The organism is Proteus sp. fly-1067, from assembly GCF_040139345.1.
GTDB classification, from domain to species: domain Bacteria; phylum Pseudomonadota; class Gammaproteobacteria; order Enterobacterales; family Enterobacteriaceae; genus Proteus; species Proteus vulgaris_B.
Genome location: NZ_JBEEUL010000008.1, coordinates 1 through 57,671, shown reverse-complemented (window position 1 = coordinate 57,671; position 57,671 = coordinate 1). Strand labels below are relative to the sequence as shown.

Annotated in this window: 48 protein-coding genes and 1 riboswitch (1 of these 49 running past the window's edge); of the genes, 22 read left to right on the top strand and 26 right to left on the bottom strand. The window is 39.7% G+C overall.

From position 1 onward, the window contains the following. From ABN217_RS12080 to cpxR, 3 genes are all read right to left on the bottom strand, one after another. A protein-coding gene (locus ABN217_RS12080) for a DegT/DnrJ/EryC1/StrS family aminotransferase (RefSeq protein WP_196554611.1) crosses the window boundary here: on the bottom strand, window positions 1-426 show its 5' portion. Its footprint begins 666 nt before the window's first position; the window shows 426 of its 1,092 coding nt (coding positions 1-426); the start codon lies at window positions 424-426; its stop codon lies off the left edge, out of view. A gap of 361 nt (window positions 427-787) precedes the next feature. Continuing rightward, window positions 788-2,158, bottom strand: coding sequence for an envelope stress sensor histidine kinase CpxA (gene cpxA, locus ABN217_RS12075; protein WP_196554610.1), 1,371 nt, complete (start codon window positions 2,156-2,158; stop codon window positions 788-790). Window positions 2,159-2,170: 12 nt separating this feature from the next. Beyond that, entirely contained in the window at window positions 2,171-2,869 is a 699-nt protein-coding gene (gene cpxR, locus ABN217_RS12070) for an envelope stress response regulator transcription factor CpxR (protein ID WP_109409897.1), read from the bottom strand. Window positions 2,870-3,055: 186 nt separating this feature from the next. Between cpxR and cpxP the strand changes: the two genes are divergently transcribed. Beyond that, the gene (gene cpxP / locus ABN217_RS12065) at window positions 3,056-3,616 is read left to right on the top strand and encodes a cell-envelope stress modulator CpxP (protein WP_349459451.1); all 561 of its coding nucleotides are present in this window, start codon (window positions 3,056-3,058) and stop codon (window positions 3,614-3,616) included. A gap of 137 nt (window positions 3,617-3,753) precedes the next feature. Here the strand turns inward: cpxP and fabG are convergent, their stop codons facing one another. Next, on the bottom strand, window positions 3,754-4,509 hold the full coding sequence (fabG, locus tag ABN217_RS12060; RefSeq protein ID WP_349459450.1) for a 3-oxoacyl-ACP reductase FabG: 756 nt from the start codon (window positions 4,507-4,509) through the stop codon (window positions 3,754-3,756). A 534-nt stretch (window positions 4,510-5,043) separates the two neighbouring features. Here fabG and pfkA point away from each other — a divergent pair. Both pfkA and ABN217_RS12050 read left to right on the top strand, forming a co-directional pair. Then, entirely contained in the window at window positions 5,044-6,021 is a 978-nt protein-coding gene (gene pfkA, locus ABN217_RS12055; RefSeq protein WP_072070638.1) for a 6-phosphofructokinase, read from the top strand. A 265-nt stretch (window positions 6,022-6,286) separates the two neighbouring features. Then, window positions 6,287-7,288, top strand: a complete 1,002-nt coding sequence (locus ABN217_RS12050; protein WP_349459449.1) for a sulfate ABC transporter substrate-binding protein — start codon at window positions 6,287-6,289, stop codon at window positions 7,286-7,288. Between the two features lie 105 nt (window positions 7,289-7,393). Here ABN217_RS12050 and tpiA read toward each other — a convergent pair whose 3' ends face one another. Then, window positions 7,394-8,164: a triose-phosphate isomerase gene (gene tpiA, locus ABN217_RS12045; RefSeq protein ID WP_069366847.1), complete on the bottom strand. Its 771-nt coding sequence runs from the start codon at window positions 8,162-8,164 to the stop codon at window positions 7,394-7,396. Window positions 8,165-8,270: 106 nt separating this feature from the next. Next, the gene (locus ABN217_RS12040; RefSeq protein ID WP_072070636.1) at window positions 8,271-8,906 is read right to left on the bottom strand and encodes a DUF1454 family protein; all 636 of its coding nucleotides are present in this window, start codon (window positions 8,904-8,906) and stop codon (window positions 8,271-8,273) included. A gap of 97 nt (window positions 8,907-9,003) precedes the next feature. Here ABN217_RS12040 and ABN217_RS12035 point away from each other — a divergent pair, with 97 nt between their 5' ends. Further along, window positions 9,004-9,435, top strand: a complete 432-nt coding sequence (locus ABN217_RS12035) for a DUF805 domain-containing protein (protein WP_196554606.1) — start codon at window positions 9,004-9,006, stop codon at window positions 9,433-9,435. Window positions 9,436-9,504: 69 nt separating this feature from the next. Here ABN217_RS12035 and fpr read toward each other — a convergent pair whose 3' ends face one another. Next, the gene (gene fpr, locus ABN217_RS12030; RefSeq protein ID WP_072070634.1) at window positions 9,505-10,251 is read right to left on the bottom strand and encodes a ferredoxin--NADP(+) reductase; all 747 of its coding nucleotides are present in this window, start codon (window positions 10,249-10,251) and stop codon (window positions 9,505-9,507) included. 337 nt (window positions 10,252-10,588) lie between these two features. Between fpr and emrD the strand changes: the two genes are divergently transcribed. Beyond that, window positions 10,589-11,773: a multidrug efflux MFS transporter EmrD gene (gene emrD, locus ABN217_RS12025; protein WP_072070633.1), complete on the top strand. Its 1,185-nt coding sequence runs from the start codon at window positions 10,589-10,591 to the stop codon at window positions 11,771-11,773. 99 nt (window positions 11,774-11,872) lie between these two features. On the opposite strand, the gene glpK is transcribed toward emrD, so the two are convergent. Next, entirely contained in the window at window positions 11,873-13,402 is a 1,530-nt protein-coding gene (gene glpK / locus ABN217_RS12020) for a glycerol kinase GlpK (RefSeq protein WP_115351274.1), read from the bottom strand. Window positions 13,403-13,444: 42 nt separating this feature from the next. After that, the gene (locus tag ABN217_RS12015) at window positions 13,445-14,260 is read right to left on the bottom strand and encodes an MIP/aquaporin family protein (RefSeq protein WP_072070631.1); all 816 of its coding nucleotides are present in this window, start codon (window positions 14,258-14,260) and stop codon (window positions 13,445-13,447) included. Window positions 14,261-14,554: 294 nt separating this feature from the next. Here ABN217_RS12015 and zapB point away from each other — a divergent pair, with 294 nt between their 5' ends. Further along, window positions 14,555-14,797: a cell division protein ZapB gene (gene zapB, locus ABN217_RS12010; protein ID WP_196554604.1), complete on the top strand. Its 243-nt coding sequence runs from the start codon at window positions 14,555-14,557 to the stop codon at window positions 14,795-14,797. Window positions 14,798-14,889: 92 nt separating this feature from the next. On the opposite strand, the gene rraA is transcribed toward zapB, so the two are convergent. From rraA to priA, 7 genes are all read right to left on the bottom strand, one after another. Further along, window positions 14,890-15,393: a ribonuclease E activity regulator RraA gene (gene rraA / locus ABN217_RS12005; protein WP_072070629.1), complete on the bottom strand. Its 504-nt coding sequence runs from the start codon at window positions 15,391-15,393 to the stop codon at window positions 14,890-14,892. Between the two features lie 109 nt (window positions 15,394-15,502). After that, window positions 15,503-16,420, bottom strand: coding sequence for a 1,4-dihydroxy-2-naphthoate polyprenyltransferase (locus ABN217_RS12000; protein WP_349459448.1), 918 nt, complete (start codon window positions 16,418-16,420; stop codon window positions 15,503-15,505). A 97-nt stretch (window positions 16,421-16,517) separates the two neighbouring features. Further along, the gene (gene hslU / locus ABN217_RS11995) at window positions 16,518-17,852 is read right to left on the bottom strand and encodes an ATP-dependent protease ATPase subunit HslU (RefSeq protein WP_072070627.1); all 1,335 of its coding nucleotides are present in this window, start codon (window positions 17,850-17,852) and stop codon (window positions 16,518-16,520) included. A gap of 12 nt (window positions 17,853-17,864) precedes the next feature. Continuing rightward, entirely contained in the window at window positions 17,865-18,395 is a 531-nt protein-coding gene (gene hslV, locus ABN217_RS11990) for an ATP-dependent protease subunit HslV (RefSeq protein WP_006534149.1), read from the bottom strand. Window positions 18,396-18,507: 112 nt separating this feature from the next. Next, the gene (locus tag ABN217_RS11985) at window positions 18,508-19,305 is read right to left on the bottom strand and encodes an SPOR domain-containing protein (protein WP_196554603.1); all 798 of its coding nucleotides are present in this window, start codon (window positions 19,303-19,305) and stop codon (window positions 18,508-18,510) included. 70 nt (window positions 19,306-19,375) lie between these two features. Beyond that, window positions 19,376-20,407, bottom strand: coding sequence for a DNA-binding transcriptional regulator CytR (cytR, locus tag ABN217_RS11980; protein WP_072070625.1), 1,032 nt, complete (start codon window positions 20,405-20,407; stop codon window positions 19,376-19,378). Between the two features lie 305 nt (window positions 20,408-20,712). Continuing rightward, window positions 20,713-22,914: a primosomal protein N' gene (priA, locus tag ABN217_RS11975; protein WP_349459447.1), complete on the bottom strand. Its 2,202-nt coding sequence runs from the start codon at window positions 22,912-22,914 to the stop codon at window positions 20,713-20,715. 203 nt (window positions 22,915-23,117) lie between these two features. On the opposite strand from priA, the gene rpmE reads away from it, so the two are divergent. Beyond that, window positions 23,118-23,330, top strand: coding sequence for a 50S ribosomal protein L31 (gene rpmE / locus ABN217_RS11970; protein WP_006534140.1), 213 nt, complete (start codon window positions 23,118-23,120; stop codon window positions 23,328-23,330). Window positions 23,331-23,542: 212 nt separating this feature from the next. Further along, on the top strand, window positions 23,543-24,847 hold the full coding sequence (gene yjjJ, locus ABN217_RS11965; protein WP_349459483.1) for a type II toxin-antitoxin system HipA family toxin YjjJ: 1,305 nt from the start codon (window positions 23,543-23,545) through the stop codon (window positions 24,845-24,847). A 203-nt stretch (window positions 24,848-25,050) separates the two neighbouring features. Here the strand turns inward: yjjJ and metJ are convergent, their stop codons facing one another. Further along, window positions 25,051-25,368: a met regulon transcriptional regulator MetJ gene (metJ, locus tag ABN217_RS11960; RefSeq protein ID WP_006534139.1), complete on the bottom strand. Its 318-nt coding sequence runs from the start codon at window positions 25,366-25,368 to the stop codon at window positions 25,051-25,053. A gap of 283 nt (window positions 25,369-25,651) precedes the next feature. On the opposite strand from metJ, the gene metB reads away from it, so the two are divergent. From metB to ppc, 3 genes are all read left to right on the top strand, one after another. Next, the gene (metB, locus tag ABN217_RS11955) at window positions 25,652-26,812 is read left to right on the top strand and encodes a cystathionine gamma-synthase (RefSeq protein WP_349459446.1); all 1,161 of its coding nucleotides are present in this window, start codon (window positions 25,652-25,654) and stop codon (window positions 26,810-26,812) included. A 9-nt stretch (window positions 26,813-26,821) separates the two neighbouring features. Beyond that, window positions 26,822-29,260 (top strand): bifunctional aspartate kinase/homoserine dehydrogenase II, encoded by a 2,439-nt coding sequence (locus tag ABN217_RS11950; protein WP_197269682.1) that lies wholly within the window; start codon window positions 26,822-26,824, stop codon window positions 29,258-29,260. A 920-nt stretch (window positions 29,261-30,180) separates the two neighbouring features. After that, window positions 30,181-32,817: a phosphoenolpyruvate carboxylase gene (gene ppc / locus ABN217_RS11945; RefSeq protein WP_349459444.1), complete on the top strand. Its 2,637-nt coding sequence runs from the start codon at window positions 30,181-30,183 to the stop codon at window positions 32,815-32,817. 61 nt (window positions 32,818-32,878) lie between these two features. Here ppc and ABN217_RS11940 read toward each other — a convergent pair whose 3' ends face one another. The 3 genes from ABN217_RS11940 to proP are packed head-to-tail and all read right to left on the bottom strand — an operon-like array spanning window position 32,879 to window position 36,839. Next, a complete protein-coding gene (locus tag ABN217_RS11940; protein ID WP_340894623.1) occupies window positions 32,879-33,856 on the bottom strand; it encodes a glycosyltransferase in 978 nt (325 codons plus the stop codon). A gap of 39 nt (window positions 33,857-33,895) precedes the next feature. Next, complete coding sequence (phrB, locus tag ABN217_RS11935) at window positions 33,896-35,326, bottom strand: deoxyribodipyrimidine photo-lyase (RefSeq protein ID WP_349459443.1); 1,431 nt, start codon at window positions 35,324-35,326, stop codon at window positions 33,896-33,898. A 10-nt stretch (window positions 35,327-35,336) separates the two neighbouring features. After that, window positions 35,337-36,839, bottom strand: a complete 1,503-nt coding sequence (gene proP, locus ABN217_RS11930) for a glycine betaine/L-proline transporter ProP (RefSeq protein ID WP_196554598.1) — start codon at window positions 36,837-36,839, stop codon at window positions 35,337-35,339. 709 nt (window positions 36,840-37,548) lie between these two features. Here proP and ABN217_RS11925 point away from each other — a divergent pair. Continuing rightward, entirely contained in the window at window positions 37,549-38,562 is a 1,014-nt protein-coding gene (locus tag ABN217_RS11925) for a LysR substrate-binding domain-containing protein (protein ID WP_072070616.1), read from the top strand. 65 nt (window positions 38,563-38,627) lie between these two features. On the opposite strand, the gene ABN217_RS11920 is transcribed toward ABN217_RS11925, so the two are convergent. Genes ABN217_RS11920 through ABN217_RS11910 form a run of 3 tightly spaced genes read right to left on the bottom strand, consistent with a single transcriptional unit; the run spans window position 38,628 to window position 41,073 of the window. Continuing rightward, the gene (locus ABN217_RS11920; protein WP_164525835.1) at window positions 38,628-39,806 is read right to left on the bottom strand and encodes a M20 metallopeptidase family protein; all 1,179 of its coding nucleotides are present in this window, start codon (window positions 39,804-39,806) and stop codon (window positions 38,628-38,630) included. Continuing rightward, window positions 39,806-40,255: a hypothetical protein gene (locus ABN217_RS11915; protein WP_006534124.1), complete on the bottom strand. Its 450-nt coding sequence runs from the start codon at window positions 40,253-40,255 to the stop codon at window positions 39,806-39,808. The genes ABN217_RS11920 and ABN217_RS11915 overlap by 1 nt, the downstream gene beginning before the upstream one ends. Beyond that, window positions 40,252-41,073, bottom strand: coding sequence for a DUF3100 domain-containing protein (locus tag ABN217_RS11910; RefSeq protein ID WP_023583450.1), 822 nt, complete (start codon window positions 41,071-41,073; stop codon window positions 40,252-40,254). The genes ABN217_RS11915 and ABN217_RS11910 overlap by 4 nt, the downstream gene beginning before the upstream one ends. Window positions 41,074-41,642: 569 nt before the next feature. Here ABN217_RS11910 and poxB point away from each other — a divergent pair. After that, window positions 41,643-43,367, top strand: coding sequence for a ubiquinone-dependent pyruvate dehydrogenase (gene poxB / locus ABN217_RS11905; RefSeq protein ID WP_349459442.1), 1,725 nt, complete (start codon window positions 41,643-41,645; stop codon window positions 43,365-43,367). An 87-nt stretch (window positions 43,368-43,454) separates the two neighbouring features. Here poxB and argE read toward each other — a convergent pair whose 3' ends face one another. Further along, window positions 43,455-44,618, bottom strand: a complete 1,164-nt coding sequence (gene argE, locus ABN217_RS11900; protein WP_197269679.1) for an acetylornithine deacetylase — start codon at window positions 44,616-44,618, stop codon at window positions 43,455-43,457. 100 nt (window positions 44,619-44,718) lie between these two features. Here argE and argC point away from each other — a divergent pair, with 100 nt between their 5' ends. The 5 genes from argC (at window position 44,719) to oxyR (ending at window position 50,428) form a co-directional block, all read left to right on the top strand. Continuing rightward, on the top strand, window positions 44,719-45,723 hold the full coding sequence (argC, locus tag ABN217_RS11895; RefSeq protein ID WP_349459441.1) for an N-acetyl-gamma-glutamyl-phosphate reductase: 1,005 nt from the start codon (window positions 44,719-44,721) through the stop codon (window positions 45,721-45,723). 20 nt (window positions 45,724-45,743) lie between these two features. Beyond that, complete coding sequence (gene argB, locus ABN217_RS11890) at window positions 45,744-46,517, top strand: acetylglutamate kinase (RefSeq protein ID WP_196554594.1); 774 nt, start codon at window positions 45,744-45,746, stop codon at window positions 46,515-46,517. A gap of 75 nt (window positions 46,518-46,592) precedes the next feature. After that, window positions 46,593-47,801 carry an argininosuccinate synthase gene (locus tag ABN217_RS11885; RefSeq protein ID WP_196554593.1) on the top strand — a complete coding sequence of 403 codons (1,209 nt, stop codon included), beginning with the start codon at window positions 46,593-46,595 and terminating at the stop codon, window positions 47,799-47,801. A gap of 77 nt (window positions 47,802-47,878) precedes the next feature. Beyond that, window positions 47,879-49,261, top strand: a complete 1,383-nt coding sequence (gene argH, locus ABN217_RS11880) for an argininosuccinate lyase (protein WP_197269678.1) — start codon at window positions 47,879-47,881, stop codon at window positions 49,259-49,261. Window positions 49,262-49,510: 249 nt separating this feature from the next. Beyond that, window positions 49,511-50,428: a DNA-binding transcriptional regulator OxyR gene (oxyR, locus tag ABN217_RS11875; RefSeq protein ID WP_072070607.1), complete on the top strand. Its 918-nt coding sequence runs from the start codon at window positions 49,511-49,513 to the stop codon at window positions 50,426-50,428. Here the strand turns inward: oxyR and sthA are convergent. After that, the gene (sthA, locus tag ABN217_RS11870) at window positions 50,420-51,817 is read right to left on the bottom strand and encodes a Si-specific NAD(P)(+) transhydrogenase (RefSeq protein WP_196554591.1); all 1,398 of its coding nucleotides are present in this window, start codon (window positions 51,815-51,817) and stop codon (window positions 50,420-50,422) included. The genes oxyR and sthA overlap by 9 nt on opposite strands. Window positions 51,818-52,016: 199 nt before the next feature. Here sthA and fabR point away from each other — a divergent pair, with 199 nt between their 5' ends. Together fabR and ABN217_RS11860 are read left to right on the top strand one after the other, a co-directional pair. Next, a complete protein-coding gene (fabR, locus tag ABN217_RS11865) occupies window positions 52,017-52,703 on the top strand; it encodes an HTH-type transcriptional repressor FabR (RefSeq protein WP_072070605.1) in 687 nt (228 codons plus the stop codon). After that, a complete protein-coding gene (locus tag ABN217_RS11860) occupies window positions 52,703-53,104 on the top strand; it encodes a YijD family membrane protein (protein WP_072070604.1) in 402 nt (133 codons plus the stop codon). Before fabR ends, ABN217_RS11860 begins: the two co-directional genes overlap by 1 nt. A 123-nt stretch (window positions 53,105-53,227) precedes the next feature. On the opposite strand, the gene trmA is transcribed toward ABN217_RS11860, so the two are convergent. Next, the gene (trmA, locus tag ABN217_RS11855; RefSeq protein ID WP_196554590.1) at window positions 53,228-54,325 is read right to left on the bottom strand and encodes a tRNA (uridine(54)-C5)-methyltransferase TrmA; all 1,098 of its coding nucleotides are present in this window, start codon (window positions 54,323-54,325) and stop codon (window positions 53,228-53,230) included. Window positions 54,326-54,437: 112 nt separating this feature from the next. Beyond that, window positions 54,438-54,644: riboswitch (cobalamin riboswitch) on the top strand. A 69-nt stretch (window positions 54,645-54,713) separates the two neighbouring features. Here trmA and btuB point away from each other — a divergent pair. Both btuB and murI read left to right on the top strand, forming a co-directional pair. Next, window positions 54,714-56,588, top strand: coding sequence for a TonB-dependent vitamin B12 receptor BtuB (gene btuB / locus ABN217_RS11850; RefSeq protein ID WP_196554589.1), 1,875 nt, complete (start codon window positions 54,714-54,716; stop codon window positions 56,586-56,588). Next, complete coding sequence (murI, locus tag ABN217_RS11845) at window positions 56,533-57,399, top strand: glutamate racemase (protein WP_196554588.1); 867 nt, start codon at window positions 56,533-56,535, stop codon at window positions 57,397-57,399. Before btuB ends, murI begins: the two co-directional genes overlap by 56 nt. Window positions 57,400-57,671: the final 272 nt, after the last annotated feature.

The window sequence follows — 57,671 nt, the reverse complement described above, 5'->3', positions numbered from 1 at the left end:
TTTTTGTATTGCTTCATAATTACATGGGCGACCATAAACATGAACAGGTAAAATAGCACTTGTTTTATCTGTGATTGCAGCTTCTATTTTACTGGGATCGATATTATAGGTATCTGGTTCGATATCAACAAAGACAGGAGAGATATTGCTGTGTAATAGAGCGTGACTTGTTGCAACAAAACTATATGGTGTCGTTATCACCTCACCTTCAAGTTCTAATGCATTGATTGCTGCTATTAAGGCTAATGTTCCATTCGAGTATAAACTGATATAAGGGACATCTAAGTATTCACAAAGCGCGTTTTCAAGGCATTGGTGATAATACCCATTGTTCGTTAGCCATTTTTTATTCCATATATCTTTTAAGTAAGGTTCTAAAGTTTCTAATGGTGGGAACAATGGGCTTGTGACTGTTATTGTATTCATTAACTGATTCTCTGAAAGCTAAAAATATAGCTACCGCACTGGGAAAGTACCCAGAGTTCATGCTGTGTTGTATAGTTTTGTTATTATACACAATGTAAATATATTAGTCTTAAAGAGAGCTTTATGAAATGCGGTAATGCATGGCTGGGGTAATATTATTAGATAGTCTGTTGGTTAAGTTATAAAAGTGTAATAAGTGATATATTTAGAGATGATTGTTATCTGATTATGTTATTCAGTACAATATTATTGAAATGAAAAACTATATTTACAGATAACATAAAAATAAAACCACTAATCATAAGATTTGAATGACTAGTGGTTCTTTATGTAATTTAAATAAATTTAATTGGCATTAGGCTTATTTTCCCGCTCTCGGCAACCAAATCTCAACCCTCAGCCCGCCTAATGGGCTGTCATCGGCTTTAACATGACCTCTATGTTGGCTTACTGCTGTTTCAACAATGGCTAATCCTAAGCCTGTGCCACCTGATTCACGATCTCTTGCTTCGTCAGTGCGATAAAATGGTCGGAAGATATGTTCTCTATCTTCAGGGCTAACACCTGGGCCATCATCATCAACAATAATGGTGATACCTTGATTTTGTTCAGTAAAGGCAACTTCAATGCGAGAATTTGAATAACGCAGGGCATTACGAACAATATTTTCAAATGCACTCGCCAGAGAATATGGATTGCAGTAAATAGGCCATGCTCCCGGAGGCGTTGTAACTTGCAGTGTCTTATTACTTTGTTCAGCTTCAAATTTAGCGTTATCTAAAATGTCATCCCATAGCTCGTTGGCTTTTACCGTTTCACGTAATAACTCATTTTTATGTTGATTACGAGAAAGTACCAGCAAGTCATTAATCATACCATCAAGGCGCTGAGTTTCTGTTTCGATACGTTCTAGCTCTTTGCTTTCACCACTACGACGACGCAACAATGCACTCGCTAATTGTAAGCGTGTTAATGGTGTGCGAAGCTCGTGAGAAATATCAGAAATCAATCGTTGTTGTGCCTCAACCATGCGTTCGAGGGCACTTATCATCTGATTAAAGCTGGTGCCTGCTGCTAAAAACTCTTGAGGACCCGTTTCTAGTTCAGGATGAGGACGTAAATTACCTTTCGCAACATCATCAGCCGCATTCTTAAGTTGTCTTGCTGGTTTTGCTAGGCTCCAAGAAAGCCACACTAATAACGGTGTGCTGATAAGCATGGTAAATATGAGTAGCAATAACGGTTTATCAAATAATAAGTTGATAAAATCAGATTGGGGGCTACTTGATGGACGAACAAGATAAAGCTGGTAATGATCTTCACCATCTCTTACTGAAAATGGCCCTAACATCTCAGAACGGCCATATTTTTTCTTTTTAGGGTGATCGGCGTTATCAGATTGACCAATAAAATTTCTGACAACCTGCATCTCATTACGTTGAGCGCCGATAATGCGTCCTTCACTGGTTACGATAATTAAACGCTGACCAGGAGGTGCCCATTTATCAATAGCGCGAATTAATCGACGCCACCAAAGGAGATCGTTCGCGGGATCTTGAGCTAATTCCGCTTCGATATGTTGTTCTAGCATAACACCTTGACGGTATTCACTCTCTAAAAGAGGTGTAAGCTGGCGCGAGTCCAGCTTTGGAACCATCATAACTAGCATAAGAACTAATGCTAGCGTCAGCCAGAATATTGCAAAAATACGCGCTGACAGACTATTTATCATAAAGAATATTTATCAAGTTATTGAAACCATCAGATAACCACGTCCACGTAAAGTCTTGAACCACGGTTGTCCATCTGTTCTTTCTGGTAATTTACGGCGTAAATTGGAAATATGCATATCAATCGCTCTATCAAAAGGTGTTAAGCGCTTACCAAGCACTTCTTGACTTAGATGTTCGCGTGATACGACTTGTCCCAAATGCTGGGCAAGTAGATAAAGCAAAGTAAACTCAGTTCCTGTTAACTCTAGCGGTTCGTCATCAAAACTCGCTTCTTGTCGGCCTGGGTTAAGTTGTAGTTTATCAACCTGTAATGTTGGAGATGTATTGCTATCAGTCTGTTTTTGTTCACTCCAGTTAGAACGACGTAAAATAGCTCTGATACGAGCAACCAGTTCTCTATCATTAAAAGGTTTTGGTAAATAGTCATCAGCACCAAGTTCTAAACCAAGTACTCGGTCAAGATCACTGCCTCTTGCCGTTAACATGATGACAGGGGTCTGGAAATTTTGGCGTAACTCTTTGAGTGTCTCAATCCCGTTTTTACGTGGCATCATAATATCCAGTAATAACAAGTCGATAGAAGCATCCAAAAGTTTAAGTGCTTGTTCGCCATCAGAGGCGATTACAACATTAAAGCCTTCCATTTCAAGCAGTTCTTTCAATAGCGATGTTAATTCGCGATCGTCATCCACTAATAAGATTTTATGCATTCGTCAATTCCTCCAAGAGAAAAATACGATAATAAATAGCGCGAATCTATGACTTTACGTTCTTTTACACGCTCTGACGCTAGTTTGCAGCCGCAACTGTATAGTAATCCACATAGCAAAGAATTACACATATTTAGGTAGCATTAATTAGGTCGGTATTAATCACCGAGTTTAGGAGTAAGAGCAATGCGTAAAGTAGCAGTAGTTGCATTAGCATCAATGTTTTTAGCAGCTCCGACGGTGGTATTAGCAGAAACCGCAAATACCAATCCGCCTACTGAGCAACAATATAATGGTAATTATCACTGCGGTTATGGCTATGGTATGCATGGCGACCGTGATTATAGAGGTCACCGCGGACAACGTGGCCATATGATGAATAACGGTGGACATATGATGGGTCGCAATTATGGTGGATCTCATATGTTTAACGGCATCACATTAACCGAGCAACAACGTACTCAAATGCGCGATTTAATGCGCCAGCATCATCAAGACAGATATAACGGAAACTACCGTCAACGTCATGAGAATATGCATAAATTAGTTACTGCACCTCAATTTGATGAAGCTGCAGTAAGAGCACAAATGCAGGATATGGATAAACAAGCGATTGAGCGCCATGTTGAAATGGCGAAAGTCCATAATCAGATGTATCAGTTATTAACTCCAGAACAGAAAGCGCAGTTGGAAAAGAATTACCAACAGCAAATGTCAGATTTTGACCAACAAGGTCAACAGAATTAGTAATGAAGTAAGTAAGAGTGTAGTGCAGCAGTACCTAGTTAGAGAGTAAGTAGCAACAACGAAGTTTTTTCCTTGCCATAGACACCATCCCTGTCTTTTGCAGCCCCTCTGGAGAGGGGCTTTTTTTTGCCCGAAATCTACAACAACGCCTCTGGTGATTCAGGTAAAATCTGTCCACCATCGACGATAATTGTCTGGCCTGTAATATATTTTGCTTCATTTGAGGCAAAGAAGGCGGTGGCGTAGCCGATATCTTCTGGCTCACCTAAAGTATGTGTTGGGATAGAAGCCTTCATCTGATTTAAATATGCTTCACCTTGGGCTTGTAAGCCTTCAGTGAGGATATTTCCAGGCATCACGGCATTAATGGTAATACCATGACGAGCATATTCTAATGCTGCGCTACGCATAAAGCCAAGTTGTCCTGCTTTACTTGCGCCGTAGTGGCTCCAACCTGGATAGCCTGTGATTGCTCCTGTAATGGATGAGGTAATAATCACGCGACCTTGTTTTTGTTTCTCCATTACACGAAGTGCTGCTTTCACTAAAAAAAACATACCTTTTAAATTAACTGTATGCATTTTATCCCAATCAGCTTCGGTCATCTCTTTAATCGTTGCTTGAGGGAAAATGCCAGTATTGGAACAAAGAATATCAAGTTTGCCATATTCTTTTACGACATCATCAACCACTTTTTCACAGGCGGATTGCTGAGTGACATCCAGGTGCATAAAACCGACATTTAATTCTTGTTTTGTTTTATTGCCAGCAACATCATCAATATCCGCAATAATCACCTTAGCTCCACTCTTTTTTAGGGCGATGACAATACCTTTACCAATGCCTTTTGCACCACCTGAAACCAAAGCGATTTTACCCGTTAAATCAAACATAAAACCTCCTATGTAAGTGTGAGTTCTACTGTATCAGTCTAGGTTGAAAAGCGGTAAATCACCCAGAGAACTTTGCTGTGGGTCACAAATGTACCTTAGATAATTATTTTCGTTGAATGAATGTCATCACGAAATAGAGAGATAAACGTTAGATAGAATGCTGTACTAGAGAAAAACTGAATATTTATCAAAATATGCCGATGCTATTTTTTAGCATAAATAGCGTTTTTTTGAGGTGAATGCAAAAAGGCAGTAAAGTGTCTGTATAAAAAGTGTTAACTTATTAGAGAAACACATTTGAGATAAGATAGTCTAAACTTTATACAGACTGTCTGATTAGTTTAATGCGCATCAAGTTTATGAAAAAAAATGTACGATAATGATGAACTGGTAAAAAATATGCGTACAATGGTATTGTTGAATCAATTCAGCATTTGCGATATCGGAAAATAACACCAGATAAGCCGATATTGAAATAAAAAGTTATTCCAACAATTTTGCAATAATTACATCGAATAAGAATCAGAGGTAATCATGGTCAATGGGATCAAAAGAATTGGGGTTTTAACAAGTGGTGGTGATGCACCCGGAATGAATGCCGCGATCCGTGGTGTTGTTCGTGCCGCACTAAGTGAAGGTTTAGAGGTTTATGGGATTTTTGATGGCTATATGGGGCTATATGAAAATCGCATGAAAAAACTCGACCGTTTTAGCGTGTCAGATATGATCAACCGTGGTGGTACATTCCTTGGTTCTGCTCGTTTTCCTGAATTCCGTGAAGACAATGTGCGTGCTGTTGCCATCGATAACATGAAACAAAATGAGCTTGATGCTTTAGTTGTTATTGGCGGTGATGGTTCTTATTTAGGTGCGAAAAAATTAACGGAAGCTGGTTTTCCTTGTATCGGTTTACCCGGCACAATCGATAATGACGTAGCAGGTACTGACTACACCATTGGTTATTTCACGGCGTTAGAAACGGCAGTTGAAGCAATCGACCGTTTACGTGATACTTCAACGTCTCACAAACGTATCTCTATCGTAGAAGTGATGGGCCGTTATTGTGGTGACTTAACCTTGTCTGCGGCAATTGCAGGTGGATGTGAATTTGTTGTTCTACCTGAGGCAGAATTACCGTTTAATCGCGATGAGCTACTGGCGGAAATCAAAGCAGGTATTGAACGTGGTAAACGCCACGCAATCGTCGCAATCACAGAACACGTTTGTGATGTGCATGAATTAGCTCGTTTTATTGAAGCTGAAACTAAACATGAAACACGTGCAACAGTATTAGGTCATATTCAACGTGGTGGTTCCCCTGTTGCTTACGATCGTATTTTAGCCTCACGTATGGGTGCTTATTCTGTACAACTGCTATTAGAAGGTTACGGCGGTCGTTGTGTTGGTATTCAAAATGAAAAGCTGGTTCACCATGATATTATTGATGCGGTTATGAATATGAAACGTGTCTTTAAAGCTGATTGGTATGAAACAGCGAAAAAACTCTATTAATCAATAGTGTTATCGTAATACCCTAGCCTTTCTGAGTACTATCCTTATTCGTGAACTACTCTGATACATGTTGTCTCCGTGTCAGAGTAGTTTCTCGAGTGAAAACATTTCATTTAATAATCTTATTCTCCATCAACATTGCCTAACATCCCTTGTATAGATAGTTATATTCCTGTTGTGTATATCAATCGGCTTTTTGTTATTTCATCGTTATAAAACTTTCTGTCAGCCTAGCTAAATATTTAACGATAGGGGATGGAGCGATATGTTTAAACAATGGGGTTTATTATCAACGACTTTAGTTGCATTGCTTTTTTCTAATAATTTATGGGCTAAAGATATTCAGTTATTAAATGTTTCTTATGATCCGACAAGGGAGCTTTATCAACAATATAACCAAGCATTTAGTCAATATTGGGAACAGAAAACGGGAGATAGAGTCACTATTCGTCAATCGCATGGTGGATCAGGAAAACAAGCCACGTCGGTTATTAATGGTATTGAGGCTGATGTTGTGACATTAGCTCTTGCCTATGATATTGATGCGATTGCACAAAGAGGAAGTATTGATAAGCAATGGATAACACGACTACCTGATAACTCCGCTCCTTACACTTCAACGATTGTTTTTCTGGTGAGAAAAGGAAATCCTAAGCAGATAACAGATTGGAATTCACTGATAAACCCGGGTGTTTCCATTATTACACCTAACCCTAAAACTTCTGGTGGTGCAAGATGGAACTATCTTGCCGCTTGGGGATATGGGTTAAAAGCTAATCATCAAGATAGCGAAAAAGCAAAAGCATTCGTGAAAGCACTTTATCAGCAAGTTGAAGTGTTAGATTCAGGAGCGCGAGGCGCAACCAATACATTTGTTGAGCGGGGTATTGGTGATGTATTGATTGCATGGGAAAACGAGGCATTATTGGCAATTAATGAATTAGGTGCCGATAAGTTTGAGATTATTACACCTTCGGTTTCTATTCTTGCAGAGCCTACGGTATCTGTAGTGGATAAAATTGTCGATAAACGAGGAACACAAGAAATTGCCACAGCATATTTAGACTATCTTTACTCACCACAGGGACAAGAGATTGCAGCAAAAAACTATTATCGCCCTAGAGATAAAGTGATTGCTGAGAAATACCAGAACAGTTTCCCAAAACTCGAACTATTTACGATTGATGAGGTTTTTGGTGATTGGCAATCAGCACAGAAAATACATTTTGCGACAGGTGGTGTGTTTGATGAAATAAGTCGTCGTTGATGTGTCATAAAGCAAAAACAAAAAAATCACCTTCTGGTTTTATATTCAGCAAGGTGATTTTCTTTATTTTTTATCCATTAAAGGCGTAAGCCTGAAAGATAAAAATTATTTTTTCGCTTTCGCTTGTGCTGCTGCTTTAACGATAACGGCAAATGCATCAGCTTTCAGTGAAGCGCCACCGACTAATGCGCCATCAATGTCTGGTTGACCAAACAGTTCAGCTGCATTTTTATCGTTAACAGAGCCACCATATTGGATGATAACTTGTTCAGCGATAGCGGCATCTTTCTTCGCGATATGATCACGAATAAATTTATGAACAGCTTGCGCTTGTGCTGGAGTTGCAGATTTACCGGTACCGATAGCCCAGATTGGTTCATAAGCAATAACCGCATCTTTAAATGCAGCTGCACCATGAGCATTTAAAACAGCATCAATTTGGCGAGCACAGACTTCTTGTGTTTTACCCGCTTCGTTTTCTGCTTCGGTTTCACCAATACATAATACTGGTGTTAAACCTAGCTCTTTTAACACGCCGAATTTTTGAGCGATAAACTCGTCAGATTCTTTATGATAAGTACGACGCTCAGAGTGACCAATGATAACGTATTTAACATCAACGTTTTTCAGCATTTCTGCTGAAGTTTCACCAGTAAAAGCGCCCGATAAGTTAACACCTGTATCTTGAGCACCTAATGCAATACGGCTTCCACCAATCTCATGGCGTGCTTGGCATAGGTAAACTGCGGGTGGTGCGATAGCAACATCACAACCTGCAACACCGCTAACTTCTTTACGTAGTGCAGCAATTAATTCATGAACCATATGAATGCTGCCGTTGAGTTTCCAGTTACCCATGACTAATGGATGGCGCATAACTTTTCCTCCAACCGAGTGGTTTAAATTTAGTTTGCTAATAAACATGAATTCTGTTGATACACAACAGTATAGAGAACAATGAATAGAATAGCTTTGTTTTTTATCACGGAATAGCTGAAACGATCTTGCTGTTTAAAGAAAGCTTAATCGGTTCAATGGCAAAGGTTGTTAATTGTTCACCTTCATGCGCAATAATATAGCGGATTGCGCCAACATTATGGCTTACATAAGCCGGAGTTTGGTTTTTAAATGCAAACAAATCGAGAACTTCTTGAATTTGTGTAGGCGTTATTGAAGGGTCAAATTGAGCGATCAAAGTCATAATATATTGTGTGGTGAACTCACGGTTCATTTTTTCTAATTCAGGTGAGTCTGGTGTGTGGATAAGCGTCAGTTGTAGGCTTTTAATTTTTTCACTACCACGTTCTAATATTGCTGAAGAGTAAAGATAAGGTGTAATACGAGTTGCGGCTCTGACAAGCGGAATGGCAATATCGTGATTAGTGATAATTTTATATTCATTAAGCGAGAGCAATGGATTTTGTTGGTTGAATTTTGCTCGTAGCTCCGGGATCGTTATCTCAAAAACGGGTGCATCCTGTTTAAGATAGGCGATATCATCTTTAGTGGGCTGCTTTTGTGCGACAGATATCCCTGTTGCAAAAACAGTAGTTGGCAAACAAAGAGCAATGCTTATGATTATCAGGTATAACGTAGAAAGTGTACTTTCTTTTATCATCTGTCCTCCGTTTGTCAGTGCTGTTATTGACTAGTCTGTATTATTTGATACTAAATGGACAGTGTAATTCACACATTAAGTAAATTATTGAGAATTTATGACCTTACAACATTGGGCATTTTCATTCAAAGGGCGAATTGGACGCCGTGATTTCTGGGCAGGTTTAGGTGCTTGTTTTGCTCTTTTTTTAGGCCTTTTTATTATCAATGATATGATTTATCCATTACCTGCCATTGTAACGTGGATATTGATCTTCTTTATTCTGTATCCTTTGTGTGCGATTTTTACTAAAAGACTCCATGATAGAAATAAAAGAGGAATATGGCTTTTATTGCTTTTACTTGCCGTGATGCTGGGACTGGCTGATACAAGCAGTTTAGAACCTTTTTGGCAATGGGCGATGGGGCGTTTTCTTCCTTCCTTTATTGGGATGATTATGTTGCTTGATTGTGGTGTATTTATTGGCAATCAAAGTGAAAACTACTTTGGTAAACACACAGAGCAAGTGAATTACCGTCGCTGGCGTTAATCCTTTTTATTAAAATAAATCAGATAAGGGCAAAAGAGAAAATTGCCCTTATTTATTCTTCTGTTCATATTACCAATATTGTTCACTGGTGATATGCCCCGGTTTACGCCGTAAGTGTTTACGCATTTCTCGTTGTTCTTTTAATAGTTGTTGGGTATCTCTTACCATTTGTGGGTTACCACATAACATAATATGGCTCTCTTCTGGGGAAATGGTTAAGCCTACCGTTTTTTCTAAGGCACCACTTTCAATTAATGCAGGGATACGACCTGTTAATGAGCCAATATGATTCTCACGGCTAACAATAGTTTGAATACGTAATTTCCCTTGGTAACGCTCAACGAGTTTTTCCATTAAAGGGAGATAACTTAAGTCATTAGCATATCGAACTGCATGAACAAGAACGATATTTTCAAATCTATCCAGATCTTGGCCTAATTGTAAAATTGATAAAAAAGGCCCTATGGCTGTTCCTGTAGAAAGCATCCAAAGTGTATTGGCACTAGGAACTTCTTCTAATACAAAAAAGCCACTAGCTTGTTCTGTGACAAGTAATTCATCCCCTATTTCTAGAGCACTTAATTTAGGGCTTAATTTTCCTTCGGGTACAGTCACCAGATAAAATTCTAAGTTAGGATCATTCGGCGCATTCACATAAGAATAGGCACGTTGCACTCGTTCGCCATCAATATCTAATGCTAATTTTGCAAATTGCCCCGCTGTAAATTTATCAACTGGGGCATTTACAACAAGACTTATTAACGTGTCAGTCCAGCGATTAACTTGGATAACTTTTCCATTCACCCAATTTGCCATAGAGGTTATCTCCTTACGATAAACGCGTTTATGTCGCTTATTCATTCTAAATAGGAAGCGATTTTTTATTTATCAAGATGATGTGGTGATGTTATTTATCTGAAATTTTGTCAATGAATGACACAATATGTACATTTATATTGACAATTATGGTGTTTTTCTCTGACATTAGGCGGTGTACAAAAATTGCTGACTATCTCGCAAATTTCTACAAATTTGTTAACTTAGTCTCATTCTTAAAAGGTGTATATTTTGCAGAGTTTATTTTTATAAATTCTCTGTAGTGTACGCCTGTCCGTTAATTTATTTATTTGAAATTCCTGAGCAAAGAAAAGAAATGAGAAAGTTAGAGCATGCAAATCTATTATTATTGATAATTGCACTGGTTGCTGTGGGTCAAATGACGCAAACCATCTATGTTCCAGTGATTGCGGATATGGCGGTTTATTTTGGTGAGCCGACAGGTGCTGTACAGCAAGTAATGGGTGCTTATCTTTTTTCTTATGGTTTTTCACAGCTCATTTATGGGCCTATCTCCGATAAAGTAGGGCGTCGCCCTGTTATTTTAGTCGGAATGACGATTTTTTGTTTATCAACACTGGTAGCGATTTTCTCACAAAATTTAACCACGCTGGTTATTGCAAGTACCTTACAAGGGATGGGAACAGGTGTGGCCGGTGTCATGACACGTACTCAACCTCGTGATTTATATACAGGTACGGCATTACGTTACGCCAATAGTTTGTTAAACATGGGGGTTTTAGTTAGCCCATTATTAGCGCCGATGATTGGTGGTGTTGTCGCTCACTTCTTTGGCTGGCATGCGTGTTATATCTTCTTATTATTATTGGGAAGTAGTGTTCTTTTTTGTATGTATCGTTGGATGCCCGAAACTCGCCCAGTACAAGTTGAGAAACGTAAAATGCTGTCCTCATTTTACTTGCTACTTTCCAATAGTACCTTCAGTGCATTTTTGATTATGCTAATTTGTGCATTATCAGGTATTGCGGTTTTTGAGGCATCAAGCGGTGTCTTAATGGGCGGAGTATTAGGCTTAAATAGTATTACTATCAGTATATTATTTATTTTACCGATCCCTGCCGCATTCTTTGGGGCTTGGTATGCTGGTCGTGAAGGTAAAACCTTTGTGCAATTGATGTGGCACTCTGTTTTTTGTTGTTTATCAGCCGGTATTTTAATGTGGCTCCCCGGTTGGCTAAATATCATTAATATTTGGACTCTTCTGGTACCTGCCGCACTATTTTTCTTTGGTGCTGGTATGTTATTTCCATTAGCAACAACGGGTGCAATGGAGCCATTTCCGTATTTAGCAGGCTCTGCGGGTGCTCTGGTGGGGGGATTACAAAATGTGGGATCAGGTGTTGCAACATGGTTTTCAGCCTTATTACCACAACACAATCAATTTAGCTTAGGTATGATTATGTTTGCTATGTCAGTGGCTATTATGCTTTGTTGGCTTCCTTTGGCTCACCGTTTTAGCCATGAAGAACATACTATTTAGATCATTAGCGTAGTAAATTAAATAAAAAATGCCGAGAATAGAATTTCTCGGCATTTTGGTTTTGTAGCCTAGGCTACTTCTCTCTCAACTTTTAAATTATTAACCGCGATCTTCCCATTCTTGTGCTCGGGCAACGGCTTTTTTCCAACCATTGTAACGATAGTTACGTTCAGTGGTTTCAATACCAGGGCGGAATTCTTTATCAATTGCCGCTTTATTTTTAACTTCTTCTAAATCATTCCAGAAACCAATAGCAAGACCCGCAAGGAATGCCGCACCTAATGCTGTACTTTCACGGACAACAGGACGTTCAACACGAGTGCCTAAAATATCGGACTGGAATTGCATCAAGAAGTTATTGGCAACCGCACCACCATCAACACGCAATGATTGTAAACGTGCACCGGAATCGGCTTGCATTGCATCTAAAACATCACGTGTTTGGTAAGCGATAGATTCTAAGGTTGCACGAATAATATGATTACGGTTAGCACCACGGGTTAAACCAAAGATAGCACCGCGGGCATACGGATCCCAATATGGTGCGCCTAAGCCGGTAAAGGCAGGAACAACATAGACACCATTAGTATCGTTAACCTTAGTTGCAAAGTATTCAGAGTCAGTTGCTTCATCAATAAGTTTTAACTCATCACGTAGCCATTGAATGGATGCACCACCAACGAATACGGCACCTTCTAAGGCATAGTTCACTTCGCCACGAGGGCCACAGCAGATAGTTGTTAACAAACCATGATTAGAGCGAACAGCTTCTGTACCTGTATTCATCAGTAAGAAGCAGCCTGTACCATAGGTATTTTTCGCCATACCACTTTGTACGCAAAGTTGACCATAAAGTGCAGCTTGTTGGTCACCTGCCATACCCGCGATAGGAATACGAGTACCCCCTTTACCACCAATGTTGGTTTGGCCATAAACTTCTGAAGATGGCACCACTTTTGGTAACATATTGCGAGGAATATCCAGCAAATCGAGGATTTTCTGATCCCAATCTAAAGAGTGGATGTTAAATAACATGGTACGTGAAGCGTTAGTGAAATCGGTAACGTGAACACGACCTTGTGTCATTTTCCAAACTAACCAAGTATCGACAGTACCGAATAACAACTCGCCATTTTCTGCTTTTTCACGCGCACCTTCGACGTTGTCGAGGATCCATTTTAATTTTGTACCAGAGAAATAGGGGTCAACCATTAAACCAGTATTTTGACGAATATATTCTTCAACACCTTCTTTATCTTTTAAGCGGGTACAGAAATCGGCAGTACGACGACATTGCCATACAATTGCGTTATAAACAGGTTTACCCGTTTCTTTATCCCATACAATGGTGGTTTCACGTTGGTTTGTGATACCAATACCCGCTACATGATCAGATGGAATATCTGCTTTTGCTAATACTTCAACTAAGGTTGCACTTTGTGTTGCCCAAATTTCCATTGGATCATGTTCAACCCAGCCTGGCTTAGGATAAATTTGAGTGAATTCGCGTTGTGAGATACTGACGATATTTGCATCGTGATCAATAACTACGGCACGTGAGCTGGTTGTACCCTGATCAAGTGCAACAATGTATTTTTTTTCGCTTGATGTATTTGTTTCTGTTGTCATGTTAGTAACCTGTTCTGATAATCAACAATCTTGCTCTAAGTATTATTTATCGTCTTCAATTTTGCAGGTATCGCAAGGTAAGTGACGGCCAATTAATTTACGGTAAGCCAATGCACCCAAGATACCACCGATAAATGGAGCAATCATTGGAACTAAGAAATAAGGAATATCACGTCCACCAGTCAGTGCAATATCACCCCAGCCAGCAAAGTACGCAACCAGTTTCGGACCAAAGTCACGGGCAGGGTTTAGGGCGAATCCGGTTAATGGACCAAATGCACCACCAATAACAGCGATTAAAATACCGATTAATAGAGGAGCTAGAGGACCTTTAGGAACCCCGTTACCGTCATCAGTAAGTGCTAAAATTAAGCCAACTAAGATAACGGCGATAATGATTTCGACAACAAAGGCTTGTGCAACAGAAATTTGAGCTGCGGGATAAGTAGAGAATACACCGGCAGTGAAGAGACTTTCTTGTGAGCCTCTGACAATGCCATTAACTTGTTCGTAGTCGAGAAAAACGCTGTAGTACATAAAGTAAACAACAGCAGCAGCAAAGAAGCCACCTAGCATTTGTGCAATAATATAAGGAACAACTTTTCTGCGCTCAAAGCAGGCAAACAACCAAAATGCAACGGTAACAGCAGGGTTCAGGTGAGCACCAGATGTGCCCGCGGTAAGATAAACGGCTAAGGCAACACCCAGCCCCCAGATAATACTTATCTCCCAAAGACCTAGCTGAGCACCAGCGATACGTGCTGCTGCAACACAACCAAGGCCGAAGAAGACTAGCAATGCGGTTCCGATAAACTCAGAAAGACATTGACCTGTAAGAGAGGTTTTCGTCTGGCTCATATATTCTATCCTGAAAGAGGGTTATTTATTGTTAGTATTCTTTTCGAATTGAAAAGATAACTGTAAATTTATCGTTAATGAGCGTAAACGAGAATAAGCGAAATTGAAATTTGTGTGTCTCATCAAGAAAATGAGTGAAAACGCTCTTAATTAGTGACTTGTTCGACATTTGTAATGTGATCTGACCAGTGTTTTTGATAAATTGAAAAAAGAATGTAATTCCACGGAAGATGCTAGACAGTTGTTGATAGGCTACTTACAATCGGAAGTATCGATTATATGGGGGATTACAGTATGTCATTTGAAGTTTTCGAAAAGTTAGAATCAAAAGTACAACAAGCTATTGATACCATCACGTTATTACAGATGGAAATTGAAGAGCTAAAAGAAAAAAATGATGCGCTGAGCCAAGAAGTTCAAGCAACTAAAGGATCGCAAGAAGCGCTTGTTCGTGAAAACGAAGAACTGAAACAAGAGCAATCAAGCTGGCAAGAGCGTTTACGCGCCCTGTTAGGCAAAATGGAAGATGTACAATAATTGTCTTTGTTTTGTCTCTGAAGCCTAAAAACAAAAGCCACCAGACGGTGGCTTTTGTATCTTAAATCATAAGAAAGCAGATAAAAGTAAAATTATTCTTCAATTAAATCTTCATCTAAGCCTAAAGGCTCTTCTGATAAGATAATCCCTGTGTTATCGGCATAAAGATAATCACCAGAGAAGAACGTAACACCGCCAAAATTGACGCGGATATCACTTTCACCAATACCTTCACTTGGGCAACCTGCGGGTATTGCCGCCATGGCTTGAATACCTAAATCAAGCTCTGATAATGCGTCAACTTGACGCACTGCACCGTAAACCACAATACCTTCCCATTCATTAGAAACGGCAAGTTGTGCGAGTTCAGCATCAATTAAGGCTTTACGTACAGAGCCACCGCCATCGACTAAAAGAATACGGCCTTTGCCATTTTCTTCAAGTAAGTCATAAAGCAGGCCATTATCCTCAAAACATTTCACGGTGATGATTTGCCCACTAAAGGCACTTTGACCACCAAAGTTTGAGAAAAGCGGTTCTACGACATTGATATCTTCTTGATAGATATCACAGAGTTCAGAAGTATCATATTTCATAGGAGATTACGTCAGGTTGCCACAGGAAAAGCCAGTATATCCCTTAACAGGGGCTGTTGGCAAAAGACTCACTGAAAATTCAGTGAGTCAAATCAACAATCGGGCTAAATTATTCTAAAACTAAACCTAAAGAGAAGAGCACGTTAGTGAGTAGTGCTGCTTTTACCATATGTTCAAGTAAAGGGCGCATCGCTTCACCAGAATGATCGGCATTAACACGTTTAATATGCAATAAAAGCATTGGTGTTGCGAGTAAGAATAGCCATGCTGTCCAGCGGTGCATATACAAAAGCGTGAAGATAATTAAGCAAGCAATAGAGAGAAAAATGACACAGGTATGGTAAGTTCGTGAGCCAGCAGGGCCTAAGCGAACGGCTAATGTATTCTTACCCGCTTGGGTATCACTTTCTAAATCGCGCATATTGTTAATGTTTAGAACGGCGACAGATAGTAAACCACAGGCTGTAGCTGGAAGTAGGGTGACAATATCGAAGGTGTTAGATTGTAAGTAATAAGTTCCGATGACACTTAGCCAACCAAAGAATATTAAGACAGAAATATCACCTAATCCCATATAGCCATAAGGGCGTCGGCCTACGGTATAGGTAATGGCTGCGACAATGGCGAGTAATCCCATCACTAAGAAGCCAATAGCGTCTTCTGGCTTTTTACAGGCGACAATAATCAGTGCAATACCACAGATACAGGAAATAATAACATTAAGGATCAGCGCTTTTTTCATTTGAGCTGCTGTTATTACGCCTTTTTGCATTCCACGAAGTGGCCCTAAACGCTCTTCTGTATCAGTGCCTTTTACTGCATCACCGTAGTCATTAGCAAGGTTTGATAGAATTTGTAATGTACCCGCTGTCAAAATAGCAAGCAGTGCAATAGGTAGCTCAAAATGCCCCATCCAATACGCTAATGCGGAACCAGTCACAATGGCAATTAACCCTAAAGGCAGTGTTTTGGGTCGTAAACTTTCAAGCCAGGCTTGAGTCCGGCTAGTGGAATTTAGAGAGCTCATGCTGAAATTCGATACTCATGTTCGTTGTTATTATAAAAATAAGAATGGGAGGCAAGCCTCCCACGTAAATATTGCTGATAAGGATCGCACAAGTTGATTATAAAATAAATCGACTCAGATCTTCATCTGCTACAAGCTCATCCAGATGCTGTTTCACATATTCTGCATCAATCAATATAGATTGGCCTTGTCGTTCGCTTGCATCGTAGGAAATTTCTTCCATTAAGCGTTCTAAAACAGTATGTAAACGACGAGCACCGATATTTTCGGTTGTTTCATTTACACGCCATGCTGATTCAGCAATTTTGCGAATACCGTCTTCAGTAAAGCTAATAGAAACCCCTTCGGTTGCCATTAAAGCTTCATACTGTTTTGTTAACGATGCATTAGGCTCTGTAAGAATACGCTCAAAATCTTCTGCTGTCAGCGCTTGAAGTTCAACGCGAATTGGCAGACGTCCTTGCAACTCAGGAATTAAATCAGAAGGACTGGAAACTTGGAAAGCACCTGACGCAATAAACAGGATATGGTCTGTTTTTACCATACCGTGTTTTGTTGAAACTGTACAACCTTCAACCAGTGGTAAGAGGTCACGTTGTACACCCTCACGAGAAACGTCAGGGCCAGAACTTTGACCGCCACGCTTACAGATTTTGTCTACTTCATCAATAAAGACAATACCGTGTTGTTCTACTGCATCAATAGCTTGTTGTTTAAGCTCTTCAGGATTAACTAATTTAGCGGCTTCTTCTTCAACAATCAGCTTAAACGCATCTTTGATTTTCATCTTACGCGCTTTTTGTTTTTGCCCAGCTAAATTTTGGAACATAGATTGTAATTGATTTGTCATCTCTTCCATTCCTGGAGGAGCCATGATTTCAACACCCATTGGTGTTGCAGATAATTCAATTTCAATCTCTTTATCGTCTAATTGACCTTCGCGTAATTTTTTACGGAAAGATTGACGAGCGGCTGAAGGTTCAGAGGCTTGCTCTGTGACACCCCAGTTATTTTTTGCAGGTGGAATAAGTGCATCAAGAATGCGTTCCTCAGCCATTTCCTCAGCACGGAAACGATTTTTATCAATCGCTTGGCTACGCACCATTTTGACCGCAGAGTCGGTTAAGTCACGGATAATAGAATCAACTTCTTTACCCACATAACCCACTTCTGTGAATTTAGTTGCTTCTACTTTGATGAAAGGTGCATTGGCTAATTTTGCTAAACGACGTGCAATTTCAGTTTTACCCACACCAGTAGGGCCAATCATCAGAATATTTTTAGGTGTTACTTCATGGCGCAGCGCTTCGTCGAGCTGCATACGACGCCAGCGGTTACGTAGGGCAATTGCCACAGCGCGTTTCGCTTTATCTTGACCAATAATAAATCTATCAAGTTCGCTGGCTATTTCGCGAGGAGTCATTTCAGACATGCTCTCAAATCCTTACTCTTTTGAAGAGAGTTCTTCAAAGTTGACATTATGGTTAGTGTAAATACAGATATCTCCAGCGATACTCAGCGCTTTTTCAGCGATTTCGCGTGCAGAAAGTTCAGTATTTTCTAGCATAGCTCTTGCCGCTGCTTGTGCATAAGGGCCACCAGAACCGATAGCAATTAAATCGTTTTCTGGTTGAACAACATCACCATTACCCGTGATGATAAGGGATGTGTTTTCATCCGCAACAGCAAGTAGCGCTTCTAATTTGCGTAGCATTCTGTCTGTACGCCAATCTTTTGCTAGCTCTACCGCAGCTTTGGTTAAATGCCCTTGGTGAAGTTCTAATTTGCGTTCAAACAGTTCAAAAAGAGTAAAAGCATCAGCAGTGCCGCCAGCAAATCCCGCAATGACCTTGTCGTTATAAAGACGGCGTACTTTGCGAACATTGCCTTTCATGACGGTATTACCCATCGTCGCCTGTCCATCACCACCGATTACAACTTGGCCCTTACGGCGAACACTTACGATTGTAGTCATGAGTCAGCCCCTGGTTTAATCAATAAAAATGAGACGGGAAGTAGCTATATTTGAAATACAGCACTGCCCGTAATGTGAATTAGAATTATAGGTGGGGGAGAAAATTTATTTTTCAACCCCCAGAAGAGCGAAGAATACAACCTGATACGCCAGCACCGGCGGCTTGTCTACTTACTGAATTGGCTTGTTCTTTACTGTAAGGGCCTGATAATACGCGTATCCAGCCATCATTGCCTTTTGTTACTCGACTTTCAACGCCAGAAAAAGCCAGTGTTGCTCTTACTGATTCAGCTTGCTCTGTCTTTTTAAATGAGCCACATTGCACTAAAAATTTTGCTTCAATAACAGCAGGTTTAGGCGGTGTAACAACAGTAGGTGCAGGCGCTTGCTCTGGTTGAGCCTGTGTTGGTTGTTGAACAACAGAAGGCTGGGGTGTTGCTGGTGGTGTTACTATCACTTGCGAGCGCGGAACTTCCCCATTGTAAGGGACTTCGGGTAACTGAACAGCAGGTTGACGTTTATCTGCTTCAATTTGTTGTAAAAATCGTAGCTGCTCAGGTGAAAGTGTTGCTTTCGGATTAATCTGGCTACCTGAAGAGGGCGATTCGGGCAATAAAGGTGTGCCCACCTGACGATTTTCCAGTTCTTTAATGTACTGCCAACGCTCTTGCGGTTTAGGCGGTAAACTATTCGCTGGATGCTGCCCAGTGATTGCTGGTTCTGTTTCTACGGCTTCTTTTTTATTATGCGTAATAAAATAGAGGCCGCCGATAAACAGCGCCACAATTGCGATTGCCGTGATAAGTGTTGTTAAAGGCAACCCTTTAGCAGCCTTTTTACTTTTACTTTTCGTTGTTTTTTTGCGACGAGCAGATGTCTGCCCTCGTCCCACATAGTCTCGTTGTGCCACAGTTCGATTCGCTGATAATTAAAGGAATTGGTATCACGAACGATATGTTACTTAACATAGTGTGTTTTGCCTAGCTTTTAAGCTGACAGACACTATCTCTTATAATTAGCTCGCAATCTAATAAACGAGAACCAGGTGCAACAGGTCTACCTTGTAATTGATCGAGCAATAACAACATAGATTGACGTCCAATTTCATAACGAGGTTGTTCCATCGTAGTTAGTGCGGGTTCGCTATAACGTGTGATATCAAGATTATCAAAACCAATTACAGAGAGATCTCTTGGTAGCTCCAATCCTAATTTTTTAGCCTGCCACATCACACCAATTGCCATAATATCGCTATGGCAAAATACGGCTGTCGGTGGTTCAGGTAAAGAAATTAGCTTTTTCAGACTTTCTGCACCGCTTTCATGGGTAAAATCACCACGAATAATATAATCTTCACGTAAAGGTACACCTGTTCTACGCATTGCTTGAATATAGCCTTGCAAACGATAACGGCATAAAGGCATATCTTCAGGACCTGTAATACAAGCAATACGCTTATGCCCCATTTGTTGTAAATAGTGCGTTGCTCTAAAAGATGCAGTGAGATTATCGATATGAACAGTAGGTAATTCGAGCTCAGGCGCAAATTCATTCGCCATAATCATTGGAGGCAAATTTTTTTGCTCTTCTTTGGAAACATCAAAAGGAATATGTGAACCAAGAAGCAACATACCATCAATTTGTTTGGTGATAATGAGATTAATAAATGCATTTTCGTGTTTTTGCTGATGTTTGCAATCACCAATAAGAACGAGATAACCATGTTGTGCCGCAGTTTCTTCAATGCCACACACAACATCAGTAAAAAAAGGATCACTGATGTTAGGGACGATCACAAGGATCGTTTTTGACTCATTGCGCTTAAGATTTTTTGACAGGTTATGTGGGTAATAGCCCACGTCAAGAACAGCCTGTTCAACTTTCTGACGGGTTTGTGAGGATACTTTTTCCGGATTCATTAAAGTACGTGACACAGTTGCTGTGGACACGCCGGCTGCAAGGGCAACATCTTTCATTGTTGCTTGCGTATTATCTTTATTATTCTGTTGCAAACCCCATACCTCCCTTTTGGATGGTTTAGTTAAACGATTGCTTTTTTATTTGCAAAAAAACCGCCGGTGTTCAAAAAAAGATTTTATCGACGGTTTTAATTCGAGAAATATTCTAAATTGTTATTCTACCCGCTTTTTAAATAGATACTGTTACCTAGTTTGCATAAAAAGTGTGATACCAATCGTTTTTATGAGTTAGTTCGCAAAATTGATAAATAGTCTTGAACTGTAACTAGTATTTAATCAGAATTTTATTATCAACATAAATGTGGCTAAAATATATTCAAATAGATATAAATAGACGATCAACAATCTGTTGGGTCAACATCAATATTCCATTTTACTTTCTTACTTTCAGGTAAAGCCACAATTTGAGGATAAGTGACAGACATTAATTTTTGTAAATAACCCCGCGAAGGATGTTGTAGTAATAATTGCCAACGATAGTTCCCTCCACGTTTAGCTTGAATAGCAGGAACAGGCCCCATAACCCATAAATGGGGATCTCGCATTGGGTGCTGTTCAAAAAACTGTTTGAGTTGCCGTAAAAATTGAGGCGCACGTTGGTTATTATGATCTTCTGAACGGATCATTATATGGCTGGAATAAGGCGGTAAGAAGGTGGCTTGTCGCTCTTGTAAGGCTTCTTTGGTAAAAGCATCATAGCCTTTCTCTAATAGCGTTAATAAAAGTGGGTGATCAGGTTGGTGAGTTTGTAAATATACGGCGCCTTGCTTACCTGCTCGGCCAGCACGACCTGATACTTGTGTATAAAGCTGGGCAAAGCGTTCGGCCGCGCGAAAATCACTGGAGAACAGAGCGCCATCAACATCCAATAAAGCCACTAAAGTCACATCCGGAAAATGATGCCCTTTGGCTAGCATTTGTGTACCAATAAGAATGCGGGAGCCACCTTGGTAAATATCTTCAAGTTGTTGCTCTAAGGCCCCTTTACGGCTGGTGGTATCCTTATCAATTCGTGTTACAGGCGTATCAGGAAATAACTCACCAATCCCTTGCTCAAGTTGCTCTGTTCCTAACCCTACAGGCATTAAATTAGTTGAACCACATTGTGGGCATTGCGCTGGAATTCGTCGTTGACTATCACATTGATGGCAACGCAACATGCCATGTTTTTGATGTAGTGTGTAATAGTGATCACAGCGAGGACATTCTGCTATCCACCCGCATTCATGGCATAACAATGCGGGTGAAAATCCGCGACGATTTAAAAAGAGCATGGCTTGGTTTCCTGCATTCAGATGCTCTTTTATCGCTTTAATAAGAATAGGAGACAGCCCTGTTGTAAGTGGTTGTCCTTTTAAGTCAATCAAGTGTTCGGTTGCTGGCTTCGCATTGCCTGCTCGTTGGGTGAGTGTTAATTGCTGATATTTCTTTTGTTCAACATTAAAACTGGTCTCAATTGATGGCGTTGCTGTTCCCATCACAATAGGAATATTTTCTTGTTTTGCACGGAATACCGCTAAATCACGAGCATGGTAACGCCAACCATCTTGTTGTTTATAAGAGCCGTCGTGCTCTTCATCGATAATAATAATACCAAGATGTTGAAAAGGAGTAAGAAGTGCTGAACGTGTGCCAATAATAATTGCATTATCACCACGCTTGGCTCGTAACCAAACGGCTAAACGTTCTGTATCATTTAATCCAGAATGTAAAACATCTACAGGGGCATTAAAACGGGCTTTAAAACGACGAATAGTTTGAGGTGTTAAGCCAATTTCAGGTACTAGAACTAAGGCTTGCTTACCTTGTGCGAGAATTTTTTCTAATACACTTAAATAAACTTCTGTTTTGCCTGAACCAGTGATCCCTAATAATAACCAAGGTGAGAATTGATCAGCTTGAGCCGTAATGGCACCAACCGCGATAGCTTGTTCAGTATTTAATTTAAATCGTTCGCCTTGCACTGCAAAATCATTGTGCCAATGTATGGGGGCCGGTTGTATTGGGCGTAAGTCTGCAAACTCTTTCTTCTTTAGGTTATTGAGTGTTGCCGTGGTGATATCGAATTCATCAAGCTGGTGCCGATATAAAGGTGTACGACGAAGTGCTGCTAAGGCTTGTTGTTGTTTTTTCGCCCCTTTTAAACTGTTAAGGTCGAGATTAGCTCCCTCTTCTGTGGCATACCATTGCCATAACGGAGTAAATTCAGCCGGTTTGCCTTGTCGTAATAAAATAGGTATGGCATGAAATAATACTTCTCCTAAAGGGTAGTGATAATATGCGGAAGCCCAATTTAACATATCCCACAGTACACCCGGGAAGAGTGTTTCAGTGTCGAGAATTTCCTCAATAGGTTTTAGCTTTTCGATAGGAAACTCACTATGTGTGCTGAGCCCTTTGACAATGCCAAGAGAACGGCGTTTATTCCCAAAAGGAACAATCACCCGACTGCCAATAACAGGCGCATTGATCTCTTCTGGTAACAGATAATCAAAGGAGGAGAACAGTGGTACAGGTAAAATTACCTGAACTATAGTCATATCAGGGTTTCCGAGTGTTTTAGCGAAAAGGTAGCGTTAAGAATATCACAAAAAGTGTGCAGATTTCATTGCGCGTTTAGTGGATATTCTGTATGATCCGCCCCCTTTGGTAGATAAATTACCAGACACTTAATTTCAATCAACACGACGTGTGGTGTTCGGCTGTGGGCTGAATGGCGACACGGCCTTAGTAGAGGTTTTCCATGCAAAAAGATATCCATCCTAAATACGAAGAAATTACTGCATCTTGTTCTTGCGGTAACGTTATGAAAATCAACTCCACAGCAGGTCACAACCTGAATCTGGACGTTTGTGATAAATGCCACCCATTCTATACTGGTAAACAACGTGATGTTGCAACCGGTGGTCGTGTTGATCTGTTCAACAAACGTTTCAAAATCCCAGGCAGCAAATAAGATATTTGTTGTCACAAGATATCAGCAAAGTCTAATATCTTGCGGACAGTTTGGAATTGAAAAAAAGCCCAAAGTTTTTGCTTTGGGCTTTTTTTATGGGTAAAGCCTTTTCTTTTTAGATAACGGTTTTGGTAGTGACAAGCCAGATTACAACTGATAAGTTATCTATTCACAAATCTATTCATTTATCTATTCATAAAGTAATTAATGCCATGACAATACGCTCTGAAATGATACGAAAAATACTACGTAATGGGCCTAGTGCATCAAGACAACTTACTGATATTATGAATATTAGTCAGCCAACATTGTCACGGGCATTAAATACTCTGAGTGATGATATTGTTCGGATTGGTTCTGGATCTTCTATTCAATATGCTTTACGTGATATTTTCCGTGGGTTCAATTCAGTACCTATTTATCGCATAAATGAAGAAGGTAAAGTTAAGCCTCTAGGTAAACTGACGCCAGTTTTCCCAGAAGGTTTTGTTATGGAGCGGATAGATAATGTGAACCGATATAGTGAAGGTTTGCCGTGGTGGTTATTGGATATGCGTCCCCAAGGATATCTTGGGAGAGCTTATGCTTCTGCTTATTCGTCTAAGCTTGGTTTGCCCCAAAATCCAGATCGTTGGTCTGATACAGATATAATCAGAGCTTTACTGGCTCATGGGCATGATGCTGTGGGAAATTTGCTAATAGGAGAGCAAGCTAGAGATCAATTTCTGGGTATGCAGACACCAAAAATTGTTGAGCGCGCTAAAACTTACCCCACATTAGCACGAGCTGTTAGTTCGGGAGAGGATCTTGGTTCATCCGCAGGTGGGGAACAGCCCAAATTTTGCACCTATACAGAGAAAGGCCATGTTATCGTAAAATTTACAGCTTCCGATGATAACGCAGTTAGTGAGCGTTGGCGTGATCTGCTTCAAGCTGAGCATCTTGCATTAAAAGTGCTTGGAGTTGAAACGGAAGTTTTTGATTTTGAAGGACAACGCTTCCTTGAAATTCCACGATTTGATCGTGTAGGTTCACTAGGTCGCATAGGACTTTTTTCTTTACAGGCACTAGATGCTGAGTTTATAGGACGGGCAAGAGAGCCTTGGCCTGTGTTAGTTAATGAGCTAATTAAGCAAAAACGTGTTCATCCTGATGCTGCGATTAGCACAGCACGCCGCTGGGCATTTGGTATGTTGATTGGAAATACTGATATGCACCATGGCAATTTATCATTTATCAGTAGCCATGGTCGCCCATATGCGCTTTCACCTGCCTACGATATTTTACCAATGGGATTTGCGCCTAAGTCTGGTGGTGAAATAGTTAATACGCTTCGCCCAGTAACATTACTTGATGGGATCAGCGGTGAAATCTGGCAGGAATGTTTAGAGTTAGCCGAGCAGTTTTATACTTTAGCTAATAGCTGTAATTGTTTTTCCGACAATTTTTCGCCATGCCTTAAGGCATTACGTAGTCATCTTGATGAAGCAAGTTCGCGTATATCTCGCCTAGGATAATGATAAATAGACTTAAAAAATTAAGTTAAGATAATGCATTGCTGTGTTTGATGCAGATAACTGATGGGAAAAATCTTCGATGTATATCTAAATAACCCCCTTCGAGTAAAACCAAGGGGGTTGTCATAATCTGAAGCCCAAAGTTTTGCTTTGGGCTTTTTTGTTCGTGTTAATCAAGCAATGAGTCAATAAATTGACGCTGATTAATACTCCCAAGTATCGGGATCAACCCCGCGCTGGCGCATTATTTCTTTTGCCTCTTCAGGGATTTCATCGTTACGTTCTTTACGTAAGTCTTCATCATTTGGGAGAGGCTGTCCGGTAAATGCGTGCAAAAATGCTTCACACAATAATTCACTATTGGTTGCATGTTTTAGGTTATTAACCTGACGGCGAGTGCGTTCATCAGTCAAAATTTTTAACACTTTCAAAGGAATTGAAACTGTAATTTTTTTTACTTGCTCACTCTTTTTGCCATGCTCAGCGTAAGGGCTGATATATTCACCGTTCCATTCAGCCATGGATTACCTTAATTAATATCATTTAGTTGAAGTCAGAATAGGGGAAAACCCACATTCTGATGGGCGATGCCAGTTTATCATGACTTTTCTAAAACCACCGACTCTTCTGACTGAAGATGAGAGAAAAAGCAATTATCACTGGCGATATCCTTAATTCATGTATTATTCCATTACTTAATCTATCCGTAAAGGAGTTTAGATGTCTAGATGTGTTGACGTCTTGGTGTCTAATTGGATATGCTGTTGTCGACTTCCCCACTTATCTCTGTGACAAGGTGCCTGTATGACGAAGAAAACAGCAACAATTGCTATCCATAATGGGCTAAATGAAGACTCACAATTTGGTTGTGTAGTACCGCCTATCTATCTTTCTAGTACCTATAATTTTTTAGAATTTAATCAGCCTCGCGAACATGATTATTCTCGCCGTGGCAATCCCACTCGCGATATGGTGCAAAAAGCATTAGCTGAGCTAGAAGGTGGCGTAGGCGCAGTTGTCACAAGTAGTGGAATGTCAGCAATTCATTTAATTTGCACAGTTTTTCTTAAACCAGGTGATGTCATTGTTGCACCTCATGACTGTTATGGGGGGAGTTATCGTCTGTTTAATAGTCAACAAGAACGTGGCGCTTATCGTGTCATTTTTGTTGATCAAAATGATGATGTCGCATTACAACAAGCTTTAGCTCACAAGCCTAAAATTGTTTTTATTGAGACTCCTAGCAACCCATTACTGAGAATAACGGATATTCGAAAGATCAGCGAATTGGCTCATCATCAAGGAGCTTTAGTGGTGGCGGATAACACTTTTATGAGTCCTGTTTTGCAAAAGCCACTAACATTAGGCGCAGATATTGTTGTGCATTCCTGCACAAAATACCTTAACGGGCATTCTGATATTGTGGCAGGTGTTGTTATCTGTCAGAGTCAGAAATTGCTTGAGGAGTTAAGCTGGTGGGCAAATAATATCGGTGTTACATCTGGCGCGTTTGATAGCTATTTATTATTACGAGGTATAAGAACACTCGTGCCACGAATTCGACTTCAACAAGAAAATGCACAGGCATTAGTGGCATTTTTACAGACACAACCTTTAGTCGAGAAAATATATTACCCCGCACTGGAAAATCATGCAGGCCATCAAATAGCAAAAAAACAGCAGCAAGGTTTCGGTGCGATGTTAAGTTTTGAGTTAAAAGGGGGATTGGCAGTGATTAAACTCTTTTTATCTCAATTAACACTCTTTACACTGGCAGAATCTTTAGGTGGGGTAGAAACCTTAATTTGTCACCCTGCCACGATGACACATGCAGGTATGTCAGAAGAGGCGAAAATAACAGCAGGAATAAGTTCCTCATTACTTCGTATCTCAGTAGGCATTGAAGATAGTCAGGATTTAATTAACGATTTGCAAAGTGCGTTTGATGCAGCAACTAAAAGGTAACCATGGATCATGAGCGTAGTGGCAATTAAACAACAGGCGGAACCGATTTGCCGCCAGTTACATAAATTCGGTGGTAGCAGTCTTGCAGACATAAAATGTTATCAACGTGTCGTGAATATCATGACAAACTATAGCCAACCTAATGATCTTATGGTTGTTTCAGCAGCAGGTTCAACAACTAATCAGCTAATTAGCTGGCTCAAACTAAGTCAAAGTGATCGCATTTCAGCGCATCAAGTTCAGCAAACATTACGACGTTACCAATTATCCTTAATCGAAGGACTTCTTTCAAAAGAAAATGCCGAACTTCTTTCTCAATCCTTTATTGCTGATCTCGAACGTTTGAGTTATTTGCTTGATAAGCCTATTACAGATGCGACTTATGCCGAAGTTGTCGGTCATGGTGAAATTTGGTCTGCGAAATTAATGGCAAAATTACTGACTGAACAAGGTTTACCGAGTGTTTGGTTAGACGCTCGTGAATTTCTGTGTGCAGAAAGAGCCGCACAACCTCAAGTAAACGAAACGTTATCTCGACCATTATTGCAATCACTATTAGCCAAGCATCCTGAAAGCCGTTTTGTAGTAACGGGTTTTATTAGTCGTAACCAACAAGGTGAAACCGTTTTACTGGGTCGTAACGGTAGTGACTACTCAGCGACACAAGTCGGTGCGTTAGCTGATGTCGGAAAAGTAACCATTTGGAGTGATGTTGCAGGGGTATATAGCGCTGATCCACGTAAAGTTAAAGATGCCTGCTTATTACCTTTATTACGCTTAGATGAAGCCAGTGAATTGGCGCGTTTAGCCGCTCCAGTTTTACATACACGGACATTGCAACCCGTGTCAGGTAGTAACATTGATTTGCAACTTCGTTGTAGTTATCAACCAGAGCAGGGTTCTACTCGCATAGAACGTGTCTTAGCATCAGGAACTGGCGCTAAGATAGTCACAAGCCATGACGATGTTTGTTTAATTGAGCTACAACTCTCTTCTCATCAAAATTTTGAGCAAGTAGCAAAAGAAGTTGATGAATTGCTTAAGCGTGCGCAAATTCGTCCTTTAGCAACGGGTGTGGATAAAGATAGCCAACTTTTACAACTTTGTTATACCAGTGAAGTGGCTAACAGTGCGTTAGATGTATTACAAGATGCAGTTTTGCCGGGTAAATTACATTTACGTGAAGGGTTTTCTTTAGTGGCGTTAGTTGGGGCCGGTGTGTGTAAAAATCCACTGCATTGCCACCGTTTTTATCAGCAACTTAAAGATCAACCGGTTGAATTTATTTGGCATGCTGAAGATAACATCAGCTTAGTTGCTGTATTGCGCAATTATACTGAGCATCTATTACAAGGTTTACACCAAACATTATTTAGAGCTGAAAAACAAATTGGTTTAGTGCTGTTTGGTAAAGGCAATATTGGCTCTCGTTGGTTAGAGCTTTTTGCTCGAGAACAAGAGCCGTTATCCGCACGCAGTGATTTTGAATTTATTCTTGCTGGTGTCGTTGATAGTCGCCGTAGTTTACTTGATTATCAAGGCATTGATCCTAGTCGTGCCTTGGCTTTCTTTGATGAAGAAGCAACAGAACATACTGAAGAATCACTTTATCTTTGGATGAGAGCACATCCTTATGATGATTTAGTGATTGTTGATATTACAGCGAATGAGTCCCTTGCTGCATCTTATGAAGATTTTGCCAGCTATGGTTTTCATGTTATTAGCGCTAATAAAATTGCAGGCTCTGCATCAAGTTTGCGCTATCGCACCACACGAGACGCCTTCTCTAAAACTGGCCGTCATTGGCTATATAACGCCACTGTAGGCGCAGGTTTACCGATTAACTATACAGTGCGCGATTTACGTGAAAGTGGCGATTCTATTTTATCAATTAGTGGTATTTTTTCAGGTACATTATCGTGGTTATTCTTACAATTTGATGGCTCTGTGCCGTTTAGTGAATTGGTAGAACAAGCATGGCAACAAGGGTTAACAGAGCCTGATCCGCGAATTGATTTATCAGGACAAGATGTAATGCGTAAGCTGGTTATTCTTGCTCGTGAAGCGGGTTATGACATCGAGCCAGAGCAAGTACGAGTTGAATCTTTAGTGCCTGTACAAGCTGAAACGGGGTCGCTAGAAGAGTTCTTTGATAACAGCGCGTTGATCAATGAGCAGATGGCACAGCGATTAGCCGCAGCAAATGAAATGGATATGGTATTGAGGTATATCGCGCGTTTTGATGCCAATGGAAAAGCCAAGGTGGGTGTGGAAGCAGTGAGAAAAGATCATCCACTGGCATCATTGTTACCTGGAGATAATTTGTTTGCGATTGAAAGTCGTTGGTATCGTGATAACCCATTGGTCATAAGAGGGCCGGGAGCAGGAAGAGATGTGACCGCTGGCGCAATTCAATCAGATTTAAACCGCCTTTCTCAATTACTATAATTTAATTATTTATTTTTTATTAAGGTTATCAGCGAGTTATTTTGTGCTGATAACCTTTTGTCATTTTTGTGTCATATCACTCAATTTTTTTAAATTCATTGGCTATACTTGAAGTATCTCTAGTCACAAAGGAGCGATTGATGTCAAAAGTAGTAAGACAGATTGTCCCACTAAGAAATGAAATGACGGAGGTGAACCATCAAGCTAAAGAGAACTATTGTCAGTAGCTCATGATGTGAAATTTAAGCGTCTTGAGTGGAAGTTGAAGTACAGTTACAACGTGTTTGAACGTTATTAAGAGTACAATTCGATTTACCACGTGTTTTACAACAGACAATTTAATTTACTGAAAAAACAATTCGTTATTCTTAATTTAAAGCGCTGATTTTTCAGCGCTTTATTCATTTTTATCTTATGAAAATTTTAATCGGAAAATTTAATCGAGTAAAAATGTAAAAGATAAGGAAATAAAGAGATGAGATAGCGCTATTGGCTATAACACATCAGAGAAATAAGCTAAAAAGCAAAAACAGACCAGACAAATTATCAATATTAAAAAAAATCATCTAAATTTTTCGCCAGATAAATTTTCATATATTCTCTCCTTTCTAGTAAAAAACTCTTCTTAGTAGATAAGAAACGAAAAAATGTCCTTATTCTTGGCAAAATTGAGCCAAAACAACACGAATATTAGCCATTCTTATAAGACTAAAGTCGTAATTAAATTTCAGAAAAATCCCCCAAAACGATTATTTTCTGATATGAATAGTAGGCTAAGTAAAAAAAGCAGTGTGGCTTATCACAAAAATCAAAATAAAGTCACATTAGAAATGAAAGTTAATTACACAACTGGGAGGACATGACTTTTCTAATAGGAAGATGCATGTTGTTACCGCCACAAAGACAAGGTCAGGAGTCTCATGAATCAACAATATTCTGCTATGCGTAGCAATGTCAGTATGCTTGGCAAGCTACTTGGAGATACGATAAAAGAAGCACTTGGTGAAGAAATTTTAGATAAGGTTGAATCTATTCGAAAATTATCTAAATCATCACGAGCGGGTAATGAAGTACAGCGACAAAAGCTGTTACTCACGTTACAGAATCTCTCTAATGATGAATTATTACCCGTTGCTAGAGCATTCAATCAATTCTTGAACCTGACGAATGTAGCCGAACAATACCATAGCATTTCACCTCATGGTGAAGCCGCGAGTAATCCGGTGGCATTGGCAAAATTAATCTCTCGACTGAAAGATAAAAATTTTACGGATGCACAATTAAAAGAAGCCGTAGAACAAATCTCTATTGAACTGGTATTAACGGCGCATCCAACTGAAATTGCACGTCGTACACTGATCCATAAGCTGGTTGAAGTGAATACTTGTTTATCTCAACTCGACCATGATGATTTAGCCGATTATGAACGCACGAATATTATGCGTCGCTTACGCCAGTTAGTTGCTCAATCATGGCACACAGATGAAATTAGAAAAATCCGTCCAACGCCAATTGATGAAGCAAAATGGGGTTTTGCTGTTGTTGAAAATAGTTTATGGGAAGGCGTGCCCGCTTTCTTACGTGAATTTAATGAACAGCTTAAAGAATCGATAGATTACAACTTACCTGTAGAAGCCTCACCTATTCGTTTTACATCATGGATGGGAGGAGACCGTGATGGTAACCCAAACGTTACAGCTGAGATCACACGCCACGCCTTACTATTAAGCCGTTGGAAAGCCGCTGATTTATTCTTAAATGATATCCAAGTCCTTGTTTCAGAACTTTCGATGACAGAAAGTACACCTGAATTACGTGAATTGGCGGGTGGTGCTGATGTTGCAGAGCCTTATCGTGAAATTGCTAAACAGTTACGCACTCGCTTACAAGTGACTCGTGATTATTTAGAACAACGTATTAAAGGCCAACAATCTTTACCACCTGAAGGGCTATTAATTGATAATGCAGAGCTTTGGGAACCACTGTATGCGTGTTATCAATCGCTGACTCAGTGCGGTATGCGTATTATTGCCAATGGGCAACTGTTGGATACATTACGTCGTATCCGTTGTTTTGGCTTACAACTGGTTAAACTGGATATTCGCCAAGAAAGTACCAATCATACGGAAGCGCTCTCTGAATTAACACAATATTTAGAGTTGGGCGATTATGCAACTTGGTCGGAAGAACAAAAGCAAACATTCTTACTAGAAGAATTAAACTCTAAGCGCCCTCTTATTCCTACAAATTGGCAGCCTAGTGCTCCGACACAAGAAGTATTTGAGACTTACCGTGTTATTGCACAATCACCAAAAGATTCTATCGCGTCTTATGTTATCTCAATGGCAAAAGTGCCTTCTGATGTATTAGCAGTAAAACTTTTATTAAAAGAAGCGGGTGCGGATATTCGCTTACCTGTTGCTCCGTTATTTGAAACACTTGAAGATTTAAATAACGCTGAAAGCGTGATGACGCGTTTGTTTGATATTCCGTGGTACCGCGATTTAATTGATGATAAGCAAATGGTGATGATTGGCTATTCAGACTCTGCAAAAGATGCAGGTGTGATGGCTGCGTCATGGGCACAATATCGTGCTCAAGATTCGTTGATCAAGCTCTGTGAAAAATCAGGTGTAACATTAACACTATTTCATGGACGTGGCGGTACTATTGGTCGTGGCGGTGCACCCGCTCATGCAGCATTACTTTCTCAACCACCGGGAAGCCTGAAAGGTGGCCTGCGTGTAACTGAGCAAGGTGAAATGATCCGCTTTAAGTTTGGTTTGCCACAAGTGACAATCAGTAGCCTTGCTCACTATGCTGGCGCGATTTTAGAAGCGAATTTATTGCCACCACCAGAGCCCAAAGCCCCTTGGATTGAAGTGATGGATTCATTGTCTGACGTTTCTTGTGCAATGTATCGTGATTATGTTCGAGGGCAAGAAGACTTTGTGCCTTACTTTAGGGCGGCAACCCCAGAAGGGGAATTAGGAAAATTACCTCTTGGCTCACGTCCTGCCAAACGTCGCCCAACGGGCGGCGTTGAAACATTACGTGCTATCCCGTGGATCTTCGCGTGGACACAAAATCGCTTAATGTTACCTGCTTGGTTAGGCGCTGGTGCTGCATTACAGCATGAAATCGATAGCGGAAAACAAACGGTATTAGACGATATGTGTGAGAACTGGCCGTTCTTCAATACACGTATTGCTATGTTGGAAATGGTGTATGCCAAAGCAGATTTATGGTTAGCGGAATATTATGATCAACGTTTAGTTGAAGAGCGTTTATGGCCATTAGGAGCGAAATTACGCCAACAACTTTCTGATGATATTAAGAGTGTCTTGGCAATTTCAAAAGATGAGCATTTAATGGCGGATTTACCATGGGTAGCGGAATCTATTGCACTACGTAATGTGTATACCGATCCATTAAACGTACTTCAGGCTGAATTATTACAGCGCTCTCGTACTCATAGCGAGTCTGATCCCCGTATTGAACAAGCGCTAATGGTGACGATTGCCGGTATTGCAGCGGGTATGCGTAATACTGGTTAGTGCTGAGCGAGTTAAAAATGAAAAACAGCGCTTAATTAGGCGCTGTTTTTTTTATGCTTATTTATTTTAAAGATGCGATAAATAAAATGCAGTTAACACGAAAAATAAACCAGCGTTGATGCCAATCAGTTACCCCTTTATTGAGAGAGGAAAATAAAGAGTAACTAGAAAATTGTTTTGCGATTATTTTTTGATTTTTTGCATCACAACATTTACGAAAAAGAATAAAAAAACTGCCTAATTCACGAACGGCCTGTTGGCGGAGTGCTTTTGCTAATAACTGATCAGATTGTTTATCGGCTTCTTTTAATAGTTGTAAGATTATCTGCAAATAACTTTGTGTTCGCTTGGCTTCTTTTTGTGGGTCGGGTTTACGTGTAATCGAGTCAGGATTAGCACAGTAATAATAGAGAGGTTGGTTATCAAAACCTATCCGCTCTGCAACAAGCGCTAATTGCGTTGTCCACAAAATATCTTCATGATAAAGCCCCTCAGTAAATTGCAGTTGGTATTTTTTTATTAAGTCATGTCGGATTAATTGCAACCAAACGAAATGAGGCCATTGATGTTGAGCGACGGCATAAATGATCCACTCACTACCTTTTATGACTTTTTGATAAGGCTGTCGTTGATGGATTGGTCTTTGGTGCTTTTTAAGATCACTTGGATTGAATCGTTCGCCATTGCCAATTAAAACATCAACGTGTTGCGTAACGGCTAGTTGATACCAATGTGCGAGTAATTCAGGCTTAATAAAATCATCACTATCAAAAAAAACTATCCATTCACCTTGAGCATATTTTAACCCCGTGTTTCTTGCACTGGATAATCCTTGATTAGTTTGATGATAAAGCTTCACACGTGCATCTTTTTGACAATAAGACGTTGCGATTTCAGCACTATTATCTGTCGAGCCATCATTAATAATAATGACTTCAATATCGGTGAAAGTTTGAGTGATCACACTATCCAATAATCTCGTAATACGAGACGCTTCATTAAACATAGGAATGATGACAGAAATTTGGGGTGTTTTCACAAGATTGAGCCAATTATCAATAAATAAAGTTTTACTATCTTACCCTTTTTTTGCCTCTTCATAAGACTCAATCGCGCTTATTCGTGCTTTGGCGTGATCAACTATCGGTAATGGATAATCAAGAGGATTATTAGTTTTTGCCGCCCACTCATGAGGGGTGTGAATATATCGACTAGGCACATTGGCTAGCTCAGGAAGCCAATGACGAATAAATTTGCCATCGGGATCAAACTTACGACCTTGGGTTGTGGGATTGAAAATTCGAAAATAAGGTACTGCGTCGGTTCCTGTTGATGCTGCCCATTGCCAGCCGCCATTATTTGAAGCGAAATCACCATCAATAAGTTGGGACATAAAGTAACGTTCACCCCACCGCCAATCAATTAATAAATCTTTGACGAGAAAACTGGCGGTGAGCATCCGTAAACGGTTATGCATCCAACCTGTATGATTAAGCTGTCGCATTGCTGCATCAATAATAGGAAATCCGGTTAAACCCTGTGCCCAAGCATTAAATTCCTCTTTATCATTGCGCCAATTAATTTTTTCTGTCCAAAGCTGAAAGGCAATGTGTTTGCATAAATGGGGATTTGTCACCATTAAGTGTTGATAAAACTCTCGCCAAATTAATTCGTTAAACCAGATAAAAGCACCTGATGCACTATTTTCTAGAAAATCAGGCTCTGTTTGATATAGGCGATTAAAACATTGGCGAACAGACAGTAATCCATGAGTGAGATAAGGGGATAATCGACTTGTGCCATCAACTGCAGGAATGTCTCGCCATTTTGCATAGTGTGGGGCGCTTTCATAACAGAATTGTTTTAAGCGTTTAAGTGCTTCTTCTTCAGTGGCGATAAAAGAGGGTGAACTTGTATTTTCAAGTGAAAACAGCGGAGCTTTTAAAGGTGATACTGCTTTTTGATGTGTTCTGATCTCTGGAATAGGTAACGAAGCGTTATCTTGTGAAAAAAAGAGTCGCAAGAATGCATTTCTAAAGGGAGTAAAAACTTTATACATCTCCCCTTGTTGGGTGACTACATTACCCGGTGGAATAAACACATTGTCATGATAGGCATAAACGGTTGTCTTGTTCTCTAGTAATTCTGTCACTTTTTTATCACGGCATTGCTCATTAAAGGCATATTGGTGATTGAAAAAAAGCGCAGTAACTTGATGTTGTTGACAATAGCGCGCGACTTCATTAGCGGCATTTGAATAAGTGTCGCTAATCACTAATGTTAGTGGAATATTAAGTTGTGCCAGTGATATCGAAAGATTAAGTAATGCATCATGAATAAACGCCTGACATGACAAAGCCATATGATGGGCTCTCCATTGTTCAGGCGTAATAGTGAAAAGGGCATGCACCTGTGCGTGTTTATCTTGGCAAGCATTAAAGAGTGCTTTGTTATCCATCACTCTTAAATCATTACGAAACCAAACTAAATGAACAGGGGACGGGTGCATGTAACCTCTCTTAATCTAACTTAGGATGTTGATCGATAAGGGCTTGGCGTTTTTTCTGCAATGCTTCAATTTCCGCTTCGATATCTTCAACACGGTGTTCAATACTATCATAGTGCTCTGACAAAATTTCTTTAGCTTCTGATTTATCAGATGCTGCCGGTGTTGCTCCACGCAACGGTTTATTGGCAGTTTCAATCATCTTAATCCCCGTGATCAAACCGACAACGGCAACAATCATCAGATAATAAGCAGGCATATATAAATCACCGCTCGCTTCAACTAACCATGCAGCTACTGTTGGTGTTGCACCTGCTATTAATACGGAGATATTAAATGCGATTGCTAATGCACTATAACGAATATGAGTCGGGAATATGGCCGGTAAAATAGATGCCATTACTCCCGTAAAACAGTTAAGTAAAACCGCAAGAATTAATAATCCTAAGAAAATTAAACCGATTTCATCACTGTTAATCATCATAAACGCAGGGTAAGCAAGGACAAATAAGCCAATACTACCGCCAATAACAAAGGGTTTACGGCCAATTTTGTCACTCAATAACCCAATTACAGGTTGTACGAACAACATACCTATCATAATCGCGATGATGATCAGCACACCGTGATCTGCCGAATAGTTTAGGTTATGAGATAAATAACTCGGCATATAGGTTAATAACATATAGTAAGTGACATTAGTGGCAATCACTAAACCTACACATACGGTTAAACTTTTCCAATATTTCGATGCGATTTCACGTAATGAAACACGAGGTGGATCTTGAATAGATTTGCGGTCGTCGCTATTCATTGCATCAACATGTTGTTGGAATGCAGGTGTTTCTTCTAAAGCATGACGTAAATATAAGCCAATAAGACCTAACGGTAATGCTAAGAAGAACGGAATACGCCATCCCCATTCATGAAATGCGGCTTCACCCAAAATAGTTGAGATAAGTACAACAACACCCGCACCCATGACAAAGCCTGCGATTGAACCGAAATCTAACCAGCTTCCCATAAATCCACGTTTACGATCTGGTGAGTATTCAGCAACGAAAATTGCAGCTCCTGAATATTCACCACCAATAGAGAAGCCTTGTGCTAGCTTGGCAAGTAATAATAAGACTGGTGCCCAAATACCGATGGTTTCATACGCAGGGATAAGACCGATGGCAAACGTACTGAGTGCCATAATAATGATGGTGACAGATAAAACTTTCTGGCGACCAAATTTATCCCCTAGCATTCCAAATACAACACCGCCTAATGGTCTTATCAAGAATGGTACAGAGAAGGTGGCAAGAGCAGCGATCATCTGTACGCCAGGTGATGCTCCAGGGAAGAAGACTTGACCTAAAACGTAAGCAAGGAAGCCGTAAACACCAAAGTCAAACCATTCCATGGCATTACCTAATGCGGCAGCAGTGATGGCTTTTTTGAGCTTACTATCATCAATAATGGTTATATCATTGATTTGTAGTGGTTTGTTTCTTTTTTTCTTCATTTTCATATTAAGTGACCTTTATTAAGGTATTCGTAATTTCTTGTTATTCAATTAATTAAAAGAAATGAAGTGACTATTTGTTAGCGAGAAGAGTGAGTGATAAAAATTCACTAAAAAACAGCTTACTTCTACCAAAATTAAATAGTGATATTAAGCTAATAGATAAGAGAATATTTATTAAGTATAGATGAGATTGAATAAGATAATAGGAAGTTTTCTTTGTTGTTTTGATATAACAAAACATAGCCTCTAAGTATTAAAATGTGATCGTTATCATAACGTAATTCTGCTTTTCTGTAAAATTTATGGTGTTAGTGATTGTAAATTTAGCTTAGGTGAAATGAAAGTGTTTGCAATAAAATCGTGAAAGTAAAATTAAAATTCTATCTTAATAACATTGAGTTAGGTGGATTTATTGTTTTTTTGATTCAGGCTAACGCATTTGTATGAGTATTGTGCATAATACAAAGGTTGATAGATAAGTAGAAAATAATAACACCTTATTTTGCTTTATTATTCTTTCGAATAGTTAAAGTGAATGTGTGGATAATAGAATAGATCTCGCTATGCTTATTATAAGATTAAATCAAGATAGTATGATGAGATATCAAGACAGAGATATTAAAGATAGTTTCTCTATTACGCATATTTAGAATAAAAATTTATAAAATTAATAATTAACCGCGCATTTGTGCAGATTAACCCAGGTACCTCTATGAACATTAATCAACTGAAAAGCTTTGTTGAAGTCGTAAAAAATAATTTCAACATTACTAATGCGGCTGAAAAACTCTACACCTCTCAACCCACAATTAGTAAACAACTCAAAATATTAGAAGATGAACTCAGTGTATCTCTGTTTGTCCGTAAAAATAATAATTTATTGGCATTAAGCCCAATGGGTAAAGAAGTGCATAAAATTGCCTGTGATATTCTCGGACAAGTTGATCGTATTAAAAGTATTGTGGCTGAAGAAGATCGTAATAAAAAAGTTGATTTGCATATTGCAACAACACATACCCAAATTCGTTATTCATTGCCCAATGTTATTGACCATTTTCGTCGCTATTACCCGAATATTTCTTTGCATTTTCATCAAGGGGCTCCAGCACAGTTGGCTGAGATGGTTAAAAATGGTGATGTTGATTTTGCTATCGCAACAGAGTCTATGCACTTGTATGAAGATTTAATTACCCTACCTTGTTATCGCTGGACACGTAGTTTACTCGTTCCTTATGACCATCCTCTTGCTGAATTACAAGATGATGAACAAGTTACTATTGAACAAATGGCGGAGTATCCATTAATTACTTATGTTTTTGGTTTTACGCGAGGATCGAAGTTAGACAAGGTATTTTATAAAAATAATCTTAAGCCCAAAGTAGCATTAACAGCAACGGATACAGAGATTATTAAATATTACGTTAAGCGTCATTTAGGTATTGGTGTTATTGCAACGGCTTCTTATGATGAAACGGAAGATAGTGGAGCATTAAAATGTATAAATATCGATCATCTTGTACAACCGAGTTATACCCATATTTGTGTCAGTAAACATACGCATATGAAGGATTATATGCATGAGTTTATTTCTCTTTATGCTCCACATATTGATAAAAATATTATTCAGATGCCAGAACAGTGGGAAAGCCAATGGCATAGTAAAGAGGTCTACCAAGAATTACCTGATTTACGCTCTGTGAATATCAATAATAGCGTTGCAGAATAGATAACAGAATAGAAAAAGCCCGTTGTGCGGGGGCAATAACGGGCTTTGGGCAGAATAATAAAAGATTAGCGAGTCAGAATGTTAACAAAGATCTGAGCGCCAACTAATAAACAATCATCATCGACAAAATAAGGATTAGCGTGAAGGTAATTATTAATTCCTTTCGCTTGGTTACCACTTCCTAAGAAGAACATGGCTCCGACTTTACCTTTAGTCGCATTAACCATATAGCTAAAGTCTTCACTGCCTGTCATTGGCTTACCGTTTGATTCAATATTCTCTTCAGGTAAGAATTTACGCATTGCATCTAATAAACGCTGATGTGCAGTTGGATGATTCACAACAGCAGGGTATCCGCTATAGCTTAATGTAGTTTTAAATCCACCAGCCGTACTACGAGCCACAATTTCATCAAAACTAGCTTTCAGTACTTGGTCGGTATTTTCATCCATAGAACGGATAGTACCGCGAGCTTGAACGTGGTCAGCTAATGCGTTAGGGATAGTTCCCCCATTGATCATGCCACAACCAAAGACTGCAGGGCTAAATGGATCTGTTTTTTTCGCAACAACATAATCCATATAATCAATTAGGCGAGTTGCTTCGCGAATGGCATCTAAACCTTTGTGTGGTGTTGAACCATGAGCAGAAACGCCATAAACATCTAATGTCCATGCTGAGCCATAAGATGACATCACGCCATCATTAAAGCGTACACAACCCGTTTCAATAGCTGCATCATTATGAAGTGCGTAGGTTTCATCAACGCCTTCCATACAACCCATTTCAACCATTTTTTCAGCACCAGGAACACGCATATCTTCTTCAGCCATTTGGAAAATAAAGCGGACGTTCGCGCTCATCTCTTCTTTATTTTCGGCAAGATATTTTGCACTGGTTAATGCCATGGTCATATGAGTATCGTGACCACAGTTATGCGCACAACCTTGGTGAATTGAGCTATGTTCATTATTGGTTAAGTCTGGCATTTCTAATCCGTCCATATCAGCACGGATGGCAATTAATGGAAATTCAGCATTAACAATTAAGTCAGCAGTAAAGCCGGTATATCCATCAAAAGTTTTAATTTGATAACCAAAACTTTCCATTAATTCACGACAATACTTTGATGTCTTATATTCTTCACCTGATAACTCAGGTATTTTGTGCAAGTCTTGTCGTGTTTTTTTACTAAAGTCATTTAATTGAAAGAGTTTTTCACTGACATTATAAATATTATTCATTAGATAACTCCCTGGATAGTAAATCCAATTTGCGCGACGATTGATGCTCCAAAGAAACAACATGTTGAAACAATCATGAAAATAAGAATAACTTTCCATGACATTTTCTTAAGTTCTTCTAATTGACCACCAACAGATAAACCAGCAAATGCTAATAAAGGTACACAACAAGATAAGAAAGAGACTTTACCAATCGAACTAATAAAGAAATCTCTCACTGGTGTTTCGGGTAAACAAATAAGTATTCCGATAATTGTTGCATAAGCAAATGTTGGTAAAGATGAAGGTAAATAATGTTTTGCAACGAGTGAAATAAATACCACTAATGACATAGCAATAAAGCTATCCCACATTGCATAAAGAGCGATCCCTGATGTTAACGTCTGAGTAAACATTGCCAGTAAAATAGCAACGAATACAAATTTCATATCAATAATTATATTTTTCATGCAGTTTTGCCTCTGGTGAAAATTTTATAAATTTTTTCTGAAAGAGGTAAACCTAAATAGGTTAATGACAGTGCGCCAAGTGCTGATGATAATAAGTTAGATGCAGCAGCAACACTTAATACTTGCTGTGCTAAAGCTTCATCAAGACCATTAATTAATGCACCTGATGCAGCACTTAACATTGAACCAGATCCCACGCCAGAGCCTGCGGCAAGCGCAAGTGGGTGTAACCCTGTTAATGGAGCAATACTACCTAATACACTAAACCACAAAGTACCAATAACAGAACCACATAAATAAATGGCTAATACACCAATATATTCTTGCGAGCCTGTACCAAACTTACCTTGAATAACAGCAATAGAAGGTTCACGGCTAATAGATGAACAAGCACCAATTGCACGACGACCAAATCCAAATTTAATCGCTAATGGAACTGCAATTAATACTGGTAATAAGTTTCCGAGTTCCTGAACAAATAAAGGAATGCCGACACTTAAAATCATTTTAATATTAGGAACAATCATCCCTGCATATTGAGTACCTAAAATAAGTAGGCTAAAACCTACCATTTTACCGCAGAAGCCTTCTTCTTTTTCTGTAAATAATTTACCCCATACTTTAATTTTTTTACGGGTAAATCCAGCAGATATACACATACCAATAATGACAGCAAAGAGCATTGGTAGAATAGGTATTACTGCAATGCCAATCTTAATTTCTTTTTTACCAATCACGTATTGTGAAATAAAAATTAAGAAAAGGACTGCCAGAATACTAATAAAGAAAACCTTTATCGGACTTCTACTTTTGTCCATCCGTTAATCTCCGTTGAAAAATAATCAGGCTTTATTCTAGAGGACAAAAAGCAAAAGGTAGCGTGACCAATGTCATGTTTACTTCATACCTCTTTTTCATGGGGCATGAAATAATACAATGGTGATAAATTTATTAACAAATAGAAAAAAGTTAAATTTTTTAATAAAGACAGTGAGTAAGGCTGAAATGAGTCAGCTTAATTGTTAATAAAAATGTGATGTGAAAAACCATAATTAAAAATTATTTTAATTATTAAAATAATCCTATAAACAATGTTTGTCCATTATTTATTAAATAATAATACGTTATTAATGAGATATATTCTTATTTAATGCGATTGTTATAAATTTAATGAATGTATTTGTAAGTGATATTTTATTTTTACATTTTTTACCGAGACTTACTTTATCACGACAGTGACATTATAGTGATAGGTGTTATTCTTTATATTTGAGTTAGTAAAATAAATTTCTCTGTAAGCAGGTAAGGGAAAGAAATCGATGAACACAAGGAAATAGGCTTAGCGCGCAGAGATATAATTTACCCAAAACTGAGGAAAGAGATCACCATGAGTAAGCAAACAGTTGCAACTTATATTGCTAAAGTACTCCATAATGCAGGTGTAAAACGTATTTGGGGCGTGACAGGTGATTCACTCAATGGATTAAGTGATAGCTTGCGAAAAATGGGAACAATTGAGTGGATGGGAACTCGCCATGAAGAAGTGGCCGCATTTGCTGCAGGTGCCGAAGCCACAGTCAATGGCGAATTGGCGGTTTGTGCTGGCTCTTGTGGGCCGGGAAATTTACATCTTATCAATGGGCTTTTTGATTGCCATCGTAATCATGTACCAGTGTTAGCCATTGCTGCCCATATTCCTTCTGCTGAAATTGGTAGCAATTATTTTCAGGAGACTCATCCTCAAGAGCTTTTCCGTGAATGCAGTCATTATTGTGAATTAGTTTCAAACCCAGAGCAGATCCCGCAAGTTCTCGCTATCGCTATGCGAACCGCGATTTTGAAAAAAGGGGTGGCGGTTGTGGTTTTACCGGGTGATGTCGCGCTAAAACCCGCTCCAGAAGATGCGCCTGAAAATTGGTATCCGCTGCAGTTCCCACTGATTATGCCTAATCGCTTTGAAATCGAAAAATTATCTGATGCACTGAATAATGCAAAAAATATTACCTTAATGTGTGGTGCAGGGTGCGCTCAGGCACACGATGAAGTGATTAAATTAGCTCAAACTTTAAAAGCACCTGTTGTACATGCATTGCGAGGCAAAGAGCACATTGAGTGGAAAAATCCGTACAGTGTAGGAATGACTGGGTTAATTGGTTTTTCATCAGGTTATCATGCGATGGAAAATGCGGATACGCTGGTGCTATTAGGAACACAATTTCCTTATCGCGCGTTTTATCCATCAAAAGCCAATATTATTCAAATCGATATTAATCCAAGTAGTCTCGGTTCACATTGTCATGTCGATATGGCAATGATTGGTGATATTAAAGCAACGCTAAATGCTATACAGCCTCGTTTAAAAGAGAAAACAGATACCTCTCACCTTGATGCTTCCTTGAAACATTACTCGAAAGCACGACAAGATTTGGATGCACTTGCACAACCAAGTGAACGAGAACTTATTCATCCACAATATCTAGCACGTAGACTGAGTGAGTTGGCAAATGATGATGCCATTTTTACCTGTGATGTCGGAACACCAACCGTGTGGGCAGCTCGTTATGTAGGAATGAATGGAAAACGTCGTTTGCTGGGCTCGTTTAATCATGGCTCTATGGCAAATGCGATGGCTCAAGCTATTGGTGCACAAGCATTAGATAGAAAACGCCAAGTTGTTGCAATGTGTGGCGATGGTGGATTTACTATGCTAATGGGTGATTTTATCTCGTTAGCACAAATGAATTTGCCAGTGAAAGTGGTTATTTTTAATAACAGTGTATTAGGTTTTGTGGCTATGGAGATGAAAGCGGGGGGTTATTTAACGGATGGCACAGATTTGCATAACCCTGATTTTGCAGCCATTGCTAATGCATCTGGTATCAAAGGTATTCGCGTCGAAAAAGGGGAAGATCTGGATAAGGCCCTGAAAGAAGCTTTTGAACATGATGGTCCTGTGATTGTGGATGTCGTAACTGCAAAACAAGAGCTTTCTATGCCTCCTGAAATTAAGTTTGAACAGGCAAAAGGTTTTAGTTTGTATATGATGAAAGCGATTATTAATGGCCGAGGTGATGAAATTGTTCAACTCGCTAAAACCAATTGGTTACGTTAATCGTCTACCGGCAACTTGGATTATTTAGAATCTAAATTGTAGATAAATAGACCAGACCCTATCAACATAAGCCGATAGGGTTTTTTATTATTTAGCTTTCTCTGTTAAACAGAAGTTTTCAATTAATTGCCCCATTAATTCACGAGTTGGCTCAATAAAAGCCATATCAATAAACTCATCAGGCTGGTGGGCTTGTTCAATCGAACCTGGGCCTAATACTAAGGTAGGGCAGAGATCCTGAATAAATGGCGCTTCAGTACAGTAGTTCACTGTTTGCGCTTTCTCACCTAATAACTTTTCAATGACAGCAACCATTTTATGATCGGTCGGGCACTCATAACCGGGAATAGGATCGTGTAGCGCTTCAACATTTAAGCGACCCGGCCAACGTGCTTTTACGGGCGCTAATGTTTCGTGTAGTAAATCATCTAAATCTTGCAATGTAAGCCCTGGTAATGGGCGAATATCCATATGAAGTTCGCAGCAAGCACAAATTCTATTTGCTGCATCACCGCCATTAATATAACCAAAGTTCATAGTGGGATAAGGGATAACAAATGCAGGGTTGTTATAGCGCGTTTTTAGCGTATCGCGCAGTGTACTAAGATGAGTAATGGATTCATGCATTAGCTCAATCGCATTCACTCCTTTTTCGGGATCGCTAGAATGTCCTGATTGCCCCGTAATACGTATCGCATTTGATAAATGCCCTTTATGAGCACGAATAGGTTTTAGGGATGTCGGTTCGCCAATAATGGCAAAATCAGGGCGGATTGTCGTATTGGCAGCAAAATAACGTGCGCCTGCCATAGAGGTTTCTTCATCTGCGGTGGCGAGAATATAAAGAGGGTGAGTTAACGCCTTAGTGTCTATATTTCGCAATGCATCAAGAATAAAAGCAAAAAAACCTTTCATATCCGCAGTGCCTAAGCCGTATAACTTATTTTCTTTTTCTGTCAGTGTAAAAGGATCTTGTGTCCAACGACCTTCATCAAATGGCACTGTGTCAGTATGACCACAGAGTAATAATCCGCCTTTCCCTGTTCCCAATGTTGCTAAAAGGTTAAATTTTCCTCGAGTTTCAGGTACAGGTTGAATTTCAATTGAAAAACCTAATGTTTCCAACCAATTAGCAAGCAAATTAATCAGCGATTCATTGCTTTGATCGTTCTTAGCATCTGTAGCACTGATAGAGGGCGTTGCAATTAATTGACGATAAATCTCAATAAATGTAGGTAATTTAATATTCACTGTTGACAGCCTTTCTTCATAATAGTATCAATATTCATGCACTTTTTTTGAATAAAAATACATTAATCGGTTTGTGTTCATAGTACAAGGTAAGAATGACATGTTAAATACTCTGATTGTAGGAGCAAGTGGTTACACTGGCGCTGAATTAGCCGCCTATCTTCAGCAGCATCCTCATGTGAATTTGAGCAGACTGATGGTATCAGCTCAAAGTGCAGATGCAGGAAAGTGCTTTTCTGAACTTCATCCTCAATATCGTGGCTTAGTGGATCTTCCTTTAGAGCCAATGGTTGATGTTGTTAAAGCGGCTGAAAATATTGATATCGTTTTTTTAGCAACAGCCCATGAAGTCAGCCATGACATTGCCCCGATTTTTTTAGAACAAGGTTGTGTGGTGTTCGACTTATCGGGTGCTTATCGAGTACAAAACAAGCATTTTTATCAACAATACTATGGATTCGAGCATAAGAATATAGATTGGTTATCACAGGCAGTTTATGGATTAGCTGAATGGAATGCTGACGTTATCAGTCAGGCGCAATTAATTGCTGTGCCGGGCTGTTATCCAACAGTATCTCAGTTGTCTCTAAAACCGCTTGTGGAAGCGAGGCTGTTAGATACTGCGCAATGGCCAGTCATTAATGCCACCAGCGGTGTGAGTGGTGCTGGCAGAAAAGCCTCTTTAACTAGCAGTTTTTGTGAAGTGAGCTTGCAGCCTTATGGTGTGTTTACACACCGCCATCAACCTGAAATTGCAACACATCTGGGTATTGATGTCATTTTTACACCTCATCTAGGTAATTTTGCCAGAGGGATCTTAGCCACTATCACCTGCAAGTTAAAAGAGGGTGTGACACAAGAGGATGTAAGACAAGTCTTTGATGAAGCTTATCAAGACAAGCCATTGGTGCGTATTTACGACAAAGGATTACCTGCATTAAAAGCCGTGGTAGGAACTGCATTTTGTGATATCGGGTTTGCTCAACAAGGTGAACATCTGATTGTGGTGGGTGTTGAAGATAACTTGTTAAAAGGGGCCGCAGCGCAGGCGGTGCAATGTATGAATATTCGGTTTGGTTTCGCTGAAACCGAATCACTTATTTAAATAATGAGTAGGGAAGTTTCATGGAACCATTAATTATCAAACTGGGTGGTGTACTCCTTGATAACGAAGAAGCGTTAACACGCTTTTTCACAGCATTACAACAATATCGTTCAACACACTCTCGCCCTTTGGTCATCGTACATGGTGGTGGCTGTTTGGTGGATGAATTGATGGGTAAATTGCAATTACCGGTCGTGAAAAAGCAAGGCCTGCGTGTTACACCCGCTGATCAGATAGACATCATTACAGGAGCACTGGCGGGAAGTGCCAATAAGACCTTGTTATCGTGGGCAACTCAATTTGGGCTTAATGGCGTGGGACTTTCTTTGGGTGATGGACAATTAGCGAAAGTCACTCAAATCAATGAAGAGTTAGGCCATGTAGGAAATGCAACTCCCGGCTCTCCTGATTTACTTAATTTATTACTGGGTGCGGGCTATCTACCTATTATCAGCTCTATCGGTATGACTGAGAAGGGAGAGTTGATGAATGTGAATGCAGATCAAGCCGCAACCGCTATCGCAGAAACATTGGGTGCTGATTTAGTGTTGCTTTCAGATGTCAGTGGCATTTTAGATGGTAAGGGCCAAAAGATAGCAGAGATATCAGCCGAAAAAGCACAGACATTAATTGACCAAGGCATTATCACTGACGGCATGATTGTGAAAGTAAATGCAGCGTTAGAAGCGGCAAAAACACTCGGTAAACCCGTTGAAATTGCTAGTTGGCGCCATGCTGAAAAACTAACTGCACTGTTTAATGGTGTTGCAGTAGGAACCCGTATTTTAGCTTAAAAATAACTCTAGAAATCTTATCACTATTTGATAGTTGGCTGAATTTAAACAAATTAGGAATTGAAGGTTATCACTATGACTAAAGGCATTAAGAAAATTGTACTTGCGTACTCAGGTGGATTAGATACTTCGGCGATCATTCCTTGGCTAAAAGAACATTACGATAACTGTGAAGTTGTTGCTTTTGTTGCAGATGTTGGGCAAAGCCGTGATGATTTAGTTGGTGTAGAACAAAAAGCGTTAGCGTCGGGAGCATCTGAGTGTTATGTCGTTGATTTACGTGAAGAGTTTATCAAAGACTATGTTTATCCTGTATTAAAAACAGGTGCTTTATATGAAGGTAGCTACTTATTAGGTACTTCAATGGCACGTCCTGTTATTGCTAAAGCACAGGTTGAGTTGGCATTAAAATTAGGTGCTGATGCTGTTGCTCATGGTGCAACAGGTAAAGGTAACGATCAAGTTCGTTTTGAAAGCACTTATGCGGCACTTGCTCCACAACTTAAAGTCGTCGCACCTTGGAGAGAATGGGATTTACGTTCTCGTGAAGCACTGCTGGATTATCTGAAAGTTCGTAATATTCCCACTACGGCTACACTTGAGAAAATTTATAGTCGTGATGAAAACGCATGGCATATCTCAACGGAAGGTGGTGTGTTAGAAAGTCCATGGAATGCGTCAAATGAAGATTGTTGGGCATGGACAGTCGATCCTAAGAAAGCGCCAGAGACACCAGAATTAGTCACTGTTACAGTGAAAGCAGGTGAAGTTGTCGCGGTAAACGGTAAAACACAATCACCTTTTGAATGTTTAGATACATTAAATACATTAGGTGTTAAGCACGGTATCGGACGTATTGATATTGTTGAAAACCGTTTAGTGGGAATGAAATCTCGTGGCTGCTATGAAACTCCAGGGGGCACTATCATGATGGCTGCTCTGCGTGGTGTTGAGCAACTTGTTCTTGATAGAGATGCATTTAAATGGCGTCAACAACTTGGTTTAGAAATGTCGTATGTGGCTTATGACGGTCGTTGGTTTACGCCAATCCGAGCTTCACTACAAGCAGCTGCTGAATCGCTGGCAAAAGAGGTGAATGGCGAAGTGGTTTTAGAGCTTTATAAAGGCCATGTGAATGCCATTCAGAAAAAATCAGAAAATAGCCTGTACTCTGAGGAATTTGCAACCTTTGGTGAAGATGAAGTTTACGATCACAGTCATGCTGAAGGTTTTATCCGTTTATATTCTCTGCCATCACGTATTCGTGCGCTGAGCAAGAAATAACATCAGGCAATAGAGTGGTGCTAATAAGCATCACTCTCACTCTTTTTTATTACACAGAATAAATACAGGAAGCGATTATGGCACTCTGGGGTGGACGTTTTAGTCAGGAAGCTGATCAACGGTTTAAACAATTCAATGATTCACTGCGGTTTGATTTTCGACTGGCACAACAGGATATCTTTGGCTCAGTAGCTTGGTCTAAAGCGTTAGTCACAGTGGGCGTATTATCGCAAGATGAACAAGCTCAACTTGAGCAAGCTTTAAATGAATTATCAGAAGAAGTAACAGCAAATCCACAATCAATTTTGCAAAGTGATGCAGAAGATATTCATAGTTGGGTTGAAAGTAAGCTTATTGCTAAAGTTGGCGATTTAGGTAAAAAATTACATACAGGTCGTAGCCGTAATGATCAGGTCGCAACAGACTTAAAATTATGGTGCAAAGAAGAGGTCATTCATCTTCGCCAAGCGATTGTTGAATTACAAAAGGCTTTAGTCATTACGGCAGAACAAAATCAAAATGCGGTGATGCCGGGTTATACCCATTTACAACGCGCTCAACCAGTAACATTCGCACACTGGTGTTTGGCCTACAATGAAATGTTAGCTAGAGATGAAAGTCGTTTAGCTGATGCTTTGAAACGTTTGGATATCAGCCCACTGGGATGCGGTGCATTAGCGGGTACCGCTTATGATATCGATCGTGAACAATTAGCGGAGTGGTTAGGTTTTGCGAGTGCAACTAATAATAGCCTAGACAGTGTATCTGATCGTGATCATGTATTGGAGCTATTATCTTCCGCATCTATTGGGATGGTACATTTATCTCGTTTTGCTGAAGATTTAATTTTCTTTAATAGTGGAGAAGCAGGCTTTATTGAATTATCAGATAAAGTGACTTCAGGCTCATCATTAATGCCTCAAAAGAAAAACCCTGATGCGCTTGAGCTTATCCGTGGAAAATGTGGACGTGTTCAAGGTGCATTAACAGGCATGATGATGACCTTAAAAGGCCTGCCTTTGGCTTACAATAAAGATATGCAAGAAGATAAAGAAGGGTTATTTGATGCTATTGATACATGGTCTGATTGCTTGCATATGGCAACATTAGTTCTTGATGGCATTCAGATCCGTCGTTCTCGCTGTGAAGAAGCCGCTAAACAAGGTTATGCTAACGCTACTGAACTGGCAGATTATCTTGTTGCTAAAGGCGTGCCATTTCGTGAAGCGCACCATATTGTGGGTGAAGTGGTTGTTTGTGCGATTGAGCAAGGTAAAGCGATTGAAGAGCTTCCTCTTTCTGAATTACAGATGTTTAACGATAAAATCACGATTGATGTGTACGATATTTTATCGCTTCAATCATGTTTAGATAAGCGTCTTGCAAAAGGTGGCGTTTCTCAAAAACAGGTCACTTATGCGATAGAAAAGGCAAAAGAAACATTAAGAATGGATAAATAAAAAAGAGTTTATTTAAGACAACTTACTGTTATTCCATAAGAACAGGGGATTTATTGCCCTGTTTTTTTATTTTGAATTGCCGATAATATCTGTGTTCATCTTGAATTCTTTAGAATATAAAGTAATTAGACTTGTTTATTAAAAAATATCAAAAAAGAGAGACAGAATAACATTCGACTGATAGAAAAATTTATCAGTTGCTATATTATCTATAGACATTAACTATCAGCAATAAATGTGGGATCTGCAATGAATATCCGTGATTTGGAATATCTGGTGGCTCTAGCTGAGCATAAACATTTTCGCCGTGCGGCAGATTCTTGCCATGTGAGTCAACCAACATTAAGTGGCCAAATTCGTAAGCTTGAAGATGAACTGGGTGTAATGTTGCTTGAACGAACTAGCCGTAAGGTTCTGTTTACGCAACAAGGTTTGTTGCTGGTGGATCAAGCGAAAACCGTTCTACGTGAAGTAAAAGTGCTACAAGAAATGGCTTCATTGCAAGGCGAAAGTATGGCTGGCCCTTTACATATTGGACTTATTCCTACTGTCGGCCCTTATTTATTGCCTCATATTATTCCTGAATTGCATAAAAACTATCCTAAGTTAGAGATGTACCTTCATGAAGCACAAACTCATAGCTTATTAGCTCAACTAGATAGCGGAAAGCTCGATTGTGCAATTTTAGCAATGGTTAAAGAGAGTGCGCCGTTTATTGAAGTGCCTCTATTTGAAGAGCCAATGAAATTAGCGATTTATGAAGGACATCCGTGGCATGAACGTGAGTCTGTACCAATGGGCGATTTAGCGGGTCAGCGTTTATTGATGCTAGAAGATGGGCACTGTTTACGGGATCAAGCGTTAGGATTTTGCTTCCAGGCGGGTGCAAAAGAAGACACTCATTTTAGAGCAACGAGTTTAGAGACATTACGTAATATGGTCGCTGCGGGTAGTGGAATAACCCTATTGCCTGATTTATCAGTGCCTCAAGAGCAGAAACGTGATGGAGTTTGTTATCTAGAATGTACTGATCCCAATCCATCACGTTCTATTATTTTGGTTTATCGTCCCGGATCGCCTTTGCGTAATCGTTATGAACAGTTAGCAGAGACAATCCGTGAACATATGACCGCATTTTATGCAGAAAAACAGAGTGCATTAAAATAAGCGGTTTAAACCATTAAGTGCAGCAACACGATAGGCTTCTGCCATTGTTGGATAGTTGAAGGTCGTATTAACGAAATATTCGATAGTATTACCTTCACCTTTTTGTTCCATAATTGCTTGGCCAATATGAATAATTTCTGCTGCGCGTTCGCCGAAGCAGTGAATACCTAAAATTTGCTTGGTTTCACGGTGGAAGAGAATTTTCAAACTCCCTACATTCATACCTGCTATTTGTGCTCTTGCCAGATGTTTAAACTGAGAACGGCCCACTTCATAAGGGATTTTCATTGCAGTGAGTTGTTGCTCTGTTTTACCTACAGAACTAATTTCAGGAATGGTGTAGATCCCAGTTGGAATATCCTCAATCAAGTGTGTTTCTGATTTTCCCGCTGTGATTGCCAAAGCCGCAATACGACCTTGATCATAAGCAGCTGAAGCCAGACTTGGATAACCAATGACATCCCCTACGGCATAAATGTGTTCACAACTGGTTTGGTAATGGGCGTTAACAGAAACGAGCCCACGACTATCTGTTTTAATGCCCACATTTTCTAAGCCCAGCAGATCCGTATTTCCTGTTCGGCCATTTGCGTAGAGTAGGCAATCTGCTTTGACTTTTTTACCTGATTTTAGGTGAACAATAACACCATCATCGACGCCTTCAATGCTTTCGTATTCTTCATTATGACGAATAACAATGCCGTTATTCCAGAAGTGATAAGAAAGTGCATCAGACATCTCTTGATCAAGGAAAGACAAGAGGTGATCACGAGTGTTGATTAAGTCTACTTTTACTCTTAATCCTCTAAAGATAGAGGCATATTCACAACCAATGACACCCGCGCCATAAATAATGACATGGTGAGGTTCATGCTCTAAATCAAGTATAGTGTCACTGTTATAAATACGAGAATGAGAGAAATCGACATCAGGTGGGCAGTAAGGGCGAGAGCCCGTTGCAATAATAAAGCTATCAGCAGAGAGAATATCGCAAGTACCATCAGGGTAACGTACGCTGATCCTGTGCTCGTCAATAAATGCTGCTTCACCCGAATACATTGTACAGTTATTACGTTCGTAGAAACCTTGACGCATTTTAGTCTGCTGACTAATCACGGTGCTGGCTTGACGAAGTATTTGAGAAAAAGAGGAGTTAATAAGACGAGATTGGTCGCTATAAAGTGGGTTTTGATTAAACTCGATAATGCGACTTACTGCATGGCGTAGGGCTTTGGAGGGAATAGTGCCCCAATGCGTACAACCACCACCAACTTTGTTATAACGTTCTATAACTGCGACGCGTTTTCCTTGTTTCACAAGCCCCATGGCCGCGCCTTCACCGCCAGGACCTGAACCGATAACAATGGCATCGAAATGAGAATGTTGCATAGGAAGAGACCTGTTTTATACAAACCGACAACGCTATATTAACATTAGAATGAATAATAGCCCAATTGACATTAAGGGCATTAGTCACACTTTGTTGAGTTTTTATGAGAATGTGTCTTTAGAGATGATTGTACGCACTGCTTTTTTAACAAAGTTTGATATATTGAGCATAAACCAAATTAGGATTATCAGGATTTCTGTGAGTAATAATATTGGCATCAGAGCTAAACAAAAAGAAAAAACTCGTCGCTCTTTAATTGAAGCTGCTTTTAGCCAACTGAGTGCTGAACGTAGCTTTACCAGCTTAAGCTTACGAGAAGTAGCTAGAGAAGCCGGTATTGCGCCTACCTCATTTTATCGCCATTTTAAAGATGTGGATGAACTTGGGCTGACAATGGTTGATGAAAGTGGATTGATGTTACGCCAACTGATGCGACAAGCACGTCAACGCATTGCGAAAGGTGGCAGTGTTATCAGAACATCAGTAGCTACTTTTATGGAATTCATTGGCAATAATCCTAATGCATTTCGATTACTATTACGTGAGCGTTCTGGGACTTCGGCGGAATTTCGTGCCGCAGTCGCACGAGAGATCCAACATTTTATTGCAGAACTGGCAGACTACCTTGAGCAAGAAAGTCATATGCCACGTTATTTTACAGAAATGCAATCTGAAGCAATGGTCACTATTGTATTTAGTGCAGGCGCAGAAGCACTGGATATTGATATTGAAAAGCGTCAACAATTAGAAGAAAGATTAGTTTTACAACTGCGTATGATTGCTAAAGGTGCTTATTATTGGTATCGACGCGAGCAAGAGACGCAAACACCTCTACAAGATAACCCAGAAATAAAGAAAAAAACGCATCAGAAAGGAGACAAATGATGGAACAAAATCGCTGTGAAAAAAGCACGCTATTACTTGCCACAGTCATTGGTGTCGCTTTACATGGTACTTATTCGAGTTTTTTTAATCCGTTTATTGAGACGTGGTCAGTTTTCCCACTAATCAGTTTAATCTTGGCAGTTTACTGTTTATATCAGCGTTATTTAAATCAACCTATGACCGATGGTATGCCTAAGCTGATTTTTTCATTCTTTTTATTAGGCCTATTCGGTTATAACGCTTACACCAGAACAGCTAACCCTGAATGGGGTTCAAACTTTTTCTCTTCTGTTTGTATTGTTATTGTTGCGTTGTGGATTTATCGTCAATTTAAACAGCGCCAACGCTTACGTCTACAGGCCGAAGAAGCTGAAAGAGCATCACAAGCAGAACAGTACTAGTCTGTACTTATCTCTTTGTTGTAAACACAGCGAAATTTTGACACCAGCAAGTTATCTTGCTGGTGTTTTTGTTTTTATTCGGGTTATTAAAGGATTTTTTACTCTAAGAAGAGAAATAAGCAGTTATCTTTTTTCTAATAACACACCACATTCCATATGATGGGTGTATGGGAATTGATCGAATAAAGCTAATTTGCTGATTTTATGTGTTTTTATTAGGGTCTCTAAATTTTGACAAAGTGTTTCTGGGTTACAAGAGATGTATAAAATGCTAGGATAAGTTTTAACCAGCTCTACAGTTTTCTCATCTAAACCACTGCGAGGTGGATCGACAAAAATGGTTTCACATTGGTAATCTTTTAAATCAATCCCTTCTAGACGTTTAAATTCTCTTACTCCATTCATTGCTTGCGTAAAATCTTCTGCAGACATACGAATAATTTTTACATTATCAATGTGGTTCATTGCTATGTTGTATTGCGCCGCATGAACAGATGGTTTTGCAATTTCTGTTGCCAGTACACGCTCAAAATTACGTGCGAGCGCTAATGAAAAGTTGCCATTACCACAATACAATTCAAGCAGATCACCTTTCGCGTTTTCTGTTGCCTTTAATGCCCATTCCAACATTTTAATATTGACCTGAGCATTAGGTTGCGTGAAGCTATTTTCAACTTGGCGATAAATCATCTCTTTACCCGCGACAGGTAACACTTCATCAATAAAATCGTTGTCGAGCATAATTTTTGTTTTATATGCACGGCCGATTAACTGCACATCAAAGCCTTGAGCAATTAAGGTCTGGCGTAATGCTTGTGCTTCTTGTTGCCAAGTTTCATCAATTTTCTTGTGATACAGCAAAGAGACAATAATTTTATTACTTAACGTAGAAAGATAATCAATTTGAAATAGTTTCTTTCTGAGTGTTGGCTTGTCTTTTATTTCTGCCAATAAGGCAACCATCATTTTATTAATAAGTTGGCTGGCAACGGGAAATTGGTCAACACGAATACGCTGCTTAGTCTCTTGGTTAAACATAATATGATAGAGAGAATCTTCTTCATGCCAGATACGGAATTCCGCACGCATACGATAATGCTGTTCTGGTGATGAAAAAACCTCTGCTTCAGGCGCATTGAAAGGAGCCATCATCGTTTGTAGACGTTGTGTTTTTTCATTCAGTTGAGACTGATATGTTTGCGTTGGTAATGAATTCTGCATGGTATCTCGCCTTTTTTTGGCAGTAATAAAGTTAAGCGAGCGAAATTGTAGAGATCCTCATGAAGATGTCCAGTATTCTTCATGTTCAATTTCTGGACTCAGTGAAGTTGAAATCGTAGCATAGCTGTTCGGCCTCCTTTATAGGAGTGAAAAGGGAATCTGGTGCAAAGCCAGAACTGACGCGCAGCGGTAATAGGATCAAGGATAATAAAAGACACTGCAAAGCACTCATAAGTGCGGTGGGAAGTCATTATCTTAAATACACAAAATTGTTTATTTAACCTAGAGTCCGAAGACCTGCCGAAGACCTGTCGCATCTTAAATTAAATACGCGCTTTATTTAATTTTGGCGGCATCCTGCTACTTATTCTGTTGGATGCAGATTTTCATGAATAATAAAAAAGTTTTCTTTATTTCAAGTATAGCTTTGAGTGTAATGGTGAGCAGTTTTAGTGCATTTGCTAATAACAGCGATACATTAAGTGTGACTGCAAACCGCTTTCAAGAGCCGAACTCTTCTATTTTAGCGCCTATCACCGTTGTTGAACGTGAACAGATTGATCGCTGGCAGAGTAATAGTGTGATTGATGTATTACGTAGAATGCCGGGTATTGATGTGGGACAAAATGGTGGAATAGGGCAGATGAGCTCTATTTATGTGCGTGGTGCTGAATCTCGACATGTACTTATCTTAGTGGATGGTGTGCGTTTAAATCAGGCTAATGTGTCTGGCAGCTCCGATATTAGCCAAATTCCCCTTTCTCTTGTTCAACGAATTGAATATATAAGAGGGCCTCGTTCTTCTGTTTATGGTTCCGATGCAATTGGTGGTGTGATTAATATCCTCACAGAAAGAAAAACGGAAGGAGGAACGCTTAACGCCACAATGGGTTCTCATGGCTACCAAGAATATGATGGATCTGTAAAACAGAAAGTCGGGGACAGAACGACATTAACGGCAGCAGGCAGTTATCTCTATACCAAAGGCTATGATGTAGAAGCAAATGGGAATACAGGTGGGCATCCACAACCTGATCGCGACGGTTTTATGAATAAATCGTTGTGGTTAGGGGCCAATCACGATATTAACGATAATGTTTCTATATATGCACGTGCTTATGGTTTTGATAATCGTACCGCTTATGATGCTTATTATGACAGTTATAATGATATCTTAACGGATACAAGAGCACTATTCAGCCGCACCTATGATGGTGGCGTGAAATTTAATCGCGATAACTACTCTTCTTCTTTAAATACCAGTTATAACTACACCAAAGATTATGACTATGATCCTCGTTATGGTCGTTATGGTAAAGGAAGCCGTTTTACTAACTCTGAACAATATAATGTGCAGTGGGGAAATCACCTTTTATTAGGTAATGGCAGTGTCGGTGGCGGTATAGATTGGCAACGTCAATCTATAAAAGCCGGCTCTAACGGATTCCCTAATAAAGAACACTTTGACAATACCGGCTTATATCTCACAGGACAGCAAAAGTTAGGTACTGTTATCGCTGAAGCGTCTGTGCGTTCTGATAATCACTCAGAATATGGTTGGCATACCACTTGGCAAACGAATTTAGGTTGGGAATTTGTTGAGGGCTATCGTGTCATTGGGGGATATGGTACTGCATTTAAAGCACCTAATCTCAATCAGTTGTATGTGGATAACCCGTTATGGAATTTGGAAGGGAATTTAAATTTAAAACCAGAGGAAAGTAAGCAGTGGGAAGGAGGCTTTGAAGGATTAACAGGCCTTTTAGCGTGGCGAGTAACGGCATACCGTAATGATATTGAGAACTTAATCGCATATAAATCAGCTAAGCCTGTCGATACATATGAAAATATAGGTAAGGCATTAATTAAAGGCGTCGAATTTACGGGTGAAATGGATACGTGGATTTTCCATCACACCTTTAATTACCAATATATAGATGCAAGAAATAAAGAAACGCACCAACGTCTTGATCGTCGTGCTCGTCAACAGTTGAAATATCAACTTGATTGGCAAGTTGAGAAACTCGATATGGGAGTGACTTACCAATATATTGGTCAGCGCACAGATAAAGATTACGGCACGTATGAGAATGTTTCTTTAGGTGGAGTGAGTCTTTGGGACTTAACTGCGTCATATCCTATTACATCACATCTATCGATTCGTGGTAGAATAGCTAACCTGTTTGATAAAGATTATGAGACAGCTTATGGCTATCACACACCAGGACGTGAATACTTCCTCACAGGAAGCTACAACTTCTGATGCACAACTTACCGCTAACCCTACTGTATTAGTTTTTGATTCAGGGGTTGGCGGTTTATCTGTTTATCGTGAGATCCGTGAAAAATTACCGGATGCTCACTATATCTATGTTTTCGATAATGAAGCTTTCCCTTATGGGGAAAAATCCCAAGAGTTTATTATTGACCGTGTTGTTCGTATCGTTAGTGTGGTTGCTGAAAAGCATGATCTTGCGGCAATTGTTATTGCCTGTAATACAGCCAGTACTGTAAGCCTTCCTGCTTTGCGCGCTAAGTTTACCGATATTCCTATTGTGGGAGTTGTACCCGCCATCAAGCCCGCTGCAAAATTAACGTGTAATGGTGTAGTTGGATTATTAGCGACGAGAGCAACCGTTAAACGGCCTTATACCCATGAACTGATAGAACGCTTTGCAACTGATTGCAAAGTTCACTCTTTAGGTTCGGCCGAGCTGGTGGAATTAGCTGAAAAGAAATTGCACGGTGAAAAAGTCTCTCTAGATGAGCTACGTAAGATTTTAGCACCTTGGCTAAAAATGAAAGAGCCACCCGATACTGTAGTATTAGGTTGTACGCATTTCCCTTTATTAGCAGAAGAACTACTTTCAGTTTTACCTGATGGTACTCGAATTATTGATTCTGGTGCTGCAATTGCACGAAGAACTGCGTGGTTGGTCGTAAATCAAGCGAAAATTAAGGGGTCAAATGAAATTAGCTTCGCTTATTGCCTAAAAGAAGATGAGAATAGCGAATTACTAAAACCTATTTTAGCGAGCTTTGGCTTTGGATCGCTCAGAAAACTGGCGCTTTAAGTGCAATTTGATGGAAAATTCAACGGTCAGTAAAAAAACTCAAAAAAAGTGTTGCCAGCTTCACAAAACTCCCTATAATGCGCCCTCGTTGTCACGGCAAACCACGCTAAGTGAGTTAGCCGAGAGAACAAAGAAAAAAAGTGAAAAGCCTTGAAAATAAACGCTTGACACTGAATGAGGAAGATGTAGAATGCACCTCCTCGCAACAACGCAGAAGACCGGAAACGGCAGCGAATGTTGCACTGCTCTTTAACAAATTATCAGACAATCTG

What these genes read in the sequence shown, in the direction of transcription:
- cpxA (WP_196554610.1), bottom strand. Translation starts at nt 2,158, where the DNA reads ATGATAAATAGTCTGTCAGCGCGTATTTTTGCAATATTCTGGCTGACG.
- cpxR (WP_109409897.1), bottom strand. Translation starts at nt 2,869, where the DNA reads ATGCATAAAATCTTATTAGTGGATGACGATCGCGAATTAACATCGCTA.
- cpxP (WP_349459451.1), top strand. Translation starts at nt 3,056, where the DNA reads ATGCGTAAAGTAGCAGTAGTTGCATTAGCATCAATGTTTTTAGCAGCT.
- fabG (WP_349459450.1), bottom strand. Translation starts at nt 4,509, where the DNA reads ATGTTTGATTTAACGGGTAAAATCGCTTTGGTTTCAGGTGGTGCAAAA.
- pfkA (WP_072070638.1), top strand. Translation starts at nt 5,044, where the DNA reads ATGGTCAATGGGATCAAAAGAATTGGGGTTTTAACAAGTGGTGGTGAT.
- ABN217_RS12050 (WP_349459449.1), top strand. Translation starts at nt 6,287, where the DNA reads ATGTTTAAACAATGGGGTTTATTATCAACGACTTTAGTTGCATTGCTT.
- tpiA (WP_069366847.1), bottom strand. Translation starts at nt 8,164, where the DNA reads ATGCGCCATCCATTAGTCATGGGTAACTGGAAACTCAACGGCAGCATT.
- ABN217_RS12040 (WP_072070636.1), bottom strand. Translation starts at nt 8,906, where the DNA reads ATGATAAAAGAAAGTACACTTTCTACGTTATACCTGATAATCATAAGC.
- ABN217_RS12035 (WP_196554606.1), top strand. Translation starts at nt 9,004, where the DNA reads ATGACCTTACAACATTGGGCATTTTCATTCAAAGGGCGAATTGGACGC.
- fpr (WP_072070634.1), bottom strand. Translation starts at nt 10,251, where the DNA reads ATGGCAAATTGGGTGAATGGAAAAGTTATCCAAGTTAATCGCTGGACT.
- emrD (WP_072070633.1), top strand. Translation starts at nt 10,589, where the DNA reads ATGAGAAAGTTAGAGCATGCAAATCTATTATTATTGATAATTGCACTG.
- glpK (WP_115351274.1), bottom strand. Translation starts at nt 13,402, where the DNA reads ATGACAACAGAAACAAATACATCAAGCGAAAAAAAATACATTGTTGCA.
- ABN217_RS12015 (WP_072070631.1), bottom strand. Translation starts at nt 14,260, where the DNA reads ATGAGCCAGACGAAAACCTCTCTTACAGGTCAATGTCTTTCTGAGTTT.
- zapB (WP_196554604.1), top strand. Translation starts at nt 14,555, where the DNA reads ATGTCATTTGAAGTTTTCGAAAAGTTAGAATCAAAAGTACAACAAGCT.
- rraA (WP_072070629.1), bottom strand. Translation starts at nt 15,393, where the DNA reads ATGAAATATGATACTTCTGAACTCTGTGATATCTATCAAGAAGATATC.
- ABN217_RS12000 (WP_349459448.1), bottom strand. Translation starts at nt 16,420, where the DNA reads ATGAGCTCTCTAAATTCCACTAGCCGGACTCAAGCCTGGCTTGAAAGT.
- hslU (WP_072070627.1), bottom strand. Translation starts at nt 17,852, where the DNA reads ATGTCTGAAATGACTCCTCGCGAAATAGCCAGCGAACTTGATAGATTT.
- hslV (WP_006534149.1), bottom strand. Translation starts at nt 18,395, where the DNA reads ATGACTACAATCGTAAGTGTTCGCCGTAAGGGCCAAGTTGTAATCGGT.
- priA (WP_349459447.1), bottom strand. Translation starts at nt 22,914, where the DNA reads ATGACTATAGTTCAGGTAATTTTACCTGTACCACTGTTCTCCTCCTTT.
- rpmE (WP_006534140.1), top strand. Translation starts at nt 23,118, where the DNA reads ATGCAAAAAGATATCCATCCTAAATACGAAGAAATTACTGCATCTTGT.
- yjjJ (WP_349459483.1), top strand. Translation starts at nt 23,543, where the DNA reads ATGACAATACGCTCTGAAATGATACGAAAAATACTACGTAATGGGCCT.
- metJ (WP_006534139.1), bottom strand. Translation starts at nt 25,368, where the DNA reads ATGGCTGAATGGAACGGTGAATATATCAGCCCTTACGCTGAGCATGGC.
- metB (WP_349459446.1), top strand. Translation starts at nt 25,652, where the DNA reads ATGACGAAGAAAACAGCAACAATTGCTATCCATAATGGGCTAAATGAA.
- ABN217_RS11950 (WP_197269682.1), top strand. Translation starts at nt 26,822, where the DNA reads ATGAGCGTAGTGGCAATTAAACAACAGGCGGAACCGATTTGCCGCCAG.
- ppc (WP_349459444.1), top strand. Translation starts at nt 30,181, where the DNA reads ATGAATCAACAATATTCTGCTATGCGTAGCAATGTCAGTATGCTTGGC.
- phrB (WP_349459443.1), bottom strand. Translation starts at nt 35,326, where the DNA reads ATGCACCCGTCCCCTGTTCATTTAGTTTGGTTTCGTAATGATTTAAGA.
- proP (WP_196554598.1), bottom strand. Translation starts at nt 36,839, where the DNA reads ATGAAAATGAAGAAAAAAAGAAACAAACCACTACAAATCAATGATATA.
- ABN217_RS11925 (WP_072070616.1), top strand. Translation starts at nt 37,549, where the DNA reads ATGAACATTAATCAACTGAAAAGCTTTGTTGAAGTCGTAAAAAATAAT.
- ABN217_RS11920 (WP_164525835.1), bottom strand. Translation starts at nt 39,806, where the DNA reads ATGAATAATATTTATAATGTCAGTGAAAAACTCTTTCAATTAAATGAC.
- ABN217_RS11915 (WP_006534124.1), bottom strand. Translation starts at nt 40,255, where the DNA reads ATGAAAAATATAATTATTGATATGAAATTTGTATTCGTTGCTATTTTA.
- ABN217_RS11910 (WP_023583450.1), bottom strand. Translation starts at nt 41,073, where the DNA reads ATGGACAAAAGTAGAAGTCCGATAAAGGTTTTCTTTATTAGTATTCTG.
- poxB (WP_349459442.1), top strand. Translation starts at nt 41,643, where the DNA reads ATGAGTAAGCAAACAGTTGCAACTTATATTGCTAAAGTACTCCATAAT.
- argC (WP_349459441.1), top strand. Translation starts at nt 44,719, where the DNA reads ATGTTAAATACTCTGATTGTAGGAGCAAGTGGTTACACTGGCGCTGAA.
- argB (WP_196554594.1), top strand. Translation starts at nt 45,744, where the DNA reads ATGGAACCATTAATTATCAAACTGGGTGGTGTACTCCTTGATAACGAA.
- ABN217_RS11885 (WP_196554593.1), top strand. Translation starts at nt 46,593, where the DNA reads ATGACTAAAGGCATTAAGAAAATTGTACTTGCGTACTCAGGTGGATTA.
- argH (WP_197269678.1), top strand. Translation starts at nt 47,879, where the DNA reads ATGGCACTCTGGGGTGGACGTTTTAGTCAGGAAGCTGATCAACGGTTT.
- oxyR (WP_072070607.1), top strand. Translation starts at nt 49,511, where the DNA reads ATGAATATCCGTGATTTGGAATATCTGGTGGCTCTAGCTGAGCATAAA.
- sthA (WP_196554591.1), bottom strand. Translation starts at nt 51,817, where the DNA reads ATGCAACATTCTCATTTCGATGCCATTGTTATCGGTTCAGGTCCTGGC.
- ABN217_RS11860 (WP_072070604.1), top strand. Translation starts at nt 52,703, where the DNA reads ATGGAACAAAATCGCTGTGAAAAAAGCACGCTATTACTTGCCACAGTC.
- trmA (WP_196554590.1), bottom strand. Translation starts at nt 54,325, where the DNA reads ATGCAGAATTCATTACCAACGCAAACATATCAGTCTCAACTGAATGAA.
- btuB (WP_196554589.1), top strand. Translation starts at nt 54,714, where the DNA reads ATGAATAATAAAAAAGTTTTCTTTATTTCAAGTATAGCTTTGAGTGTA.
- murI (WP_196554588.1), top strand. Translation starts at nt 56,533, where the DNA reads ATGGCTATCACACACCAGGACGTGAATACTTCCTCACAGGAAGCTACA.